We start from the raw sequence: 53059 nt of genomic DNA on the forward strand, positions 1-53059 counted from the left end.
CGCATCCGCGGCGAGCTGGAGAAGCTCACCGGCAAGCAGGTGCAGCTGAACATCCTCGAGGTCAAGAACCCCGAGTCCGACGCGCAGCTGGTCGCCCAGGGCGTGGCCGAGCAGCTCTCCAGCCGGGTCAGCTTCCGCCGTGCCATGCGCAAGGCGATGCAGTCGGCGCAGCGCAGCCCGCAGGTCAAGGGCATCCGGGTGCAGTGCTCGGGCCGCCTCGGCGGCACGGAGATGAGCCGCTCGGAGTTCTACCGCGAGGGTCGCGTCCCGCTGCACACGCTGCGCGCGAACATCGACTACGGCATCTACGAGGCCCGCACCACCTTCGGCCGCATCGGCGTCAAGGTGTGGATCTACAAGGGTGACGTCAGCGGCTCCCGCGCCGAGCGCGAGGCCCTCGAGGCCCTCGCCGCCCGCCAGGGCCAGCGTCGCGAGCGCCCGCAGCGCCCGCGTCGCTCGGGCTCGTCGGGCACGACCGCCGGTGGCACCGAGGCCGGCCGCGCCGCGGCCACCGAGGGCACCGGACCTGCCGTCGACACCACCGCGAGCACCGTCGCCATCTCCTCCGGCGACGTCGCCCCGGAGACGACCGTCGCCGAGGTCGCCGGTCCGGAGGCCACCGCTGCCGCCGAGGCTGTGTCCGCGGAGACCCCGCCCACCCAGCCGACCGAGAACACGGAGAGCTGAGCCATGCTCATCCCACGGCGCGTCAAGCACCGCAAGCAGCACCACCCCAGCCGGTCGGGCCGGGCCAAGGGCGGCACCGAGATCAACTTCGGCGAGTTCGCGATCCAGGCCCTCGAGCCGGCCTACGTGACCAACCGTCAGATCGAGTCCGCTCGTATCGCCATGACGCGGCACATCAAGCGTGGCGGCAAGGTGTGGATCTCGATCTACCCGGACCGTCCGCTGACCAAGAAGCCGGCCGAGACCCGCATGGGTTCCGGCAAGGGCTCGCCCGAGTGGTGGGTGGCCAACGTCAAGCCCGGCCGCGTGCTGTTCGAGCTGTCCGGTGTCGCCGAGCCCGTGGCCCGCGAGGCCATGCGTCGCGCGATCCACAAGCTGCCGATGAAGTGCCGCTTCATCACGCGAGAAGGAGAAGTGTGATGGCCGCCGGTCTGACCGCTCCCGAGCTGCGCGAGCTCTCCGCCGACGAGCTCGCCTCGCGGCTGCGCGAGTCCAAGGAAGAACTCTTCAACCTGCGGTTCCAGGTGGCCACCGGCCAGCTGGACAACAACCGGCGACTGCAGACCGTCCGCCGCGACATCGCCCGGATCTACACGATCATGCGCGAGCGCGAGCTGGGTCTCTCGGTCGCCCCGAACGAGGGTGTGGCATGAGCGAGACCCAGGAAGCTACCGGCCCCGGCCTGGCCGGCCGCGGCTACCGCAAGGTCCGCGAGGGCCTGGTCGTCAGCGACAAGATGGAGAAGACCATCGTCGTCGAGGTCGAGGACCGCGTGAAGCACGCGCTCTACGGCAAGGTCATCCGCCGCACGACCAAGCTCAAGGTCCACGACGAGCAGGGGGTCGCCGGCATCGGTGACCGCGTGCAGATCATGGAGACCCGGCCGATGTCGGCCACCAAGCGGTGGCGGCTCGTCTCGGTCGTCGAGAAGGCCAAGTAACGAGGCGGCCCTCCGGGGCCGCAGCGGGTAGGAGTACCCTGGACCATCGGCGCGCATCTCACCCTCCGGGGCCGCGCGCGCCGCATCCCGGTTCCCGTGCTCGAGACGCACCGGCGGCTGCCGCCGCCGGCGCGTCGGCACGAGGGGCCGGACAGCCGGTTCACCGTTCCGGCCCGGCTGTCACCACGAAGTATTTGGGAGTAGCACGTGATCCAGCAGGAGTCGCGACTGCGTGTCGCCGACAACACCGGTGCGAAGGAGATCCTCTGCATCCGGGTGCTCGGCGGCTCGGGGCGACGCTACGCGGGCATCGGCGACATCATCGTCGCCACCGTGAAGGACGCGCTGCCGGGTGCCGGTGTGAAGAAGGGTGACGTCGTCAAGGCCGTCATCGTCCGCACCGTCAAGGAGCGCCGTCGCCCCGACGGTTCCTACATCCGGTTCGACGAGAACGCCGCGGTCATCATCCGCGACAGCGGCGACCCGCGCGGGACCCGCATCTTCGGGCCCGTCGGCCGGGAGCTGCGCGACAAGCGCTTCATGCGGATCATCTCGCTCGCCCCGGAGGTGCTGTGATCATGGCTGCCACGAGCAACGGCAAGACGCCGTCCATGAAGGTCAAGAAGGGCGACACCGTCCTGGTCCTCGCCGGCCGGGACAAGGGTGCCAAGGGCCGCGTCATCGCCGCCTACCCGAAGCTGCAGAAGGTCCTGGTCGAGGGCGTCGGACGGGTGAAGAAGCACACCCGCATCAGCTCGAACCAGCGCGGCGCCCAGCAGGGCGGGATCGTCACGCAGGAGGCTCCCATCCACGTGAGCAACGTGATGGTGATCGACTCCGAGGAGAAGCCGACCCGCGTCGGCTACCGCAAGGACGAGGAAGGCCGCAGCATCCGTGTCTCGCGGCGGACCGGTAAGGACCTCTGAACATGAGCGCACCCACCCGCGAGCTGCCCCGCATGCTCGCCAACTACCGCGAGAACATCGTGCCGGCCCTCCAGGGCGAGTTCGGCTACGACAACGTCATGCAGATCCCGCGCCTGACGAAGATCGTCGTCAACATGGGCGTCGGCGAGGCGACCCGAGACGCGAAGCTGATGGACGGCGCGGTCCGCGACCTCACCGCCATCACCGGGCAGAAGCCGGCCGTCGTCCGCGCCCGCAAGTCCATCGCCCAGTTCAAGCTGCGCGAGGGCATGCCGATCGGCGCCAAGGTCACCCTCCGCGGCGACCGCATGTGGGAGTTCCTCGACCGCCTGCTGTCGCTCGCCCTGCCCCGCATCCGTGACTTCCGCGGCCTGAACGCCAAGCAGTTCGACGGTCACGGCAACTACACGTTCGGGCTCACCGAGCAGTCGATGTTCCGCGAGATCGACGTCGACAAGATCGACCGGCCGCGCGGCATGGACATCACGCTGGTCACCACCGCCACGACCGACGAGGAGGGTCGCGAGCTGCTCCGCCAGCTCGGCTTCCCCTTCGCCGGCCAGCCCGTCGTCACGACCGTCCGCTGAGTCGGGCAGGAGAGAAGCAATGGCCAAGAAGGCGCTGATCAACAAGGCGGCCCGCAAGCCCAAGTTCGCGGTCCGTGGCTACACCCGCTGCCAGCGGTGCGGTCGTCCGCACTCGGTGTTCCGCAAGTTCGGCCTGTGCCGGATCTGCCTGCGCGAGATGGCGCACGCCGGGGAGCTCCCGGGCGTGAAGAAGAGCTCCTGGTAACGCAGCACGACCCCTCGCACCACTCCCAGCACCACTGATCGCCGACAGGCCCGGCGCCAAGTCCCCGAGACCCGGCGCACGAGGAACCGCGGCGAGAGAGGCAACACCCGACATGACGATGACCGACCCGATCGCAGACATGCTGACGCGTCTGCGGAACGCCAACCAGGCGTACCACGACTCCGCGGTCATGCCGTCCTCCAAGCTGAAGACGCACATCGCCGAGATCCTCCAGCAGGAGGGTTACATCGGCGGCTGGCGCGTGGACGACGTGGAGAAGGACGGCAGCACGTTCAAGCAGCTGGTGGTCGACCTCAAGTACGGCCCCAACCGCGAGCGCAGCATCGCCGGCGTCCGCCGCGTCTCCAAGCCGGGACTGCGCGTGTACGCGAAGTCCACCGCGCTGCCCAAGGTGCTCGGCGGCCTGGGCGTGGCGATCATCTCCACGTCCACCGGGCTGCTCACCGACAAGCAGGCGAACAAGAAGGGCGTGGGTGGGGAAGTCCTCGCCTACGTCTGGTAAGAGGAGCGAGCGAAGATGTCACGGATCGGACGACTCCCGATCGCCGTGCCCGGTGGTGTGGACGTCGGCATCGACGGACAGACGATCAGCGTGAAGGGACCGAAGGGCGAGCTCCGCCACACGGTCGCCGCGCCGATCACCGTCGAGCGCGACGAGGACGGCACGCTGCGGGTGCAGCGCCCCAACGACGAGCGGCAGAACCGCGCCCTCCACGGGCTCTCGCGGACCCTGATCGCCAACATGATCACCGGCGTCACCGAGGGGTACACCAAGACCCTCGAGATCGTCGGTGTCGGTTACCGCGTCCAGGCGCGCGGCTCGGACCTCGAGTTCGCCCTGGGCTTCAGCCACCCGGTGCCCGTCAAGGCACCGGACGGCATCACCTTCGCCGTCGAGAGCCCGACCCGCCTGCGGGTCAGCGGCATCGACAAGCAGCTCGTCGGCGAGGTCGCAGCCAAGATCCGCAAGATCCGCAAGCCCGACCCGTACAAGGGCAAGGGCGTGCGGTACCAGGGCGAGGTCGTCAAGCGCAAGGTCGGGAAGACGGGTAAGTGATGGCTCAGGCAGAGAAGTCCGCTCGGGTCCACAAGCCCGTCGGCACCGACATCAGCACGGCGCGCCGCGTCTCGCGGCTGCGTCGCCACAACCGGCTGCGCAAGCGCGTCTCCGGTACCGCCGAGCGTCCGCGCCTGGTGGTCAAGCGGAGCTCGCGCCACATCCACGTGCAGGTCGTCGACGACACCGTCGGCCGCACCGTGGTCAGCGCCTCCACGATGGACGCCGGCCTCCGCGGCGCCGAGGGCGACAAGTCCGCCCTGGCCCGCCAGGTGGGTGCCCTGGTGGCGGAGCGGGCGAAGGCCGCCGGCATCTCGGCGGTCGTCTTCGACCGCGGTGGCAACCGGTACGCCGGGCGGATCGCCGCCCTGGCCGACGGTGCCCGCGAGGGTGGTCTGGACTTCTGATGACCACCCACACCAGCAGCACGAGCGAGCAGATCGAGAGGGACGTCTGATGCCAGGACCACAGCGACGCGGCGGCGGCGCCGGCGGCGGCAACGACCGCCGTGACCGTCGTGACGGCGGGCGGGGCCCCGGCGGCGCACCCGCCGAGAAGAGCAACTACATCGAGCGCGTGGTGGCCATCAACCGCGTGTCCAAGGTCGTCAAGGGTGGTCGGCGCTTCAGCTTCACCGCCCTGGTGATCGTGGGCGACGGCGACGGCACCGTGGGCGTCGGCTACGGCAAGGCCAAGGAGGTGCCCGCGGCCATCGCCAAGGGCGTCGAGGAGGCCAAGAAGCACTTCTACAAGGTGCCTCGCATCGCCAGCACCATCCCGCACCCCGTGCAGGGTGAGGCGGCGGCCGGTGTCGTGCTGCTCAAGCCGGCCAGCCCCGGTACCGGTGTCATCGCCGGTGGCCCGGTGCGCGCCGTCCTCGAGTGCGCCGGCATCCACGACGTGCTCTCCAAGAGCCTCGGGTCCTCGAACCCGATCAACATCGTGCACGCCACGATGCAGGCGCTGAAGGACCTCGTCCGTCCCGAGGAGATCGCGGCCCGCCGCGGTCTGCCCCTGGAGGACGTCGCCCCGGCAGCCATGCTCCGTGCCCGTGCGGGCCAGGGGGTCTGAGATGGCGCAGCTCAAGGTCACCCAGATCAAGTCGGCCATCGGCACGAAGCCCAACCAGCGCCAGACGCTGCGCTCGCTGGGCCTCAAGCGGATCCACGACTCGGTCGTCCAGGAGGACCGTCCCGAGATCCGCGGGATGGTCGCGACGGTGCCGCACCTGGTCACCGTCGAGGAAGTCTGAGGGAGGACTCGCCATGACACTGAAGGTCCACCACCTGCGTCCGGCTCCCGGCGCCCACACCGCCAAGACCCGCGTGGGTCGCGGTGAGGGCTCCAAGGGCAAGACGGCCGGCCGCGGCACCAAGGGCACCGGCGCGCGGGGCAACACGTCCGCCCGCTTCGAGGGCGGCCAGACCCCGCTGCACATGCGGCTGCCCAAGCTGTCGGGCTTCAAGTCCCCGAACAAGGTCGTCTTCCAGGTCGTCAACCTCGACCGGATCGCGGCGCTCTTCCCGCAGGGCGGCACGGTCAACCCGGACACCCTCGCCGAGGCCGGTGCGGTCCGCCGCAACCAGCCGGTGAAGGTCCTGGGCACCGGCGAGCTCGGCGGCGTCAAGGTCGACGTCCAGGCGCACGCCTTCTCCTCGGCCGCGGCCGAGAAGATCGGCGCCGCCGGGGGCAGCACGACCCGCATCTGATCGGTCCCCCACCGGCCCCACCGCTCGCGCGGTGGGGCCCGCAGGGGGGACACCACGGGCCCGTCCTGCTCCGCGGGACGGGCCCGTTGCTAATCTCAGCCGACCAACTAGGGGAGGGCACGTGCTGCAGGCGTTCGCCGCTGCGTTCCGGACGCCAGATCTCCGGCGCAAGCTGCTGTTCTCCCTGGCGATCATCGCCGTCTACCGGCTGGGTGCGCAGGTGCCCGGGCCGGGGGTGTCGGTCGAGGCCATCAACAACTGCCTCGACATCGCCCAGTCCGGCTCCCAGCGGGACATCTACTCGCTGGTGAACCTCTTCTCCGGCGGTGCGCTGCTGCGCCTGTCGGTCTTCGCGCTCGGCATCATGCCGTACATCACCGCGAGCATCATCGTCCAGCTGCTGGTCGTCGTCATCCCGCGCTTCGAGCAGCTGAAGAAGGAAGGGCAGTCGGGTCAGGCGAAGCTGACCCAGTACACCCGCTACCTGACGATCGCCCTCGCGGTCCTGCAGAGCACGGGCATCATCGCGCTGGCCCGTAGCGGCCAGCTCTTCCCCGGCTGCTCCGAGCCGATCATCCCGTCGGACTCCGTGTGGACGACGGTGATCCTGGTGGTCGCGCTGACCGCCGGCACGGCGCTGGTCATGTGGCTCGGCGAGCTGCTCACCGAGCGCGGCATCGGCAACGGCATGTCGGTGCTGATCTTCACCTCGATCGCCGCCCGCATCCCCGCTGAGGGCGGGTCGATCCTTCAGACCCGCGGCGTCCTGGTCTTCACCGTCGTCTGCGCCTTCGCGATCCTCATCATCGGCGCGGTCGTGTACGTGGAGCAGGCGCAACGGCGCATCCCGGTGCAGTACGCCAAGCGCATGGTCGGACGCCGCATGTACGGCGGCACGTCGACGTACCTGCCGCTGAAGGTGAACCAGGCCGGCGTCATCCCGGTCATCTTCGCCTCGTCGCTGCTGTACCTGCCGCAGCTGATCAGCCAGCTGCAGGGCGACGAGACCGGCTCGGTGCGGCGGTTCTTCGAGAACTACATCATCGACCAGAGCAGCCCGGTGCACGTCGCGCTGTACTTCGCGCTGATCGTCTTCTTCACGTACTTCTACGTGTCGATCACATTCAACCCGGAGGAGCGGGCCGACGACATGAAGCGCTACGGCGGCTTCATCCCCGGCATCCGCCCGGGTCGCCCGACGGCGGAGTACCTGCAGTACGTGCTGTCGCGGATCACCCTCCCCGGCGCCCTCTACCTCGGGATCGTCGCCGTGCTGCCGAACTTCTTCCTCGCGGTGACGCAGGAGGGGCAGAACCAGAACTTCCCGTTCGGCGGGACCGCTGTGCTGATCATGGTCGGAGTGGGGTTGGAGACGGTGAAGCAGATCGAGACGCAGTTGAACCAGCGCAACTACGAAGGGTTCCTGAAGTAGTGCGCGTCGTCCTGCTGGGGCCGCCCGGAGCGGGCAAGGGCACCCAGGCGCAGTTCATCGCCGGTCGTCTCGCCGTCCCGGCGATCTCCACCGGTGACATCTTCCGCGCCAACGTCAGCGGTCAGACCGAGCTCGGCCAGAAGGCCAAGGTCTTCATGGACGCCGGTGACCTGGTGCCGGACGAGATCACCGTCGCCATGGTCAAGGACCGCCTCGCCGAGCCCGACGCCAAGGCCGGCTTCCTGCTCGACGGCTTCCCGCGGACCATCGCGCAGGCCGAGCAGCTCGCCGAGTCGCTGGGCGACCTCGGCCACGGCCTGGACCGCGTCCTCGAGCTCGTCGTCGAGGAGGAGGAGCTGGTCCGCCGGCTGTCCGGGCGACGCATGCTCGTCGACGGCCAGATGGTGCAGCGCGACGACGACAAGCCCGAGACCGTGCGGCACCGGCTCGAGGTGTACCGGGAACAGACCGCGCCGCTGTCCGGGTTCTACGAGGGCGAGGGCCTGCTCGCCCGGATCGACGCCATCGGCGCGGTCGAGGAGGTGACGGAGCGGGCGCTCCGTGCACTCGGCGTCGACCCCGACGGCGCGCCCCCGGCCGGCGCCTGAGGCCGGTCGGCTGTGCACGGCGACCGTCGTGAGGCGTTGCTGGCGCGGGTGCCGCTGCTGGCGAAGTGGAGTGGACGCATGATCCAGATCAAGTCGGCGCAGGAGATCGAGCGCATGCGCGCCTCCGGTCTCGTGACCGCCGGTGCGCACGCCGCCATGAAGGCGGCGCTGCGCCCGGGCATCACCACCGGTGAGCTCGACGCCATCGCGGAGGACCACATCCGGTCGCAGGGCGCGGTGCCGAACTTCCTCGGCTACCACGGCTTCACCGGCACCATCTGCGCGTCGATCAACGACGAGGTCGTCCACGGCATCCCGGACCCGGACCGCGTGCTGGTCGAGGGGGACAACATCTCCCTGGACTGCGGCGCCATCCTCGACGGCTGGCACAGCGACTCCGCCGTCACGCTGACGGTGGGGGAGGCCTCGGCCGAGGACGCCGAGTTGCTGGCCGTGACGGAACGGTCGATGTGGGCCGGGCTGGCCCGGGCGCTGGCCGGGGGGCGGCTGACCGACATCAGCCACGCCGTGGAGGAGTCGATCCGGTCCCACGACCACCACTACGGGATCGTCGACCACTACGGCGGCCACGGCATCGGCACCGAGATGCACCAGGACCCGCACGTGCTGAACTACGGCCGCGCGGGCCGGGGACCCAAGCTCGTGCCCGGTCTGGTGCTGGCGATCGAGCCGATGGTCACCGTGGGGGACCCGGCCACCGTCGAGCTGGAGGACGGCTGGACCGTGGTGACGAAGGACGGCTCGCGGGCCGCCCACTTCGAGCACACCGTGGCGATCACCCCCGAGGGCCCCTGGGTCCTGACCGCCGAGGACGGCGGCGTCGCCGGGCTGGCGCCGTTCGGCGTGGCCGCGCGGTCCTGAACCGCCGGCGGGTGTAGCCCACCCCTCACGGGGGCCGGTTGGGAACCCGTGTGGCGTCAGGTACGATTCCCTGTGGCGCTAGCGCCGTTCTTTCGTCGTGCTGTGGCCGCGTGACGGGGAACGCCCTCTGCGACAGCGCCTGCACCACCTGTTCTGCAAACCACCGAGCGCTGCGTCCCGGGTCCGACCGCGGGCGCGTGCGAGGCACGAGTACCACCGAGTCAAGGAGTGCGTGTAGGGCATGGCGAAGAAGGACGGGGCCATCGAGGTCGAGGGTCGCGTCGTCGAGCCGCTGCCCAACGCGATGTTCCGGGTCGAACTGCAGAACGGGCACCGGGTGCTCGCCCACATCAGCGGCAAGATGCGTCAGCACTACATCCGCATCCTGCCCGAGGACCGCGTGGTCGTGGAGCTCTCGCCCTACGACCTGACGCGCGGTCGCATCGTCTACCGCTACAAGTAACTGCTCGGCCAGCGACTGCCCTCCGGCAGAGACGCGGCCGGCACACGATCGAGGAATGAGGGGCGGCACCGGTGAAGGTCCAGCCGTCGGTGAAGAAGATCTGCGACAAGTGCAAGGTGATCCGCCGGCACGGCCGGGTCATGGTCATCTGCGACAACGCCCGGCACAAGCAGCGCCAGGGCTGAGGGAGTACCAGGACATGGCACGACTGGCAGGCGTCGACCTCCCCCGCGAGAAGCGGCTGGAGATCGCGCTGACCTACATCTACGGCATCGGCAAGACCCACGCCAAGGAGACCCTGGCCGCGACGGGCGTCAGCCCGGACCTGCGCGTCAAGGACCTCGGCGACGAGGACCTGCTGAAGCTGCGCGACTACATCGACGAGCACTTCCGCGTCGAGGGTGACCTGCGCCGCGAGGTGGCCGCCGACATCCGCCGCAAGGTGGAGATCGGTTGCTACCAGGGGCTGCGTCACCGCCGTGGGCTCCCCGTCCGCGGTCAGCGCACCAAGACGAACGCGCGCTCGAGCAAGGGCCCGCGCAAGACCATCGCGGGCAAGAAGAAGGCCCGCTGACCCACAGCACGGCGACGTGCGGTCACGGCGACCCGTGAGGGCGGGAGTGACCGCGCAGCACGTGCGCTGCCGGACGGCAGCAACCCCAGGCCACAGCAACTGAAGGAAACCGGAGAGACATGCCTCCCAGGGCTCGCACCGCGGCTGGTGCCAAGAAGGTCCGCCGCAAGGAGAAGAAGAACGTCGCCCACGGCGCCGCGCACATCAAGAGCACGTTCAACAACACGATCGTGTCGATCACCGACCCCAACGGCAACGTGATCAGCTGGGCCTCCGCCGGCCACGTCGGCTTCAAGGGCTCGCGCAAGTCCACGCCGTTCGCGGCGCAGATGGCTGCCGAGAACGCCGCGCGCAAGGCGCAGGAGCACGGCATGCGCAAGGTCGACGTCTTCGTGAAGGGCCCTGGCTCCGGTCGCGAGACGGCCATCCGCTCCCTGCAGGCCACCGGCCTCGAGGTCGGGCAGATCCAGGACGTGACGCCGCAGCCGCACAACGGCTGCCGCCCCAAGAAGCGCCGCCGGGTCTGACCGGTCACTGACGAGACGAAACAGGAGTATTTGACGTGGCCCGTTACACCGGAGCCGATTGCCGCCTCTGCCGGCGCGAGAAGATGAAGCTGTTCCTCAAGGGCAGCAAGTGCGAGTCCGCGAAGTGCCCGATCGAGATCCGGCCCTACCCGCCGGGCGAGCACGGCCGCGGCCGCACCAAGGACAGCGAGTACCTGCTCCAGCTGCGCGAGAAGCAGAAGGCCCGCCGCATCTACGGCGTGCTCGAGAAGCAGTTCCGCGGTTACTACGAAGAGGCCAACCGCAAGAGCGGCAAGACCGGCGAGGTCCTGCTCCAGATCCTGGAGTCCCGCCTCGACAACGTGGTCTACCGCGCCGGCTTCGCCGAGTCCCGCGACATGGCCCGCCAGCTGGTGCGCCACGGCCACATCCGGGTGAACGGCCGCAAGGTCGACATCCCCTCGTACCGGGTGTCGGAGAACGACATCGTCGAGGTGGCCGAGAAGTCCCGCACGATGCTGCCGTTCGAGGTCGCCCAGGCCCGCGCCGGCGAGCGCCCCGTGCCCCCGTGGCTCGAGGTCATCAGCAGCCAGCTGCGCGTGCTCGTCCACAACATCCCGGCCCGCCAGGTGATCGACACCCCGGTCCAGGAGCAGCTGATCGTGGAGCTCTACTCGAAGTAGCACCACCGGGCTCCGGCGGGCGGACAGATGCCCGCCGGAGCCAGCACCACCCCCTCACGGCGTCATATGGCGGTCGCCGGAGGACCTGGAGGAGAAACACCATGCTCATCGCACAGCGCCCCACCCTCACCGAGGAGACCATCTCGGAGCAGCGCTCGCGGTTCGTCATCGAGCCGCTCGAGCCGGGCTTCGGCTACACCCTCGGCAACTCCCTGCGCCGCACGCTCCTGTCGTCGATCCCCGGCGCTGCTGTCACCAGCATCCGGATCGAGGGCACCCTGCACGAGTTCACCACCGTGCCGGGCGTCAAGGAGGACGTCACCGAGCTGATCCTGAACCTCAAGGGCCTGGTGGTCAGCTCCGACTCCGACGAGCCGGTGACCATGTACCTGCGCAAGCAGGGCCCCGGTGAGGTCACGGCCGCGGACATCGCGCCGCCGGCCGGCGTCGAGGTGCACAACCCCGACCTGCACATCGCCACCCTCAACGGCAAGGGCCGCCTCGAGGTCGAGCTCGTCGTCGAGCGCGGTCGCGGCTACGTCCCGGCCCCGCAGAACAAGCAGCCCGGCCAGGAGATCGGCCGCATCCCGGTCGACTCGATCTACTCGCCGGTCCTCAAGGTGACCTACGCGGTCGAGGCGACCCGTGTCGAGCAGCGCACCGACTTCGACCGCCTCGTGGTCGACGTCGAGACCAAGCCCTCCATCGCCCCCCGCGACGCCATCGCGTCCGCGGGGTCGACGCTGGTCGAGCTGTTCGGCCTGCTGCGCGAGCTGAACGTGGACGCCGAGGGCATCGAGGTCGGGCCCAGCCCGGCCGAGGCCGCCGACATCGCGAACTTCTCGATGCCGATCGAGGACATGGACCTCACCGTCCGGTCCTACAACTGCCTCAAGCGCGAGGGCGTGCACACCGTCGGTGAGCTCGTCACCCGCTCCGAGGCCGACCTGCTCGACATCCGCAACTTCGGTGCGAAGTCGATCGACGAGGTCAAGATGAAGCTCGCGGCGATGGGCCTGGCCCTGAAGGACAGCCCGCCCGGGTTCATCCCCACCTCGATCGAGAGCTACGACGAGGGCTACGAGACCGACGCCTACCAGGGCACGGCCGAGTTCGCCCCGGGCTACGAGCAGGCGCAGTACGACGAGGGCTCCTACCAGGAGACCGAGCAGCTCTGAGGCGCGTCGGCCGGCGGGGGACACCCCGCCGGCCGCACGGGCCTCCGGCCCGGCACGCTGACCAGCAACGACAGCACGACCACGGAACGCAGCCGCCCCCGCACCGGCCGGCAGCCTGAGGAAGGACCGACATGCCCACCCCCACCAAGGGTCCCCGTCTCGGCGGATCCCCCGCGCACCAGCGGCTGATGCTGGCCAACCTGGCCACGTCGCTGTTCGAGCACGGGCGGATCACCACCACCGAGGCCAAGGCCAAGCGGCTGCGTCCCCTGGCCGAGAAGCTGGTGACCTTCGCCAAGCGGGGCGACCTGCACGCTCGCCGCCAGGTGATGACGACGATCCGTGACAAGGACGTCGTGCACACCCTCTTCGCCGAGATCGGCCCGCGCTTCGCGAACCGGCCGGGCGGCTACACCCGCATCACCAAGGTCGGTCCGCGCAAGGGCGACAACGCCCCCATGGCCGTCATCGAGCTCGTCGAGGCGCTGACCGTGGCCCAGCAGGCCGTCGGCGAGGCCGAGCGCGCCCGCGGCACGCAGTTCGCCGCCGGTGCCGGGGCCTCCGCCGCTGCCGGTGAGGTCACCGCCGACGCCGTCGAGCCGGCTGCCGCGGACGAGTCCGCCGACAGCGCGGACTCCGCCGACAGCGCCGACTCGGCGGACTCCGCCGACTCGGCCGACAGCCCGGACGAGGCCGGCGACGCCACCGCGGAGGCGGACGCCGGCACGGACGGCGCCAAGTGACCAGCTCCACGGGGGCCGAGCCGGGCCCCGGCGCCGGCGCCTCCGGTGTGCAGGCCGGCGGCGGTGACCAGGGCGCGACCTTCGAGGGCGAGACCACCGGTCCCGGCGGCGACACCTCACCGGCCGTGGTCGACCTCACCGTCACCGACGAGGCCCAGCAGGTCGTGACCGACGTCTACAACCCGGACGGCGAGCGCCAGGACGACGGCGACGTCGACCGGCAGCCGACCGCGGAGAACGGCGTCGTGGTCGAGGGAGAGGACATCTCCCCGGAGGTGGCGGACGCCGCTGCCGCCGAGGTCAACGCCGCCGAGCAGGGCGACGCCGCGACGGCCAGCCTGCACGCCCCCGGGGGCGAGTCGGCTCCCGACCCGCGCTGACGCCCCGAGCACGCTGAGCACCGGACACTCGGACGAGCCCGCCACCGACACCGGTGGCGGGCTCGTCCGTCTCCGTCTCTCGGTGGCCTACGACGGCACGGCGCTGCACGGCTGGGCCCGCCAGCCCGCCCAGCGGACGGTGCAGGGCGACCTCGAGCAGGCGCTGGCCACCGTCCTGCGCACACCGGTCGAGCTGACCGTGGCCGGCCGGACCGACGCCGGCGTGCACGCCACCGGGCAGGTGGCGCACTGCGACGTCCCCCGGGAGCTCTGGGAGCAGCAGCGCGACCGCCTGGTGCGCCGGCTGCGCGGGATCCTGCCGCCCGACATCGCCGTCCCGGCCGTGGTCGAGGCGCACCCCGACTTCGACGCCCGCTTCGCCGCCCTGGGCCGGCACTACGTCTACCGGCTGACCGACGCCCCGTGGGGGCCGCCGCCGCTGCGCCGAGCCGACACCGTCGCCTGGCCCCGGACCCTGGACGCGGACGCGATGGCGGCGGCCGCGGCGCTGCTCCTCGGCGAGCACGACTTCGCGGCCTTCTGCCGCCGTCGGGAGGGCGCCACGACGATCCGGACCCTGCTGGCCCTGGACGTGGTGCGGGACGGCGAGCTGGTGCGGATCTCGGCGTCCGCCGACGCGTTCTGCCACTCGATGGTGCGCAGCCTGGTCGGCGCGCTGACCGCGGTCGGTGAGGGGCGGCGCGCCCCCGCCTGGCCGGCGGAGCTGCTGGCCCGCGACGAGCGGGCCGGCGAGGTGCCCGTCGCGCCCGCGGGTGGGCTGACGCTGGTCCGGGTGGACTACCCGCCGGACGACATGCTGGCCGACCGCGCGCTGCTCACCCGGGCCCGCCGGGCCTAGCCGCGGCAGCCACCGCCTCGGCGATCGGGGTGTCGCCGGCGACGAGCTCGACCACCAGGCCGTCGCGCCGGGCGTCGATCAGCGCCACCAGCACCGCGGCGACGTCGTCCCGGGAGATGCTGCCGTAACCGGTGCTGCGGGCCAGCCGCACGCGCCCGGTGCCGGGGTCGTCGGTGAGCCCGCCGGGCCGCAGCACGGTCGTGGCCAGGCCCGGGCGGGGGAGGACGTCCTGCTCGGCGCGCAGCTTGGCCTGCAGGTACACGGCGAAGACCGGGTCCATCCCGTCCGGCGTGCCCTCGCGGGCCTGCTCGACACCCATGGAGGACACCAGCACGTACGGGCGCACCCCGGCGCGCTCGGCGGCGTCGGCGAGCAGCACGGCCGCGCCGTGATCGACGGTGTGCTTGCGCGCCTCGCCGCTGCCCGGGCCGGCACCGGCGGCGAAGACCACCGCGTCAGCACCGCGGGCGACGTCGGCCAGCGCTTCGACCGACGCCTGCTCGAGGTCGAGGACGACGGGCTGCACCCCGTCGGCGCGCAGGTCCGCCTCGTGGTCGGGGTTGCGGACCAGGCCGAGGACGGTGTCGCCGCGGGCGGCCAGCAGGCGGCCGAGGCGGCGGGCGACCTGCCCGTGGGCGCCGGCGACGAGGATGCGCATGGGCGGGGCCCTACCCGTGGAGCTGCGCGGCTACCGCCCGGGCGCGGGCGAGGTCCTCCGGTGTGTCGCAGTCCACCCACGGCGGCGGGGTCCCGGGCGGCACGTCCGGGCGCAGGCGGTCGACCGCGAGCCCGGCCAGCAGCCCGCGCAGGGACGACGGCCCGCCGGCCGGGGCGAGCACGGCGCGCAGGGCGTCGGTCCGCCAGGCGCCGAGCAGGTACTGGTCGCGGCCGCCGTCGTCGACGACGAGGACACCGTCCCCGGTGAGGGCCGCGCGCAGCTCGGTGACCAGCTCGGCCGGGAGGAACGGGAGGTCCCCGGCCAGCAGCACGACGACGGGGCTGCCGATCTCCGCCAGGCCCGCCCGGAGCGCCGCCACCGGGCCGCCGCCCGGCGGGTCCTCCCGGACCACGACGACGTCGGCCGGCACCGGCTGGGGCGGGCCGACCACGACCCGGCGCTCGGCGCCGGCGACCGCGTCCAGCACGGCGGCCAGCAGCGTGCGGCCGCCCACCTCCAGCTGCGGCTTGGCCTGCCCGCCCAGCCGCTCGGCCCGGCCGCCGGCGAGCACGACGGCGGCGTACGGGGGCAGCTGGTCCACGGGCGCCACCGTAGGCGCGTGGGTACCGTCCCTGCCGTGGGACGAGTCACCAGCCGGACACCGGTCCTGCGCATCCGCGGCACGCAGCGCAGCACCCGGCCGGACACCGTGGCCGCGGAGGAACCGCTGGAGATCCGCCTGGCCGGCAGCCCGCTCGCGGTCACCATGCGCACGCCGGGCGACGACTTCGACCTCGTGCACGGGTTCCTGGCCACCGAGGGGGTCATCGCCGGGCCGGACGACGTCGCCGGGCTGCGCTACTGCGACTCCGTCGACGCCGACGGCCGCAACACCTACAACGTCGTCGACGTGGACCTCGCCCCCGGCGTCCCCGTCCCGGACACCGGTCTGGAGCGGAACTTCTACACCTCCAGCTCGTGCGGCGTCTGCGGCAAGGCGAGCATCGACGCCATCCGGACGAAGACGGCCTTCGACGTCGCCGCGGACGACGTGCGGCTGCCGCTGGAGACGTTGCTGGCGCTGCCCGACCGGTTGCGCGCCGAGCAGGAGGTCTTCGACAAGACCGGGGGGCTGCACGCCGCCGGGCTGTTCTCCGCCGACGGCGGGCTGCACGCGCTCCGGGAGGACGTCGGCCGGCACAACGCGGTGGACAAGGTCATCGGCGACGGCGTCCGCGCGGGGCGGCTGCCGCTGACCGGTCAGGTGCTGATGGTGAGCGGCCGCGCCAGCTTCGAGCTGACCCAGAAGGCGGCGATGGCGGGCATCCCGGTGCTGGCGGCGGTCTCGGCGCCGTCGTCCCTGGCGGTGGAGCTGGCGCGCGAGGTGGGCATCACGCTGGTCGGGTTCCTGCGCGGCGACGGCTGCAACGTCTACACGCGCACGGAGCGGATCGTCCTGCCCGACTGACTCAGTGGTCGCCGCCTCGCAGCTGGCTGACCAGGTGGGGGAGCAGCGGGCCCAGGACGGCGAGCCCGTCCTCCACGCCGCCGGTCGAGCCGGGGAGGTTGACGATGAGCGTGCGCCCGGCGGTGCCGGCCAGGCCGCGGGAGAGCACCGCGGTGGGCACGCCGTTGTCGGCCCCGTACCGGCGGACCGCCTCGGCGATGCCGGGCGCCTCGCGCTCGAGCACGCGCCGGGTCGCCTCGGGGGTGACGTCGGTGGGGGAGACCCCGGTGCCGCCGGTGGTGACGACGACCTCGATGCCGGCGTCGACGGCGGCGCGCAGCACCGCCTCGAGCTCGTCGACGTCGTCCGGGCGGACCTTCGGGCCCTCGATCTGGAAGCCGAGCCCGGCCAGGCCCGCGGCCAGCGCCCGCCCGCTGCGGTCCTCGTAGACGCCGGCGGCGGCGCGGTTGGAGGCGGTGACGACGAGCGCACGCACCCCGGCGGGCAGCTCGGTCACCGGGTCCACACCCCGCTCTTGCCGCCGGACTTCCGCAGGAGACGGACGTCGGTGATCTCGGCGCGCGGGTCGACCGCCTTGACCATGTCGATCATCGTCAGCCCGGCGACGGTGACGGCGGTCAGCGCCTCCATCTCCACCCCGGTGCGGTCGGCGGTGCGCGCGGTCGCGGTGATCTCGACCGCGTCGTCGGCCACCTCGACGTCGACGGTGACCCCGTGCAGCGCGATGGGGTGGCACAGCGGCACCAGGTCTGGCGTCCGCTTGGCACCGGCGATGCCGGCGATCCGGGCGACGGCGACGGCGTCGCCCTTCGGCACGCCCGTGCCGCGCAGCAGCGCGACGACCTCGGCGCTCACCAGCACACGGCCGGCGGCCGTCGCCTCGCGGGCGGTCACCGCCTTGGCGCTGACGTCGACCATGCGCGCGGCGCCGGTCTCGTCGACGTGGGTCAGCCTCTGCTCGCTCACCGGAGCGCTCCTTCGATCAGCACGACGTCGACCTCGGCGCCGGCGGCCAGTTCGGTGACGTCCTCGGGGACGACGACCAGGCAGTTGGCGCGCGCCAGGTGGGCCACCAGGTGCGAGCCGGGCCCGCCGACCTGCGAGACCTGCCCGTCCTCGTAGCGCCCGCGCAGGAACTGCCGGCGGCCGGCGGGCGAGCGCAGCGGGCCGGTCAGCCGGGCCGGGGCGCGCAGCCGGTCCGGGGTGGAGTGCCCGAGGGCCCGCCGCAGCGCGGGGCGGACGAAGACCTCGAAGGAGACGAAGGCGCTCACCGGGTTGCCCGGCAGGGTGATCACGGGCACGCCGTCGACGGTGCCTGCGCCCTGCGGGCCCCCGGGCTGCATCGCGACCTTGCCGAACTCGACGGTGCCCAGGCCGCGGAAGGCGTCCTTGACCACCTCGTAGGCGCCGGCGCTGACCCCGCCGCTGGTGACCAGCAGGTCGGCCGACGGCAGCTCGGCGCGGACGGTGGCCAGGAACTGCTCGACGTCGTCGGGCACGAAGTGCAGCCGGCGGGGGACGCCGCCGGCCTCCTCCACGGCCGCGGCGAGCAGCAGCGAGTTGGACTCGTAGATCTGCCCGGGGGCGAGCGGTTCGCCCGGGGCGACCAGCTCGCTGCCGGTGGAGAGGACCAGCACCCGCGGCCGGCGCCGGACCGGGAGCTCGGTGAGGCCCACGGCGGCGGCCAGGCCGAGCTGCGCGGCGCCGAGCGGCGAGCCGGCGGACAGCGCGACCTCGCCGGCGCCGATGTCCTCGCCGGCCCGGCGCAGGTGGGTGCCGGCGGCCGGGGAGTCGCGGATCTCCACCTCCACGGTGCCGCCGTCGGTCAGCTCCACCGGGACGACGACGTCGGCTCCCGGGGGGAGCGGGGCCCCGGTCATGATCCGGTGCACCGTGCCCGGCGCCAGCGGGACGACGTCGGTGCGCCCGGCCGGGATGTCCTCGGCCACCGGCAGCCGCACCGGGGCGTGCCCGGCGCCACCCACCTCGGCCCAGCGTGCGGCGTACCCGTCCATCGCGGAGTTGTCGAAGCCGGGCAGCGCGACCGCCGCTCGGACGTCGCGCGCCAGCACCCGGCCGTGCGCCGCTGCCAGCGGCACGGACTCCTCGGGCAGCGGGAGGAGCAGTCCCTCGACCGCAGCCCGGTGTTCCTCGACGGTCCGCACGGGCCCATCCTGGCCGATGGGCACCGGACCGGCGCCCGGGCGGTCCACCGCGCGGGTGACGGGGGTGGTCCGGGCCGCGGCGTCCGGGGACCCCGGTTATCGTCCGGGACGTCGGCGACGGTGAGGAGGACGCGTGGCAGAGATCGACCGGATGCTCGAGGCGAACCGGGTGTGGGCCGAGGGCTTCCCCGGCAGCAAGCCGGTGCGCCCGGCCCGCAAGGTGGCCGTGGTGGCGTGCATGGACTCCCGCATCCCGCTGTTCGGCGTGCTCGGCCTCGACATCGGTGACGCGCACGTCATCCGCAACGCCGGCGGGGTCATCACCGAGGACGTCATCCGCTCGCTGACGATCAGCCAGCACGCGCTGGGCACCCGCGAGATCGTGCTGGTGCACCACACCGAGTGCGGCCTGCAGTCGACCGACGACATCTCCTTCGCCGACAAGGTGGAGGAGGCCACCGGCCGCCGTCCGCCGTGGGCGGCGCGGGCCTTCACCGACGTCGACCAGGACGTCCGGGAGTCGATGCGGCTGATCCGGGAGAGCCCCTACCTGCTCTCCCGCGAGGTGCGCGGCACCGTCTTCGACGTGGCGACGGGTCTGCTGCGCGAGATCGAGTAGGCCGCCGCGGGGAGGGGGGCGCGCCGCGGCTGGTATCGTGACCGGCTGGCGCGCGCAAGCCGGCTGGTGCCCGCGCGTCGCAACGTCTCCCGTGCTCGGTGGGGCGATCCGACCAGCCTTCCCGACAACGACGGAGGACACGAGCGCCGTGCGCACGTACACCCCCAAGCCCGGCCAGGTGGACCGGGCCTGGCTCGTCATCGACGCCACCGACGTGGTGCTCGGTCGACTGGCCAGCCAGACCGCGCAGCTCCTGCGCGGCAAGCACAAGCCGCAGTACGCCCCGCACGTCGACGTGGGTGACTTCGTCGTCATCGTCAACGCCGGGAAGGTCGCCCTGACGGGCAGCAAGCGCGACAACAAGCTGGCCTACCGCCACTCCGGTCACCCGGGTGGCCTGAAGACCATCAACGTCGGCGACCAGCTGCGCACGCACCCCGACCGCGTCATCGAGCGCGCGATCAAGGGCATGCTGCCGCACAACAGCCTGGGCCGTCAGATGCTCAAGAAGCTCAAGGTCTACGCGGGCCCCGAGCACCCCCACGCTGCGCAGCAGCCCCAGAACTACGAGATCAAGCAGGTGGCCCAGTGACCAGCGCTCTGACCGTGACCGACGCCGACGGGCGTCCGATCCAGACCGTCGGTCGCCGCAAGGAGGCCATCGTCCGGGTGCGCCTCGTGCCCGGCACCGGCCAGTTCACCTTGAACGGCCGCACGCTCGAGCAGTACTTCCCGAACAAGGTGCACCAGCAGCTCATCCGCGAGCCGTTCGTGACCCTCGAGAAGGCCGAGCAGTACGACGTCATCGCGCTCCTCAAGGGTGGCGGCGTCACCGGGCAGGCCGGCGCGCTGCGCCTCGGCATCGCCCGCGCCCTCATCGAGGTCGAGGCCGAGGACCGTCCGGCCCTCAAGAAGGCCGGCTTCCTCACCCGTGACCCGCGGGTCAAGGAGCGCAAGAAGTACGGGCTGAAGAAGGCCCGCAAGGCGCCCCAGTACTCCAAGCGCTGACCGGTACGTCCGTGGGTCGCCTGTTCGGGACCGACGGCGTCCGGGGTCGTGCCAACGCCGACCTCACGCCGGAGCTGGCGCTCTCGGTGGCTCGTGCCGCCGCAGGCGTGCTCGCCGACCGCGACGGGACCTCGCGTCCCGTCGCGGTCGTCGGCCGCGACCCCCGGGCCAGCGGGGAGATGCTGGAGGCCGCCGTCGTGGCGGGCCTGGCCAGCGCGGGGGCCGAGGTGCTCCTCGCCGGTGTCGTGCCGACGCCGGCGCTGGCGCACCTGACCGGGTCCACCGGCGCTGACCTCGGCGTCATGATCTCGGCCAGCCACAACCCGATGCCCGACAACGGCATCAAGCTGTTCAGCCGCGGCGGGCACAAGCTGCCCGACGCCCTCGAGGCCGCGATCGAGCAGGCCGTCACGGCCGGGGGCGCGACCGACCACCGCCCGACCGGGGCCGGGATCGGCCGGGTCCGCGGTCTTCCGGACGCCGCCGACGAGTACGTCGCGCACCTGCTCTCGACCGTCGACCGGCCGCTGTCCGGGTTGACCGTCGTCGTCGACGGGGCGCACGGCGCGGCCGCGGGCATCGCGCCCGAGGTCTACCGGCGTGCCGGTGCGACCGTGCACGCCATCGGCTGCGAGCCCGACGGCTGGAACATCAACGACGGCATCGGCTCGACCCACCTGGAGCCGCTGATCGAGCGGGTCCGCGCGGTGGGCGCCGACCTCGGCCTCGCCCACGACGGGGACGCCGACCGCTGCCTGGCCGTCACGGCCGACGGCGACGTCGTCGACGGCGACGCGATCCTCGCGGTGTGCGCGCTGGCGCTGCACGAGCGCGGCGCCCTGACCGGCGACACCGTCGTCGCGACCGTCATGAGCAACCTGGGCTTCCACCACACGATGCGCGACGCCGGCATCGCCGTGCGGACGACCGCGGTGGGTGACCGCTACGTGCTGGAGGCGCTGCGCGCCCACAACCTGAGCCTGGGCGGCGAGCAGAGCGGGCACCTGGTCTTCCTCGACCACGCCACCACCGGCGACGGCGTCCTCACCGGCCTGGCGCTGATGTCCCGCATGGCCGGCGCCGGGGCCTCGCTGGCCGAGCTCGCCGGCGTGGTGCAGAAGCTCCCGCAGGTGCTGATCAACGTGCCCGTCCGCGACCGCATCGCCGTCGTGGAGAGCGACGCGGTCGCCGAGGCGGTCAACGGGGTCGAGGCCGAGCTCGGCGACGCCGGCCGCGTGCTGCTGCGCCCGTCGGGTACCGAGCAGCTCGTGCGCGTCATGGTCGAGGCGCCCACCCAGGAGCAGGCCGACGAGGTGGCCCAGCGCCTCGCGGGCGTCGTCGCGGCCGTCGGCTGACCGCCGCGGTGTGACGACTGGGGTCCACGGGGACCCCTGGGGCGCCCCTGGTGCGCCACGCCGCGGCGTGGACGGATCGGTCCGCCACTGCCGGTAGCCTGGGTCAAATGTGCGGAATCGTTGGTTACGTCGGCCCTCAGGACGCCACGGGCGTGGTCCTGGAAGGCCTTCGGCGACTGGAGTACCGGGGCTACGACTCGGCGGGCATCGCCGTCGTCGCGGACGGTGAGCTCAGCTCGGCGAAGAAGGCCGGCAAGCTGGCCAACCTGGAGAAGGTGCTCGCCGAGCGGCCGCTGCCCGCCGCCACGGTGGGCATCGGGCACACCCGGTGGGCCACCCACGGCGGTCCGACCGACCGCAATGCGCACCCGCACCTGTCCGCGGACGGCTCCGTCGCGGTGATCCACAACGGGATCATCGAGAACTTCGCAGCGCTGCGCAGCGAGCTCGAGCGCACCGGCATCGAGTTCGGGTCCGAGACCGACACCGAGGTCGCCGCCCACCTGCTCGCCGCCGCCTACCGGGAGACGCCCGAGGGCGAGGGCCGGCTGGCCGAGGCCATGCGCGCGGTGTGCCGCCGCCTGGAGGGCGCCTTCACCCTCGTCGCGACCGCCGTGACCGAGCCGGACACGCTCGTCGCCGCCCGCCGCAGCAGCCCGCTGGTCGTGGGCGTCGGCGAGGGCGAGTACTTCCTCGGCTCCGACGTCGCCGCCTTCATCGGCCACACCCGCGAGGCGCGCGAGCTGGGCCAGGACCAGGTCGTCGAGATCGACCGCGCCCGCGGCCTGACCGTCACCGACTTCTCCGGCACCCCCGTCGAGCCCAAGGCCTACACGGTCGACTGGGACGCCGCCGCCGCCGAGAAGGGCGGCTACGACTGGTTCATGCTCAAGGAGATCGCCGAGCAGCCGCAGGCGGTCGCCGACACCCTGCTCGGCCGGCTGGGCGAGAGCGGCGAGCTGGTGCTCGACGAGGTCCGGCTCTCCGACCAGGAGCTGCGGGACATCGACAAGATCTTCGTCGTGGCGTGCGGCACCGCCTACCACGCCGGGCTGATCGCCAAGTACGCCATCGAGCACTGGACCCGCATCCCCGTCGAGGTCGAGGTGGCCAGCGAGTTCCGCTACCGCGACCCGGTCCTGGACCGCTCGACGCTGGTCATCGTCATCAGCCAGTCCGGCGAGACGATGGACACCCTCATGGCGCTGCGGCACGCCCGCGAGCAGAAGGCGCGCGTGCTGGCGATCTGCAACGCCAACGGCTCGACCATCCCGCGTGAGTCCGACGCCGTGCTCTACACGCACGCCGGCCCGGAGATCGCCGTCGCCTCGACCAAGGGGTTCCTCACCCAGGTCGTGGCCTGCTACCTCGTCGGCCTCTTCCTCGCCCAGGTGCGCGGGATGAAGTTCGAGGACGAGGTCGCCGCGATCGTCGACGACCTGCGCCGGCTGCCCGAGGCGGTCGGGGCGGTGCTGGCCGAGATGGAGCCGGTGCGCGAGCTGGGCCGGTCGCTCGCCGACGCCGGCACGATCCTCTTCCTGGGCCGCCACGTGGGGTTCCCGGTGGCGCTCGAGGGTGCGCTGAAGCTCAAGGAACTGGCCTACATCCACGCCGAGGGGTTCGCGGCCGGTGAGCTCAAGCACGGGCCGATCGCGCTGATCGACCAGGGCACCCCCGTCGTCGTCGTCGTCCCCTCGCCGCGCAGCCGCGAGTCGGTGCACGGCAAGGTCGTCTCCAACATCCAGGAGGTGCGGGCCCGCGGCGCCCGCACCATCGTGATCGCGGAGGAGGGCGACGAGGACGTCGTCCCCTACGCCGACCACCTGATCCGCGTGCCCCGCACGCCGACGCTGCTCGCGCCCGTGGTCACCACGGTGCCGCTGCAGGTCCTGGCGTGCGAGATCGCGGCCACCCGCGGCCTCGACGTCGACCAGCCGCGCAACCTGGCCAAGTCCGTCACCGTCGAATAACGCAGACTGGGCCCGTGATCATCGGGGTCGGGATCGACGTCGTGCCGGTCGAGCGGTTCGCCGCGTCGCTGGCCCGGACTCCCGGGCTGCGCGACCGGCTGTTCACCGCGGCCGAGCAGCGCACGCCCTCGGGTGCGCCGCGCACCGGTGAGTCGCTGGCCGCGCGGTTCGCCGCAAAGGAGGCGCTGGCCAAGGCCCTCGGCGCGCCCGGCGACCTGCACTGGCACGACGCCGAGGTCACCGTGGCCGAGCACGGCCGCCCGCACCTCGAGGTCCGCGGCAGCGTCGCCGGCCGGGCCGCGCAGCTCGGCGTGAGCAGCTGGCACGTCTCGCTCAGCCACGACGGCGGCATCGCCTCGGCCGTGGTGGTGGCCGAGGGCGTCGCCCGCGGGGACGCCGGATGATCGGCCTGCACACCGCCGACGAGGTCCGGGCCGCGGAGGCGCCGCTGCTGGCTGAGACGCCGGAGGGCGCCCTGATGCAGCGCGCCGCCACGGGGCTGGCCACCGTCGCGGGCCGGCTGCTCGGCAGCGTCTACGGTCGCCGCGTCGCGCTGCTGGTCGGCAGCGGGAACAACGGGGGCGACGCCCTGTTCGCGGGCAGCCGGCTGGCCGACCGCGGCGCCCGGGTGACCGCGGTCCTGCTCGACGCCGGACGGGTGCACGCCGCCGGGCTGGCCGCGCTGCGCCGCGCGGGTGGGCGGGTGCTCGCGGCCGACGCACCGGACGCCGCCACGGCGGTCGCCCGCGCGGACCTCGTCCTGGACGGGATGGTCGGCATCGGCGGCCGCGGCGGGCTGCGCGGCCACGCCGTCGAGCTGGCCCGCGCCGCTGCCGAGGGCACCGCCGTGACCGTCGCGGTCGACGTCCCCAGCGGCGTCGACGCCGACACCGGCGAGGTCGACGGCGAGGCGTTCGCAGCGATGCACACGGTCACCTTCGGCGCGGTCAAGCCCGGGCTGGTCGTGGGGGAGGGCCGCGGGCACGCCGGGCAGGTGCACCTCGTCGACCTGGGCCTGGGCCCCCACCTGCCGCCGCCCGGGGCCTGGCAGCTCACCGACGCCGACGCCGCCGCCTCCCTGGAGCCGCCGTCGGCCGGGGACGACAAGTACTCGCAGGGCGTCGTCGGGATCGTGGCCGGCTCGGCCGCCTACCCGGGCGCCGGCGTGCTCTGCACCGGCGCCGCGCTGCGCACCCGGCCGGGGCTGGTCCGCTACGCCGGCGGTGCCGCGGACGGCGTTCGCGCGGCCTGGCCCGAGGTGATCGTCACCGCGGGCCGCCCGTCGGACGCCGGGCGCGTGCAGGCGTGGGTCGTCGGGCCGGGCGCGGGCACCGACGACGCCGCCCGCGAGGTGCTGGCCGAGGTGCTGTCCACCGACCTCCCGGTGCTCGTCGACGCCGACGCCCTCACCCTGCTGGCCCGCGAGCCCGAGCTGGTGCGCCGGCGGACCGCCCCCACGGTGCTCACCCCGCACGACCGGGAGTTCGAGCGTTTCGGCACCACCGTCGGCACCGACCGGATCGGCGCCGCCCGCCGGCTGGCCGCCGACCTCGGCGCCGTCGTCCTGCTCAAGGGCGACGCGACCGTGGTCGCGGACCCGGACGGGACCGCCTTCGTCAACGGCACGGGCACCTCCTGGCTGGCGACCGCGGGCACCGGTGACGTGCTCAGCGGCATCGCCGGCAGCCTGCTCGCCACCGGCCTGCGGCCGGTCGAGGCCGCAGCGCTCGCCGCGCACCTGCACGGCCGCACGGGGCAGCTCGCCTCGGCCCGCGGCCCCCTGGTGGCCGGCGACCTGGTCCGGCGGCTGCCCGCCGCCGTCGGGCGCGTGCGCGGGCTGATCCCGGACGGGCTGGGAGACTCGGGGGCGTGACGAACGCGAACGCCGCAGCCGGCCGGGCCGAGGTGGTGGTCGACCTCGACGCGATCGCGGCGAACACCGCCGTGCTGCGCGAGCGGGTCGGCCGGCCGCTCATGGCGGTGGTGAAGGCCGACGGCTACGGGCACGGCCTGGTGCCGGCCGCCCGCGCGGTGCTCGCCGGCGGGGCCGACCACCTGGGCGTGGCCGTCGTGGACGAGGCGCTCGCGCTGCGCGCCGCGGGGGTGACCGCGCCGGTGCTCGCCTGGCTCAACGGCCCGGGTACCGACGTCGCAGCGGCGCTGGCGGCCGACGTCGAGCTCTCCGTCAACGCCGGCTGGGGTCTCGACGACGTCGTCGCCGCCGCGCGTGCCGCCGGCACGACCGCCCGCGTGCACCTGGCCGTCGACACCGGGCTGTCCCGCGAGGGGGCCACGCCCGACGAGTGGCCCGCCCTCGTCGCGGCCGCCGCCCGCGCCCAGGCCGACGGCGACGTCGCCGTCGTGGGGCTGTGGAGCCACCTCGCCTACGCCGACGCGCCGACGCACCCGACGATCGGCGCGCAGGTGCGGGTGTTCGAGCAGGCGACGGCGGTGGCGCGGGACGCGGGCCTCACCGAGGCGCGCCGGCACCTGGCCAACTCCGCCGCCACGATCGCCCTGCCCGCGACCTGGTTCGACCTCGTCCGCCCCGGCATCGCCCTGTACGGGCTGGACCCTCTGGGCGGCGACCCGGCGGCCCACGGCCTGCGCCCGGCGATGACGGTGCGCGCGCAGGTGGCGCACACCAAGCGGGTGCCGGCCGGGTCGGGCGTCTCCTACGGGCACACCTACACCACGGACGCGGCGACGACGCTGGCCCTGGTACCGGTCGGCTACGCCGACGGGATCCCGCGGGCCGTGGGGAACAGGGCGCCGGTGCTGGCCGCGGGGCGGCAGCGGACGATCGCCGGCCGGGTCTGCATGGACCAGTTCGTGCTCGACGTCGGGGACGACGCGATCGCCGCCGGTGACGACGTCGTGCTGTGGGGGCCCGGCGAGGGCGGCGAGCCGACCGCGCAGCAGTGGGCCGACGCGGGCGACACCATCCACTACGAGCTGGTGACCCGCGTCGGTGGCCGCTTCGCGCGCCGCTACGTCGGCTCGGCCGGTTCGGTCTGATGGCGCGCGCACCCCACCCCCAGCCGTCGCACCCCCACCCCACCGCGCACGCGGTCGGCGTCGTCGGGGCGCTGGTCGGGCTCGCGGCGGCCGGCACGGCCGCCGGGGTCGCGCTCACGCGCATCGCCCGGCGCCGGCTCGCCGTCGAGGACCCGCGCCCGGCCGACCTCGCCGCCGTCCCCGACGCCGAGCTGCGCGCGAACGACCCGCTCGGTGCGGAGGCGCGGCGGGCGGACCGCACGACGGTGGTGCGGGCCGACGACGGCGTCCTGCTCAACGTGGAGGAGGTCGGCCCGCTCGACGCGCCTCTGACCGTGGTCTTCGTGCACGGCTACACGCTGTCGATGGGGTCGTGGGCGTTCCAGCGCCGGACCCTCGCCGCGCAGCTGGCCACCGCGAACGGCCACCGGCCGACCGCCCGGCTGGTCTTCTACGACCAGCGCGGGCACGGCGGCTCGGGCCGGGGCTCGAGCGAGCACTCGACGATCGAGCAGCTCGCCCGCGACCTCGCCGCCGTGCTCGCGGCCCGGGCGCCGCGGGGGCCGGTGGTGCTGGTCGGGCACTCGATGGGCGGCATGACCGTGATGGGCCTGGCCGACCTGAGGCCCGAGCTGTTCGGCACCCGCGTCGTCGGGGCTGCGCTGCTGTCCACCTCCAGCGGGAACCTGGCCGACCTGAACTTCGGCCTGCCCGAGTTCCTCACCCGGATACGGGCCGCGGTCATGCCGGTGGCCGCGTGGACGATGCGGCGCCGGCCGGCCTTCGCCGAGCGCACCCGGCGGGTCGCCGCCGACCTGGTCTCGGTCGTCACCCGGTCGCTGTCGTTCGCCTCACCGGACGTCGACCCGGCGCTGGTGCACTACGTCGACGCGATGATCGCCGGCACGCCCGTCGACGTGATCGCGGAGTTCTACCCGGCGCTCGCCGGGCTGGACGAGACCGGGGCGCTGGAGCCGCTGCGCCGAGTCCCGACCCTGGTGCTCACCGGCGACGCCGACCGGATGATCCCCAAGGAGCACAGCGAGCTGATCGTGGAGCGGCTCGGGCGGGCGGGCGAGAGCAGGGTGGAGTTCGTCGTGGTCCCCGACGCCGGCCACATGGTGCTGCTGGAGAAGCCGGACGTCGTCGACGAGGCGCTCACCGGCCTGCTGCGGCGGGTCGCCGCGGTGAACCCGGCGGTGCGCTGAGCCGACGCCGGTCAGCCGCCGTCGCCACCGCCACCGCCACCGCCCGCGTCGCCGCTGTCCCCCATGCCCGGGCCGCCGAAGCCCATCGCAGCTGCTGCCCCGCCCCCGAGGTAGGCACGACGGCCCAGGTCGCCGGGGTGCATCTCGCGGGACGGGCGGCGGGCGCTCCGGGGCGCGAGGACCACCGGACGCGGCTCGAAGATCTCGTCCCGCAGACGGGCGTCGGGCATCGCTCCGCGCCCGTGCAACGCCACCGGGACGGCACTGCCGGCGTCGGCGGGCGGCCGCTCCGCGAACTCCTGCAGGGCGCGCCGGCCCGCCGCGGTGGGGTGCGGGTGCGTCCGCCGGCCGAGCCCGAACGGGAGACCGTGCCGGAGGAGCCCGTCGGCGGTCAGGTGCTGGAACTCCTGGTCGAGCCGCTGATCGCGCTCGAGCCGCCAGCAGACCGACTCCGCCGACCGGTAGCCCCGGGAGCCGACGGCGTCCAGGACGGCCGCCTCGACGGGGTGCGGGGAGGTGGGCACGGCCGCGTGGAACTCACCGGACGGCTCGATGCGGATGCGGCCGGACTCGACCAGCGCCACGAGTGCGGTGTCCACCAACCGCGGGAAGCCGCCGGCGAGGACCGCCACGTCGTAGACGTCGAGTGCGCGCGTGCTCTCGGGGATTGTCATGATCGCCCGCCCTTCGAGAGGTGGGACGCGGGTTGTCGCACACGGAGCCTCCCCTCCCGGACGTCCCCGGCACAGGGACCAAAGGACGTCCTCAGGGTGCGACGTCGTTAGGGTGCGCGGGTGGCTGCAGCACCCCGCCCGCCGCGGTTCGACGCCCCCGCCGAGGAGGTGGCGCGCACCGCCGCCGCGGCTCCCGACTGGGCGGCGCTGGCCGAGGCCGCACGCGGCTGCACGGCCTGCCCCGAGCTGGCCGCCACCCGGCAGCACGTGGTCGTGGGCGACGTGCCGGCGTCGGGCCGGCCGCGGCTGGTGCTGGTCGGCGAGGCGCCGGGCGCCACCGAGGACGAGACCGGCCGCCCGTTCGTCGGCAGGTCCGGGCAGCTGCTGGACCAGCTGCTCGCCGAGGCCGGGCTCGACCGCGCGCAGGTCGCCGTCCTCAACATCGTGAAGTGCCGCCCGCCGGCCAACCGAACGCCGAGGACCCCGGAGGTGGCGCGGTGCAGCGGCTGGCTGCACCGCCAGCTCGACCTGCTCGACGCCCCGGTGGTCGTGGCGCTGGGCCTGTCGTCGGCGAAGTGGTTCCTCGGCCCGCGGACCGTGCTGGCCGCCGTCCGCGGCCGCCCGCACGAGGTCGGCGGACGGTCGGTCTGGGCGACCTACCACCCCTCGGCGGCGATCCGGTTCGGGCCGAAGGGGGCCCCGCGGGCCGGGCTGCTGGCCGACCTGACCGCCGTCTCCGCCACGCTGAGGAGGACCGCGTGAGGGCCGAGCACCTGCTGCCCACCGTCGAGGACACGGAGCGGCTGGGCGCCGAGCTCGCCGGCATCGTCGCCCCGGGGGACCTGGTGATCCTGGTCGGCCCGCTGGGGGCCGGCAAGACGGCGCTGACCCGGGGCCTGGGCCGCGGGCTGGGCGTGACCGAGCCGGTCACCTCGCCGACGTTCGTCATCGCCCGCGTGCACACCGGCGGGCGGCTGCCGCTGGTGCACGTCGACGCCTACCGGCTGGGCGGTGCGGCCGACGTCGACGACCTGGACCTCGACGTCACCGTCGCCGACTCGGTGACCGTCGTCGAGTGGGGGCAGGGACTGGTCGAGCAGCTGACCGACGAGCACCTCGAGGTGCGGCTGGAGCGCCGCGACGACGACGTCCGCACCGCGCTGCTGGTGCCGCACGGTCCCGGCTGGGAGCAGCGGATCGGCTGAGGTCCGGCTCAGTCGCGGAAGACCACCGTCCGCAGCACGACGAAGTTCCACGCCGTGCCCAGGCCCTGCGAGATCGCCCAGGCCAGCGTGATCCTCCAGGACGACTCCGGCAGCACCACCAGGGCGAGGGCGTTGACGCCGAGGATCAGGAAGAAGGTCGTGCCGTAGAGCAGCGCGAACCCGCCGGCCCGCCTCGCGCCGCCCTCCACCTGGAAGGCCCAGCGGCGGTTGAGCGCGTAGGCGGTGGTGGTGCCGGCGACGAAGCTCAGCGCGCGGGCGACCCAGGTCGAGAGCCCGAGGTGCAGGCCGAGGGAGTAGACGCTCAGGTCGACGACGGCGCTGAAGCCACCGACGAGCGCGAAGCGGACCAGCTGCCCGAGCAGTCCCGGGCGGGCCGCTGCCGCCGCGTCGTCCTGGGCCACGACCACGTCCTCCCGATGCGTCCGGCGCGTCGCCGGGTCCCCGGGCATTCTTCCCGGTGCGTCCGCGCGCACTACCCTGGCCTCTCGTGCTCGTCCTCGCGCTCGACACCGCCACCCCGACCCTCGTCGCGGGTGTGGCCCGGTGGTCGCCGGACGGCGCCGAGGTGCTGGCCGAGCAGGCCGTGCCCTCGGGCACCAAGCACGCCGAGCTGCTCACCCCCGCGATCCGCGCGGCGCTGGAGGACGCCGGGGTGGTGCTGGCCGACGTCGAGGCGGTCGTCACCGGCCTGGGTCCGGGCCCGTTCACCGGGCTGCGCGTCGGGATCGTGACGGCCGCGGCGCTGGCCGACGCGCGCGGGCTGCCCGTGGTGGGCGTCTGCTCCCTGGACGCCGTCGGCTCGGGAGCGCGCACCGTGGTCACCGACGCCCGCCGCAAGGAGGTCTACTGGGCCGCCTACGACGCGGCCGGCGCGCGGGTGGACGGGCCGGGTGTCGTGCGCCCCGAGGACCTCGGCCGGCCCGGGCCCTTCACCGGCGACCCGGCGTTCGCCGAGCGGCTCGGCGCGCCGGTCGCGCCCGCCGCGGTGACGACGGCGGGGCTGCTCCGCGCGGCCTCGGACCGGCTGGCCGACCCGTCGTCGGCCGCGCCGCTGGTGCCGCTGTACCTCCGCCGTCCCGACGCCGTGCCGCCCACGGCGATCAAGGCGGTCACGCGGTGACCGCGCTGCGCCCGATGCGCCTGACCGACCTGCCGACCGTCATGGCGCTCGAGGAGGAGCTCTTCGCGCCGGACACCTGGACCGCGGCGATGTACCGCGACGAGCTGGCGCAGACCGACACCCGGCACTACCTGGTGGCCGAGGACGACGGCGCCGTCGTCGGGTACGCCGGGCTCATCGCCTACGACGACGAGGCGCACGTGGCCACCATCGGCGTCACCGGTGCCCGCCAGGGCCAAGGCATCGGCGCGCAGCTGCTGGACGCGCTGCTCGCCGAGGCCGACCGGCGCAGCCCCGTCGTGCTGCTGGAGGTGCGGGCGGACAACGAGCACGCGCAGGAGCTGTACCGGCGGCGCGGGTTCGCCGAGATCGGCCGGCGCCGGGGCTACTACCAGCCGAGCGGTGAGGACGCCGTCGTGATGAAGAGGACCAAGCCGTGAGCGAGCCGTTGGTGCTGGGCTTCGAGACCTCCTGCGACGAGACCGGGGTCGGCATCGTGCGCGGGCACACGCTGCTCGCCGACGCCCTGGCCACCTCGATGGCCGAGCACGAGCGCTTCGGCGGGGTGGTGCCGGAGATCGCCTCGCGGGCGCACCTCGAGGCGATGGTGCCGACGGTGCACCGGGCGCTGGCCGACGCCGGCATCCAGGCCTCCGACATCGACGCGGTGGCGGTGACCAGCGGCCCCGGGCTGACCGGCGCGCTGCTGGTCGGGGTGGCGGCGGCCAAGGCCTACGCGCTGGCGCTGGACAAGCCGCTCTACGGGGTCAACCACCTCGCCGCGCACGTGGCCGTCGACGAGCTGCAGCACGGCCCGCTCGCGGAGCCCTCCATCGCGATGCTGGTCTCCGGGGGGCACAGCTCGCTGCTGCTGGTGCCCGACCTGGCGCAGGACGTGCAGCCGCTGGGCCGCACCATCGACGACGCCGCGGGGGAGGCCTTCGACAAGGTGGCCCGCGTCCTCGGCCTGCCGTTCCCGGGCGGCCCGCCGATCGACAGGGCGGCGCGCGACGGCGACCCGTCGGCGATCGCGTTCCCACGCGGGCTCACCGGGTCCCGGGACCCGGTCTACGACTTCTCCTTCTCCGGCCTGAAGACCGCCGTCGCCCGCTGGGTGGAGGCCCGGCAGCGCGCCGGCGAGCCGGTGCCGCTGGCCGACGTGGCGGCGTCCTTCCAGGAGGCGGTCGCCGACGTGCTCACGGCCAAGGCGGTGCGGGCCTGCCGCGACCACGGCGTGGACCACCTGGTCCTCGGCGGGGGAGTGGCGGCCAACTCCCGTCTGCGCGCGCTGGCCGAGGAGCGGTGTGCTGCGGCCGGGATCGTGCTGCGCGTGCCCAGCCCGAAGCTGTGCACCGACAACGGCGCGATGGTCGCCGCGCTCGGCTCGCGCCTGGTCGCCGCCGGGGTCGCGCCGTCGTCACCGGACCTGGGTGCGGACAGCGCGCTGCCGATCGACGTCGTCAGCCGCTGACACCGGTCAAGGCGAGCAGTCAGTGATCAGAATCCGCCGAGCCGGTCAGGCCGACATCCCCACCGCGGTTGCCTTCCAGCAGGAATGGCTGCCGGAAGCTCAGCTCAACGCCCAGTTGCGAGCGCCCAGCATCTACCCGCTGCGGGAGGATCACGTCCTGCTGCTCGCCCAGGAGCGCGACCTCCCTGTCGGAATGCTTTTCGGCACCGCGCCCCGGGCGATCGAGGGCATGGCCGGCCATCTGCTCGTCCTGGCGGTGAGCAGCCGGTACCGCCGCCAGGGCCTGGGGCGCCGCCTCATCCGCGAGTTCGCTCTGATAGCCGAAGCGCACGGCACCGACGTTGTGTGGGTCGACCCGATCGAGGGACCCGACGAACGAGTGTTGCTCAGCTACTACGCCAAGCTTGGCTGGACGGACAGGACGGGCATGCTCGAGGGGCGCACCGATCACCGCCGCGAGCAGATGCACGGCACCGTCGCGACGATCTTGGCCGCCGTCGGTCGCGAGGCCTAGGTCGTGGGCGCCCCCGAAAGGACGGGCGCGCTGGCCGCCGCAGGTGGATCGTCAGGCGGCGACGTCGCAGACGAGCACGGTCGGCGCGCCGGCGACGCGGGTGACGACGACGGTCGCCGACCCGCGGGCGTCGGTGCGCAGCTGCCGGGCGAAGGACTCCGGCTCGATGGGGGAGCCGCGCTTCTTGACGACGACCCGGCCCACCCCGCGGGTGCGCAGCCACGCCCGCAGCTTCTTGAGGTTGAACGGCAGCACCTCGTCCACCCGGTAGGAGCTGACCCACGGGGAGTCGGCCGGGGCGTCGGAGGTCAGGTAGGCGATCGTCGGGTCGACCAGCGTGGCGCCGAGCTGCCCGGCGACGGGCGCGACCAGTCCCGAGCGGATGACCGCGGGATCCGGCTCGTGCAGCCAGCCGCCGACCGGACCGGCCTCGGCGTGCCCCGGGTCGGCGTCGGCGGTCAGCTCGGAGACCACGCCGTCGCGCACCACCGTGGCGCGCCGCCAGGTCGCCGCGACCGCCGGGCCCCAGAGCAGCGCCTCGACGATCGAGCCGCCCACCGACACCCACTCCGCCTCGACGCCGGCCGGTACGCGGTCGTGGTCCAGGCCCGGCGCCACCTTCACCACCGAGGTCGGCACCCTCTCCAGGAGCAGCGCGACCGTCGACCACGGCGGGGACCAGCGGTCGGGGTCGAGCTGCCGGCGGCCGCCGGCCCGCCGCGCGGGATCCAGGACGGCGGCACCGCAGCCGGCCACCTCGCCGCCGCGGGCCGCGTCGACCAGCTCGACGGCGTCCCCGGCCACCACCCACACGTCGTCGGCCAGCCCCAGCGCCTCGACGTTGGCGGCGGTCAGCTCGCGGGCGACCGGGTCGACGTCGACGGCCAGCACCCGGGCACCGGCGCGGGCGAGCGCGACGGTGTCCGTGCCGGCCGCGCACCCCAGGTCGGCGACCGAGTCCGCACCGCCGGCCAGCAGCCGGGCCGCGCGGCGGGCGGCGAGCTCGGGGCGGCCGGCCTGCTCGAGGGTGTCGGCGGTGAACAGCATCCGCTCGGCGTCGGGCCCGAAGGCCGCGCGGGCCCTCACCCGCTGGCGCGCGATGCCCCACGCGGGTCCGGCGAGGTCGGCGCCCACCTCGGCACGGAGCCGGGTCAGCCCGGCGACCGGGTCGGCGCCGGCGTCGAGCAGCGCCGTCGCCCGGGTCAGGGCCGCCCCGCCCTCCGGCGTCGCCAGGGCGCGCAGCTGGCGCACCGTCTCGGCGGCCTGCGCCTCGCTGTCGGGGTCCACCGGCACAGCCTGGCGCACGGGCCGCGGCGCCCCGCCGTCACCCACGGCGGGGACCGGGTTGAGGGGCTGGCACTCTCGTAGGTAGAGTGCCAATCGACACGGGCTGGCGCCCGACCCCCGCGACGGCGGGTGCCCGGATCCCGTGCCACAGCATCAGCACCACCTGCCCTTTGCCGTCCTACCACCGAAGGGGGCGTCACCGACGTGACGACCGCTACCAAGGTCAGCATCAAGCCGCTGGAGGACCGGGTCGTGGTCCAGGCCAACGAGGCCGAGACCACCACCGCCTCCGGTCTGGTCATCCCGGACACCGCCAAGGAGAAGCCCCAGGAGGGCACCGTCGTCGCCGTCGGCCCCGGCCGCATCGACGACAACGGCAACCGCGTCCCGCTCGACGTGAACGTCGGCGACGTGGTCATCTACTCGAAGTACGGCGGCACCGAGGTCAAGTACGCCGGCGAGGAGTACCTCGTGCTCTCCGCCCGCGACCTGCTCGCCGTCGTCGAGAAGTGACCTCCTAGTCACCCGCTCGACGAAGCGCTCCCCGACCGCCCCGGCGGCCCGCATCCCGGGTCCCGGGGCGGTCGTCTTTTCCCTGCACTGACTGATCGGAAGGGCCCATGGCCAAGATCATCAAGTTCAACGAGGACGCCCGCCGCTCGCTCGAGCGCGGCGTCGACAAGCTCGCCGACGCCGTCCGCGTGACCATCGGCCCGCGCGGCCGCAACGTCGTCATCGACAAGAAGTTCGGCGCGCCCACGATCACCAACGACGGCGTCACCATCGCCCGCGAGATCGACCTCGAGGACCCCTACGAGAACCTCGGCGCGCAGCTGGCGAAGAACGTCGCCACCAAGACCAACGACGTCGCCGGTGACGGCACCACCACCGCGACGGTGCTGGCCCAGGCGCTGGTCCACGAGGGCATGCGCAACGTCGCCGCCGGGGCCAACCCGATGGCCCTGGGCCGCGGCATGCGCGCGGCCGTCGACGCCGTGCACGCCGCGCTCGACGCCGCCGCCACCCCGGTCGAGGACCGCGCCGCCATCTCCGGGGTCGCCACCATCTCCGCCCAGGACGCCACCGTCGGCGACCTGATCGGCGAGGCGATGGAGCGCGTCGGCAAGGACGGCGTCATCACCGTCGAGGAGAGCAACACCCTCGAGACCGACCTCGACGTCACCGAGGGCGTGCAGTTCGACAAGGGCTACCTCTCGCCGTACTTCGTCACCGACCAGGAGGCCATGGAGGCCGTCCTGGACGACGCCCTCGTGCTGCTGGTCAGCGGCAAGATCGGCGCCCTGGCGACCCTGCTCCCGCTGCTGGAGAAGGTGCTCGGCTCCGGCGCCCGCCCGCTGCTCATCGTGGCCGAGGACGTCGAGGGCGAGGCGCTGTCCACCCTCGTCGTGAACTCCATCCGCAAGACCATCAAGGTCGTCGCGGTGAAGTCGCCCTACTTCGGCGACCGCCGCACGGCGTTCATGACCGACCTGGCCATCGTCACCGGCGGCCAGGTCGTCAGCGAGGACGTCGGCCTGTCGCTGGAGTCCGTCGGCCTCGAGGTGCTCGGCACCGCCCGCCGCGTCACGGTCACCAAGGACACGACCACGATCGTCGACGGCGGCGGCACCTCCGACGCCATCGCCGACCGGGTCGCCCAGATCCGGCGCGACATCGAGAACACCGACTCCGACTGGGACCGCGAGAAGCTCCAGGAGCGCCTCGCGAAGCTGGCCGGCGGCATCGGCGTCATCCGCGTCGGCGCGGCCACCGAGGTGGAGCTCAAGGAGCGCAAGCACCGCATCGAGGACGCCATCGCGGCCACCCGCGCGGCGGTCGAGGAGGGGGTCATCCCCGGCGGCGGCTCCGCGCTGGTGCACGCGGCCGCGGCGATCGACGCCCTCGACCTGACCGGGGACGAGCTGACCGGCGCCCGCGCCGTCCGCACGGCCCTGGACGCCCCCGCGGTGCAGATCGCGGAGAACGCCGGCTTCGAGGGCCGCGTCGTCGTGAGCAAGATCCGCGACGCCGGCAAGGGGCAGGGCTTCAACGCCGCGACCGGTGAGTACGGCGACCTGGCCGAGCAGGGCGTCATCGACCCGGTCAAGGTCACCAAGGCCGCCCTCGGCAACGCCGTCTCCATCGCGGCGATGGTCCTCACCACCGACTCCGCGGTCGTCGAGGCCCCGGAGGAGGAGGACGAGCACGCCGGCGGGCACCACACCCACGGCCACTCGCACGGCGGCCACGGCCACAGCCACTGAGCCGCTGGGATCAGGTGACCTGATCCCAGCGCGTCCTCCCTCACCGCGCACGGTGAGGGAGGACGCGTTGCGGTGGGGGAGGACCTCCCGAGACGCGCAACGCCCGCAGCACACGAGAGGGCCCGGTCCAGGAATCCTGGACCGGGCCCTCTCGGCGTTCGTGGGAGCTAGACCCCGGCTGCGACGGCGGCCGGCTCGGCGGCGATCACCCGCGCCCGCTCCTCCTCGCTCATGCCGCCCCAGACGCCGTACGGCTCGCGCACCGACAGCGCGTGCTTGAGGCACGCATCGATGACCGGGCACCGCCCGCAGACCGCCTTGGCCGCGGCCTGCCGCCGCGCCCGCGCGGGACCGCGCTCGCCGTCGGGGTGGAAGAAGAGGGACGTGTTCTCGCCACGGCAGGAACCGTGGAGCTGCCAGTCCCAGACCTCGGCGACGGGCGTCGGGAGTCTGCGGATGTCGGCCATGTCTCCTCCAGGACTCGATAGAGCCGGAGGGACCGTCCGGCTGCAAGGGGCCCGGTGCCCGACGCCCCCCATGGTCAAACACGCCGTGATCGCAACTTTTCGCGCCGACCACCCGTCCGTGGCCCTCACCCCGCGGGGTGAGGGCCGCTGTTGCCGCTCCCTGGACTCGATCAAGGTGGAACAGCGTCGTGCCGAATCCGGGAGGGGGAGAGACCCGGATCCGCGTGCGACCGGCGCGAGGGCGCGGGGCTCCCCGGGTGGGGAGCCCCCGCTCGAGCGGCACCCGGCCGGGGTCAGCCCCGGCCGGTACGGACCCGGCACCGACCGCCGGGCGGAGCGAGGAGCAGGCGTGATCGACGACAGGATGCGCGCGACCGGGACCACCGGTGCCACCGTGTGGGTGTACGACGAGCGCCGACGGGTCCGGGACGACGTCGCGTCGCGCCTGGTCGCGCTGCCGTTCGTGGGCCGCGTCGAGGTGGTGGGCGACTCCGCGTCGCTGCTGTCCCGCCTGGACACCCGCAGCCCCGACGTCCTCATCGTCGGCACCCAGCGTGCCGTCGACACCGGGCTGACCGCCGCCACCCAGGCGCTGCGCGCCCACCCGGGCCTGCCGGTGCTGGTGCTCGGCGCCCCGGACGACGCCGAGAGCGTGCGCGCCGCCGTCGCGTTCGGCGCCCGCGGCTACCTGCGCTGGGACGCCAGCCCGATCGAGATGGGCCTGGGCCTGTCGCGGGTCGGTCTTCGCCCCGAGGGTGCCCGCATCCCGCAGCAGAACAGCAACGGGCACCTGGTGGGCGCCTCGTCGTGGAGCGGTGCCGCACCGCTGGCCGGCTCGGCGCCGACCACCGTGCGCTCGACCGTCCGGGACGCCACCCCCGCCGTCGCGCTGTCGATGCGCGAGATGCAGGTCCTCACCGGCATGAGCCAGGGCAAGAGCAACGCCCAGATCGGCCGCGAGCTCTACCTGTCCGAGGACACCATCAAGACCCACGCCCGCCGGCTGTTCCGCAAGCTCGGCGCCAAGGACCGCGCCGAGGCCGTCGCGACGGGCTTCCGCCGCGGCATCATGACCTGAGGAAGATCAACGCACGCTGAGGGCCCTCACCCGTCACGGGTGAGGGCCCTCACCCGTCACGGGTGAGGGCCCTCAGCGCGTTCTCGTCAGTCCTCGCGGGCGTGCTTGCCGCCGCTGTGGCGGCCGCTGGGCTCGTCCCGCTCGGCGGCCGCGGCGACGCCGTCGGCGTAGCCGCTCGCGTAGTCCCAGCTGACGTAGTCGTCGGGGTCGGGGTCGAACGGCGGCTCGTGCCGGCCGGTCTGGCCCTCGTCCAGCAGCTGGCGCAGGTTGGCCGCCATCAGGGCCCAGTCGACGTGGTGCTCCTCGTCGCAGTCTGGGCAGTCGACGACGATGCCCTTGACGCCGGTGGGCTCGAGCAGCGTGCGGAAGACCTCGAGCTCGGCGAGGTCGTCGAGGACCCCCGCCCGCTCCTCGACGGTCAGCGGCGGCGGCCCCTGGTCGCCCGGGCCGAAGTCCGGGTCGGAGGCTCCGAAGTCGAGGCCGGAGCCGTCGTCGAACGCAGACACGGTGCCCACGGTAACCGCCTGGCGGGCGGAGCACCGCGCGCCCGGCGCCGCCGCCTACGATCGGGCACGGACTTCCTGCGCCCGGTCGGGGTGCCGGCCGGAGTCCGTTCCCGACCGTGGAGGGGTGGCGGCCCACATGCAGCCCGAATTCGTACCCGAGCTGCCGGCGAAGTTCGCCCCGCTCGGGCTCACCTACGACGACGTGCTCCTCGTGCCCGGCGCCTCCGACGTCGTCCCCGCCGAGGTGGACACCAGCAGCCGGGTCACCCGCCGGATCCGGCTCGCCGTCCCGCTGCTGTCCAGCGCCATGGACACCGTCACCGAGTCGCGGATGGCCATCGCCATGGCCCGTGTCGGCGGCATGGGCGTGCTGCACCGCAACCTCTCCGCCGAGGACCAGGCCGGCCAGGCCGACCTGGTGAAGCGCTCCGAGGCCGGCATGGTCACCAACCCGGTCACCTGCTCGCCGGACAACACCCTCGCCGAGGTCGACGCGCTGTCGGCGCGCTACCGGATCTCCGGTGCACCGGTGGTCGACGCCGACGGCGTGCTCGTCGGCATCGTCACCAACCGGGACATGCGGTTCGAGACCGACTACGACCGCCTCGTCCGCGACGTGATGACGCCGATGCCGCTGATCACCGCGCCGGTGGGGGTCGACCCCGACACCGCGCTGCAGCTGCTGTCGAAGCACAAGGTCGAGAAGCTGCCGCTGGTCGACGACGCCGGCCGGCTGCGCGGGCTGATCACCGTCAAGGACTTCGTCAAGCGCGACCAGTTCCCGCTGTCCACCAAGGACGCCAACGGCCGCCTGGTCGTGGGCGCGGCCCTCGGCGTCGGTGACGACGCCTACAAGCGCGCCGGTCTGCTGGTCGACGCCGGCGTGGACGTGCTGGTCGTCGACACCGCGCACGGCCACCAGCGGGCGGTGCTCGAGATGGTCGCCCGGGTGAAGAAGGACTTCGGCGGCGAGAACGGCGTGGAGGTCATCGGCGGCAACATCGCCACCCAGGCCGGCGCCCAGGCGCTCGTCGACGCCGGGGCCGACGCGGTCAAGGTCGGCGTCGGGCCCGGCTCGATCTGCACCACCCGCGTCGTCGCCGGTGTCGGCGTCCCGCAGATCAGCGCCATCCACAACGCGTGGCTGGCCGCCGGTCCGGCCGGCGTGCCGGTCATCGCCGACGGCGGCCTGCAGTACTCCGGCGACATCGCCAAGGCCCTGGTCGCCGGTGCGGACACCGTCATGATCGGCGGGCTGTTCGCCGGCGTCGAGGAGGCGCCGGGGGAGCTGGTCTTCATGAACGGCAAGCAGTACAAGACCTACCGCGGCATGGGCTCGCTGGGCGCCATGCAGAAGCGCGGCAGCCAGTCGTTCAGCCGCGACCGCTACTTCGCCGACGACGTCCTCTCCGACGACAAGCTCGTCCCCGAGGGCATCGAGGGCCAGGTGCCCTACCGGGGCGCCCTGTCCGGTGTCGCGCACCAGCTCGTCGGGGGCCTGCAGGCCTCCATGGGCTACGCGGGCGCCGCCACCATCGACGACCTCAAGGAGCGCGGACAGCTGACCCGCATCACGTCGGCCGGGCTGGTCGAGAGCCACCCCCACGACATCCAGATGACCGTCGAAGCCCCGAACTACCGGGGGCGCTGACCGTGAGCGCACGCGACACCGTCGAGATCGGGCTCAACCGCTTCGCCCGCCGCGGCTACGACCTCGACGAGGTCTCGATCGTCCCCAGCCGGCGCACCCGCGACGTCGACGACGTCTCCACCGCCTGGCAGATCGACGCTTTCCGGTTCGGCATCCCGCTGGTCACCAGCCCCTCGGACGCCGTCGTCAGCCCGGCCACCGCGATCGCCGTCGGCGAGGCCGGTGGCCTGGGCGTGCTCAACGCCGAGGGGCTGTGGGCGCGGTACGAGGACCCGACGCCGGTCTACCGCAAGCTCCGCGAGGCCGCCGCCGGCGAGGCGCCGCCGGTGGCGCTGCTCCAGCAGGTCTACGCCGAGCCGGTGAAGCCCGAGCTGGTCGCCGACCGCATCCGCGAGATGCGCGACGCCGGGGTCACCACGGCCGTCCGGATCTCCCCGCAGCACACCCAGCAGCTGGCGCCGACGGTGCTCTCGGCGGGCATCGACCTGCTGGTCATCCAGGGCACGATCGTCTCCGCCGAGCACGTGACCACCCAGGGCGACGCGCTCAACCTCAAGGAGTTCATCGCCGACCTCGACGTCCCGGTGATCGTCGGGGGCGCGGCGAACTACACGACCGCGCTGCACCTCATGCGCACCGGCGCGGCCGGCGTCATCGTCGGCGTGGGCGCCGACAGCTACTCGACCACCGACGCGGTCATGGGCATCCGCGTGCCGCTGGCCAGCGCGATCGCCGACGCCGCCGCGGCCCGCCGCGACTACCTCGACGAGACCGGCGGCCGGTACGTGCACGTCATCGCCAACGGTCGGATCGAGACCAGCGGGGCCATCGCCCGCGCGCTGGCCTGCGGTGCCGACGCCGTCCAGCTCGGCGAGCCGCTGCGCGCGGCGGCCGAGGCGCCCGGCGGCGGGATCTGGTGGGACTCCGTGGCCGCGCACCCGCGGCTGCCGCGCGGCGCCACCTCGGCACCGGTCGAGCCGGCCGGGTCGCTGGAGCAGGTGCTGCTCGGCCCGGCCGAGGCGCCCGACGGCCGCACCAACCTCTTCGGCGCCCTGGCCCGCACCATGGCCAAGACCGGCTACCGCGACCTCAAGGAGTTCCAGCGCGTAGACCTCGTGATCGGCGGCACCGGGAGCACCGACTCCTGATGGACTTCCCGACCGTCCTCGTCGTCGACTTCGGCGCCCAGTACGCGCAGCTGATCGCCCGGCGCATCCGCGAGGCCGGGGTCTACTCCGAGATCGTCTCCTGCGAGGTCCCCGCCGAGGAGATCGTCGCCCGCAAGCCCGCCGCGATCGTGCTCTCCGGCGGGCCGTCGAGCGTCTACGCCCCCGAGGCACCGCAGGTGGACGCGACCCTGTTCGAGTCCGGCGTCCCGGCCTTCGGCATCTGCTACGGCTTCCAGGCCATGGCGGCCTCGCTGGGCGGGACGGTCGCCCGCACCGGCGACCGCGAGTACGGCGGCACGCCGCTCACCGTGACCACCGAGGGCCGGCTGTTCGGCGACCTGCCGATCCAGCAGGACGTCTGGATGAGCCACGGGGACGCCGTCAGCGCCGCGCCGCCCGGGTTCACCGTCACGGCCACCTCGACCGGCGCCCCCGTGGCCGCGTTCGAGGACGTGGACCGCAAGCTCGCCGGCGTCCAGTTCCACCCGGAGGTCCGGCACACCGCGCATGGCCAGACCGTGCTCGAGCACTTCTTGTTCGACATCGCGGGCCTCGAGCCCACCTGGACGATGGCCAACGTCGTCGAGGAGCAGGTCGAGCGGATCCGCGCCCAGGTCGGCGAGGGCCGGGCGCTGTGCGCGCTGTCCGGCGGCGTGGACTCCGCGGTGGCGGCGGCGCTCGTGCAGCGGGCGATCGGCGACCGGCTCACCTGCGTCTACGTCGACCACGGGCTGATGCGCGAGGGCGAGACCGAGCAGATCGAGCGGGACTTCGTCGCCGTCACGGGGGTGGACCTGCGGGTGGTTGACGCCCGCGAGCAGTTCCTGGGCGCGCTGGCCGGGGTGTCCGACCCCGAGCAGAAGCGGAAGATCATCGGCCGCGAGTTCATCCGCGTCTTCGAGCAGGCGGCCCTCGACGTCGTCGGCGACGCCAAGGAGCACGGCGACACCGTCGACTTCCTGGTGCAGGGGACGCTGTACCCCGACGTCGTCGAGTCCGGCGGCGGCTCCGGGACGGCGAACATCAAGAGCCACCACAACGTCGGCGGGCTGCCCGAGGACCTGCAGTTCACCCTGGTCGAGCCGCTGCGGACGCTGTTCAAGGACGAGGTCCGCGAGGTCGGTCTGCAGCTCGGCCTGCCCGAGGCGATGGTGTGGCGCCAGCCGTTCCCCGGCCCCGGCCTGGGCATCCGGATCGTCGGCGAGGTCACCCAGGAGCGGCTGGACGTCCTGCGCAAGGCCGACGCGATCGTCCGCGCCGAGCTGACCGCGGCCAAGCTGGACCGCGAGATCTGGCAGTGCCCGGTCGTGCTGCTGGCCGACGTGCGCTCGGTCGGCGTCCAGGGCGACGGGCGGACCTACGGGCACCCGATCGTGCTGCGGCCGGTGTCCAGCGAGGACGCCATGACCGCCGACTGGACGCGGCTGCCCTACGACGTGCTCGCGAGGATCTCCACGCGGATCACCAACGAGGTCGAAGAGGTCAACCGGGTCACGCTCGACGTCACGAGCAAGCCGCCCGGCACCATCGAGTGGGAATGACGGACGGGCGTCCCCGCCTCACCTGAGGGGTTGCGCGTCCTGCGGCGGCGTGCCGAAGACGGCGGGGTCGCGGTCGGGTGCGGCGTCGGCGGTGAGGTCGGCGGCCTCTATCCGGTCCCAGCGGAACCAGCGCGGCGCCTGGCGCTGCCGGCACCAGGCGGCCAGGTACCAGTGCCCTCCGGTGCGGGCGAGGAACACCGGCTCCACCCGGCGCCGGGAGACCTCGCCCGACCCGCTCCGGTAGCGGATCGCCACGACCCGCCGGCGCAGCACCGCCTCCTCGACGACGGTGGCTGCCGGCGGCCGCCGGTGCTGCGCGCCGCGGACCCACACCCGGCCGCCGAGCCGCTCGGCGTCGGCGCGCGCCGCCGGGCCGAGCACGTCGACGATCTTCTCCAGGGCGGCCCGCGCGTCGACCGCGAACGGTGCGTCCGGGGATCCGGCCAGCGCCACCGCCACCGCCACGGCCTGCGCCGGCGTCAGGTTGACCGGCGGCAGCGACGCCACGGCGTCCAGCACGTACCCGCCGCCCGGGCCGCCGCTGGCCCAGATCGGCACGCCGCCCTGCTGCAGCGCGGCGACGTCCCGCTTCACGGTGCGCGGCGACACCTCCAGCCAGTCCGCCAGCCGCTGGGCCGTCCGGCCGCGGGGGCCGGCACGGCGCAGCTCCTCCGAGATGGCGTGCAGGCGGTCGGTGCGGTTCACACGGGAAGAGTGGCAGAAACGGTGACAGACCGGTGTCACCCGCAGCGGTGCAGAGTGCCGGCATGACCCAGATCGCGCTCTTCCACTCCGTCCTCGGTGTCCGCCCCGCCATCCGCGATGCGGCCGACCGGCTCCGCGCCGCAGGCCATGAGGTGCGGGTCGTCGACCAGTACGACGGCCTGGTGTTCGACGACTACGCGCTCGCGGGCGCCCACGTCGAGCGCGTCGGTTTCCCGGCCCTCATGGCGGCAGCCGTCGAGGCGACCGCCGACCTGGCCGACGGGTTCGTCGCGATGGGCTTCTCGAACGGCGCGGGGATGGCCGAGCACGTGGCCACCCAGCGGCGCTGCGGCGGTGCCGTGCTGTGCGCCGGCGCGCTGCCGCTCGGCGTGCTCGGTGCCGACGCCTGGCCGGGCGGGACCCCGGTGCAGCTCCACGTCGGCGCCGGCGACCCGTTGCGCAACCGCACGTGGGAGGAGGCCTTCGTGGCCGACGTCGCGCCCGCCCCCGCGGAGGTGTTCGAGTACCCGGTCGCGGGCCACCTGTTCACCGACGCCGGCCTGCCCGCCGAGTTCGACGCCGACGCGACGGAGCTGCTCTGGTCCCGGGTGCTGGAGTTCTGCGCCCGGACCGCCGCTCACGCCTCGGCGCGGTAGACCAGCCCGCGGCCGTCGGGAGCGGTGAGGGTGAGCCGGTCCCCGCGGACCTCGACCGCGGGACCGGCTCCCACCACCGCCGTCACGTGCTCGTCCCGCCGGGCGAGCCCGGGTGGGCACGCGGCGCCGTCGGGGAGCAGGTCGTCGAGGACCAAGGCGCGGTCCTCCAGCAGCCAGGTCGCGGTGAGCGTCCGGCAGCCGGTGCCGGTCCTGGCGCGGCCGTCGGCTCCGAGCAGCAGGACGGCGGGCCCACCGGCCGCCGAGGACGCCGTCGCGCCGTCGACCAGCGACTTCAGCACCCACCGCGTGCCCGCGAGCGGCCGGTCGGGCACCGCGGCCACGGGTGCGAAGCGCAGCTCGACGCCGTCGCCGGTGAGCACCAGTTCCTCGCCGTCGACCGCCGCGGTGCCGACGGCGGCCAGCGCGGCCAGGTAGGCGCGCTCGGCGGCCATCACCTCGGGCGCGCAGCCCATCTCGGTGCTGCCGATCCCGTCCAGGGCGAAGGAGTCCCCACCGGTGCGCACGGCGGCGAACCAGTGGTTGCAGAAGGCGGTCCCGCGCGCCTCGTCGCCGGTGAGGTCGAGGGTGGCCGTCGCACCGGCCGGCCGGGGGAGCGGGGCGCCGTCGACGGTGCCCTCCCGCAGCTGCCACTCGCGCGCCACGTCCGCGCCGCCACCGGCGTCCGCGGCCGTGCCGCAGGCGGCGAGCACCAGCACGCCCGCGAGGAGCAGCACCGGACGGCCCATGCCTGCTCGACGCCCGGCCGCTCGTGGCGGTTCCCGGGGACGCGTGAGGGCCCGGGGAGCGGTGCGCTCCCCGGGCCCTGGGTCGTGCTCCCTACCGGCGGCGGCGCCGCGACCGGCGGAGCTCGCGCACCAGCAGGGCGATGCCGCCGAGCACCAGGACCACCCAGACGGGGCCGCCGCCGTCGACCCACGGGTCGGGCAGGTCCAGCCCGGTCATCCCGATGACGGCGAGGGCGACGAAGAGCAGCCCCGCGACGAGCGCGGTCGCGTCGAACGCCCTCCGCGGGGCCGGGTCCTCGGTGGCGAGCGGCGCCGTGCCCTCCCAGTCAGCCGCCTGGGCCTCCTGCCACGCGGTGGGCGTGGTGGGGAACTCGCTGTAGTCAGCCACGGGACACCTCCAGGTCTCCGACGCCGAGGTCGACGTCGATCACGAACTCCGGCCGCCCGTCGTCGGTCCACGCGGCCGATCCGGTGCCCGGGACGAGCTGCCCGTCGACCGCGTCGTCGCTACCGAAGCCTCGGACGTCGCCCGCTCCCACGTCGGCGGTCACCCGCACGTCGGCCGACCTCGGGACGACGACCCGGATCTCCCCGATGCCGCCCTCGACCCTGGTGCGGATCGGCGCATCGACGTCGGAGAGGTCGACGTCCGTCAGGTCCAGCGTCAGCTCGCCCACACCCAGGTCGTAGACCGGCCGGACGTCGGCGGCGGTGGCCGGCCGGTAGGTGCGCTCGCCCACGGTCCCGCCGTCGGGGAGCGCCGAGACGCTGAACAGCGCCGCCGACAGCACGGCGCCCAGGGCGATGAACCCGCCCCGTGCCGAGCGGCCGCGGACGAAGGCCGAGGCGACCAGGCCCAGACCCACGACCAGCAGCGCGGCGCCGAGGAACGCGCGGGGACCGAGGTCCCAGTCGCTGGAGCTGGTCGCCAGCGCCAGCAGCCCCAGGACGATCAGCAGTGCGGCGATCGTGATGCCGGGGACCGGCGTGCGCGGCCCGGGCGGGGGCTTCGACGCCCGCACCGCGGCCCGGCCCCAGGCGGGCGCGGCGGTGCCGGTCGGGTCGGCGGGCATGAGCAGCCACAGCAGCGCGTACGCCAGGACGCCGAAACCGCCGGCGAAGGCCAGCGCCACGAAGCCGACGCGCCAGAGCAGCGGGTCGATGCCGCTGTACTGGGCGAGCCCGCCGCTCACGCCGCCGAGCATCTTGTCGGTGCGGCTGCGGCGCAGCTGCGTCCGGGGCGCCGCGCCGTCCGGGGGCGGAGGCGGTGGCGGTGCCCAGGCGGGTGGCTCCACGGGAGGCGCAGGAGGCGGTGCAGATGTCATGGCACCGAGCGTGCCGCCGCGGAGCGCCCCGGACCATCAGGGAACGCCCGGATCCGACCCTGGTCCGGTCGACGCTCCCTGAGCAGGGTGATCACCGGTGTCCCGCCGGGGTGCCGCGGTGCGACGATCGGTACGTGACCACTCCTGCGACCGCCGCCCCCGCGGTGCTGCCGGCGGCGCGACCGCCGTTGGTCCGCCCGCGGTCGGGACGGGTGCTGGCCGGGGTCGCCGCGGGAACCGCCGCCCACCTGCGGCAGGACCCGCTGGTGGTGCGCCTCGGGTTCGTCGTGCTGGCCACCACCGGCATCGGCTTCGTGGCCTACGTCCTGCTCTGGCTGACCATGCCGGTCGCCGAGCCGGGCACCGCGGAGGCGGCGCCGGTGTCGGGGGTCGGCTGGCGCCCGTCGCGACCCCGCGAGTGGGTCGGCCTGGTGATCGTCACCGCGCTCGGGGTGGCCGTGGTCGGCCAGCTCGTCCAGTGGGGCAACAGCGACCTGGTCCTGCCGCTGGTGCTGGTGGCCATCGGACTGGGCGTGATCTGGCGGCAGCTGGACACCGACCGGCCCCTCGAGGTGCCCGGAGGTCGCTGGGCCCTGGCCGGCGGGGTCGTGCTGGCCGGTGTGGGGCTGGTCGTCCTGCTCGCCACCACCGGGCAGCTGGCCGCCGCGCGCAACGGGTTCGCGGCGACCCTCGTCATCCTCACCGGCGTCGCGCTGGCCACGGCTCCGGTCTGGCGCCGGCTGCTCGACTCCCGGGACGAGGAGCGGGCGGCCCGGATCCGCTCCGAGGAGCGGGCCTCGGTGGCCGCGCACCTGCACGACTCGGTGCTGCAGACCCTCGCCCTCATCCAGCGGCACGCCGGCGACCAGCAGGCGGTCGGCCGGCTGGCCCGCAGCCAGGAGCGGGAGCTGCGCGCCTGGCTGTACGACCCGGCGGTGGTCCGCGAGGGCGGCACCTGGGCGGGGCTCGTGGCCGGCATGGTCGCCGAGGTGGAGGAGGACCACGCGCTGGTGGTCGACCACGTCGTCGTCGGCGACGCCCCGGTCGACGACGCGCTGGCCGCCCTGGGCGCGGCCACCCGCGAGGCGCTGGTCAACGTGGCCAAGCACTCCGGGGTGGCCGCCGCCGACCTGTACACCGAGGTGACGCCCGAGCGCGTCTCGGTCTTCGTCCGCGACCGCGGGGCGGGCTTCGACCCCGAGGCCGTCCCCGCGGACCGACGCGGGCTGCGCGACTCCGTCACGGGCCGCGTCGCACGACTGGGCGGGACGGCGCACGTCCGTTCCGCCCCCGGAGAAGGGACCGAAGTGGAGCTGGACGTGCCGGTGACGGCCTCGTGAGCGGACAGGGGAGTGAGCATCGCAGCCAGGGACGAGCGAGGAGCGGAGCGACCCGCGGTAGCGAACCGGGTGCACCGTGACGCGGGTCTTCCTGGTGGACGACCACGCGATGGTGCGGGCCGGCGTGCGCGCGGAGCTCGGCACCGACCTCGACGTCGTCGGCGAGGCGCCCGACGTGCCGACCGCGGTCGAGGGGATCCGCGCCACCCGGCCCGACGTCGTCCTGCTGGACGTGCACCTGCCCGGTGGCGGCGGCCGGGCGGTGCTCGAGACGCTGCGCGGCGAGCTGCCGGACGTGAGGTGGCTCGCGCTGTCGGTCTCCGACGCCGCCGAGGACGTCATCGCCGTCATCCGGGCCGGCGCGCGGGGCTACGTCACCAAGACGATCTCCGGGCCGGACCTGCTCGACGCCGTCCGGCGGGTGGCCGACGGCGACGTCGTCTTCAGCCCCCGGCTGGCCGGCTTCGTGCTGGACGCCTTCGCGGCGGCCGGGCCCGCCGCGCCCGCGGAGGAGGAGGCCACCGACCCCGGGCTGGACCTGCTCAGCGCCCGCGAGCGCGAGGTCATGCAGCTGCTGGCCCGCGGCTACACCTACCGCGAGATCGGCTCGCGGCTGTTCATCTCGGTGAAGACGGTGGAGTCGCACGCCTCGAACGTGCTGCGGAAGCTGCAGCTCTCGAACCGCAACGAGCTCACGAGGTGGGCCGCGACGAACCGCCTGTTGTAGGTCAGCCGCCGAAGGCGGCCGCGCGGAAGGCCTCGAACACCGGTGGCGGCTGCGGCGAGGCCCACATCTGGTCCGTGAGCAGCACCGCGCTCACCCCGGTGACCGGGTCGGACCACCACGAGCTGCCCAGGCCGCCGTCCCACCCGTAGGAGCCTGCGTGCCGCCCGCCGGGCTCGTCGGTCCGGCGCACGCCGAGGCCCAGGCCCCACCCGCCGCCCTCGTCGTCGACCGGGCCGACCTGCTCGGTGGTCATCGCGCGCACCGAGGCCTCGGTGAGCACCGGGCTCCCGTCGGGCGCCCGGCCACCGGTCTGCAGCATGCGCGCGAAGGCGGCCAGGTCGTCGACGGTGGACACCAGGCCGTCGCCGCCGTCGGGGAACGCGGGCGGCCGCGACCACTGCCCGTCCGCCGGGTCGTAGACCTCGCGGGAGCCGTCCGCACCCGGCGGCGTCCAGTGCGGGCCCAGCCGGTCGCGGGCGGACGAGGGCACCCCGAAGCCGGTGCTGGTCATGCCCAGCGGGTCGAGCACGCGCTCGGCCAGGAGGTCGGGCAGCGGCCGGCCGGCGGCCCGGGCGACCAGCACGCCCAGGACGCTGGCGCCGAGGTGGTACAGCCAGCGCTCGCCCGGCTGGTGGGACAGCGGGACCGAGCCCAGCAGCCGCAGCCACTCGTCGGGCGGCGGGGCGGCCTGCGGTGCGGGCGGGCCCGCGTGCAGGCCGGCGTCGGCCAGCGCGGCCATGGTGGGGGACGGCCACGGAGCGGTGAAGTCCAGACCCAGCCCGAGCCGGAAGGTGAGGACGTCCCGGACGGTGATCGGCCGCGCGGCGGGGACGGTCCCGGCAGCGGCGTCCGCGGCGTCGACGAGCACCTGCCGGTCGGCGAGCTCGGGCAGCAGCGGGTCCACCGGTGCGTCGAGGTGCAGCACGCCGTCGCCGACCAGCGCCATCGCCGCGGCCGCGACGACCGGCTTCGTGGTCGACGACAGGCGGAAGACGGTGTCCGGCCCGACCCCGTCCCCCGCCGCGCCTCGGGAGAGCAGCTCGCCGTGCCGGTCGACCCGCCACGCCGCGCCCGGCACCTGCCCGTCGGCCACCGCGTCGCGCACCGCGGCCGCGATCCGTCCCGCCTGCTCCATGCCGCCTCCTCGTCGTCGGGGGGTGGACCGCGGAGCCGGCCGGATCTGTGCGGTCAGCCGGTGAAGACCACGTGGAAGGCCTCGGCGGAACGCCCCTCGGGGAGCCCGAACCGCTGCGCCGTCTGCCGCATCCAGCCGCCGACGAACTCCTCGATCCAGCCCTCGGGCTGGTGGGCCGTCTGCGTGACGTGCGAGCGCAGCGCGGCGAACTTCCGGTCGACGACGTCGGTGACGTCGACGGCGTGGTCGGCCCGCGGGCTGGCTCCCAGCCACACCTCGGAGACGGTCCAGGCCTCCAGCCCCTCGTCGGCCAGCAGCTCGGGGAAGGCGAACGGGTTGCGGGCGTCGGGGTAGACCGCCCGCAGGGTCGACTCGCCCACGGTCATGTGGTCGGGGTGGCTGGCGCCGATCCGCTCCCAGAACCGCTCCGGCGAGCTCGTGAGCACCCGCTGCGGGCGCACCTGCCGGATCACCCGGCTGATGTCGCGGCGCAGGTCCAGCGTCAGCTCCAGCCGGCCGTCGGGGTAGCCGAGGAAGCGGACGTCCTCGACGCCGACCTCCTTGGCCGCGGCGCGCTGCTCGGCCTGGCGCAGCGGACCCATCTGGTCGCGCGGCGTCTCGTCGAACCCGCCGGCGTCGCCGTCGGTGACGATGCAGTAGGTGACCTCGGTGCCGGCGGCGGTCCAGGTCGCCACCGTGCCGGCGGAGCCGAAGTCGACGTCGTCGGGGTGGGCGAGGACGCAGAGCACCCGGTCGACGTGCTCGGCGGGGCGCGGGGGGAGCGGTGCGGTCACCCGCGCGAGCCTACGGAGAGCCCGGCCAGCTTGTCGGGGTTGCGCACCACCAGCACCTGCTCGACGCGGTCGCCGGCGACGACCAGCGACATGGTCATCTGCGGTTCGTCGCCGGACCACACCACGACCGCCGGCGAGCCGTTGAGGTCGGCGATCTCGATCCGCAGGTCGGGCAGGGCCATGCCCTGCGCGGCGACGCCGAGGGTGAACCGGGCCACCTTGTCCGCGCCGCGGATCGGCCGGAGCGCGGCCTGCACCTTGCCGCCGCCGTCGCTGATCAGCACGGCGTCGGGCGCGAGGGCGGCGAGCAGGGCGGCGAGGTCGCCCCCGGCGGCCGCGGCCAGGAAGCGCTCGGTGATCTCCCGCTGCGCCTGCCGGTCGGCGTCGAACCGGGGACGCCGGGCCTGCACGTGCTCGCGCGCGCGGTGCGCCATCTGCCGGACGGCGGCCTCGCCGCGGCCCAGGGCGCGGGCCACCTCGGCCACCGGCAGCCCGAACACCTCCCGCAGCACGAAGACGGCCCGCTCGGCGGGGGAGAGGGTCTCGAGGACGACCAGCAGCGCCAGCGAGACCTCCTCCCCGAGCTCCGCGGCCGCTGTCGGGTCGGCCGGCGCGGGGGCGGCGGTGACCGCGTCCCGGCCGGTGAGCAGCGGCTCGGGCAGCCACGGGCCGACGTAGCTCTCCCGCCGCGCCCGCGCCGAGACCGACCGGTCGATCGCCAGCCGGGTGGTCACCTGCACCAGGTAGGCGCGCGGGTCGGCGACGTCCTCGCGGTCGGCCGCCGACCAGCGCAACCAGGCGTCCTGAACGACGTCCTCGGCGTCCGCGACGCTGCCCAGCATCCGGTAGGCGACGGAGAACAGCAGCCGCCGGTGGCGGTCGAAGTCGTCGAGGAGTGCGCTCATCGCGCGGGGACCTCGCAGCGGTCGCGGAAGCCCTGGCCGGTCAGGGCGAGGGCGCTGGTGGACCGCGAGCGGGAGTTCGGCACGCAGATCATCATCGTCAGCTCGACCAGCCGGGCGTCGTCCGGGGAGCGGCGCAGCCCGGCCACCATCGCGTCGGTGCGCAGGACCCGGGGTCGAGCACGGCGGCGCCGCGCCCGACGGGCAGACTCGCCGGCGTGCCGACCTTCACCGTCTACGCCGTGCTGCGGTCCACCGCGGCGGTGGACGACGCCACCGTCGAGACCGTCGCCGCGTCGCTGCGCCCGGGGGACGGGGAGCTGCGCGTCTGGCGCGAGCCCGACCGCGCCGCGCTGCGCGCCTCCACCGAGTGCGACGCCGCCGACCTCGAGGCGGCGCTGGAGCAGGCGCACGCCCTGGGCGAGGAGCTGCGGGAGCGCAGCCCGGGTGACGTGCTGGAGGTCGCCGCGCTCAGCGACGACGACTCGCTCGTCTGGCGCGCCTGGCTCTAGCTCACAGCCGGCCGCGGCCCTGGCGGAGCAGCATCATCCCGAGCGCGGCGCCGTCCGGGCCCAGCGCGGCCTGGAAGCGGGACAGCACCTGCTGCTCGCGGGAGAGGTTCAGCCGGGTGCCGCCGGATGCCTTCCGTACGGCGCCGATCTCCTGGGAGATCGACAGCCGCCGCTGGACGAGCTCGATGATCGCGGCATCGCAGGCGTCGATCTCCTCGCGCAGCGCGCCGATGCGGTCGACCTCGGATCCGGTCACGGTGGTCGGGGTGGTGGTGCTCATGGCGATGTCCTCCGGGGCGGGGGAGCCCGTCCTGCCCCGGAAACGAGAAACGCCCCGGGGCTCTCGGGCCCGGGGCGTCTGTTGCGGCGGTTGCTCAGCCAGCGGTGACGGACACCGGATCCCGGTGGCCGTAGGAAAAGCTGACCGTGGCGAGCACGGGTCGGAGTCTGCCACAGCCCGCGGCGGCCGGCCAGGACCGGGCGTGGGGCTCGTGGGGTGCGCGTGACGGCGCCGGGGGAGCGTCACCCGTCCGGCTTACAGTGATGTCGTCATGAGCAGCGTCCAGGAAGCCCTGCCGGGAACGGCCGCCCTCCAGCGCACCGCCAAGGGGTCGGTGGGGCGCGAGCTCGAGCGCATGCTCGCCGGCCTCAACGGCCCCCAGCGGCAGGCCGTCGTCCACGAGGGCGGGCCGCTGCTCATCGTCGCGGGCGCCGGGTCGGGCAAGACCCGGGTGCTGGCGCACCGCATCGCCTACCTGCTCGGCGCCCGGCACACCCAGCCGGGCGAGGTCCTGGCGATCACCTTCACCAACAAGGCCGCGGGCGAGATGAAGGAGCGGGTGGCGCACCTCGTCGGGCCGCGCGCCCGCGCGATGTGGGTCTCGACGTTCCACTCGATGTGCGTGCGCATCCTGCGCGCCGAGGCCGCCAAGCTGGGCCTGAAGTCCTCGTTCACCATCTACGACCAGGGCGATTCGGTCCGCCTCATGACCATGGTGGCGCGCGACCTCGAGCTCGACGCCAAGCGCTACCCCGGCCGCAGCCTCGCCGCGCAGGTGTCGAACCTGAAGAACGAGCTGATCGACGAGGAGGGCTTCGTCCCGACGACGCCCCCGGAGAAGGTGCTGGCCCAGGCGTACACGCTCTACCAGCAGCGGCTGCGCCAGGCGCACGCCATGGACTTCGACGACCTGATCATGAACACGGTGCACCTGCTGCAGGCGTTCCCCGACGTCGCCGAGCACTACCGCCGCCGGTTCCGCCACGTGCTGGTCGACGAGTACCAGGACACCAACCACGCGCAGTACATGCTGGTCCGCGAGCTGGTGGGCACCGGCGATGGGCCGGTCCCGATGGCCGAG

General features: G+C 74.0%; 72 protein-coding genes (2 of these 72 only partly in view). 53 read left to right on the top strand and 19 right to left on the bottom strand.

Translation table 11 applies throughout. The features are described 5' to 3' along the window. From rpsC to truA, 26 genes are all read left to right on the top strand, one after another. Positions 1-687, top strand: partial view of a 30S ribosomal protein S3 gene (gene rpsC, locus ACI79H_RS08270; RefSeq protein ID WP_456553896.1) — the 3' portion only. It extends 252 nt beyond the left edge of the window; only the last 687 of its 939 coding nucleotides appear in the window; its start codon lies off the left edge, out of view; it ends in the stop codon at positions 685-687. A 3-nt stretch (positions 688-690) separates the two neighbouring features. Next, on the top strand, positions 691-1107 hold the full coding sequence (gene rplP, locus ACI79H_RS08275) for a 50S ribosomal protein L16 (RefSeq protein ID WP_104523783.1): 417 nt from the start codon (positions 691-693) through the stop codon (positions 1105-1107). Next, positions 1107-1340, top strand: coding sequence for a 50S ribosomal protein L29 (gene rpmC / locus ACI79H_RS08280; RefSeq protein WP_097194642.1), 234 nt, complete (start codon positions 1107-1109; stop codon positions 1338-1340). Before rplP ends, rpmC begins: the two co-directional genes overlap by 1 nt. Beyond that, positions 1337-1627 (top strand): 30S ribosomal protein S17, encoded by a 291-nt coding sequence (gene rpsQ, locus ACI79H_RS08285; protein WP_456553897.1) that lies wholly within the window; start codon positions 1337-1339, stop codon positions 1625-1627. The genes rpmC and rpsQ overlap by 4 nt, the downstream gene beginning before the upstream one ends. Before the next feature lie 207 nt (positions 1628-1834). Continuing rightward, positions 1835-2203, top strand: a complete 369-nt coding sequence (gene rplN, locus ACI79H_RS08290; RefSeq protein ID WP_091770139.1) for a 50S ribosomal protein L14 — start codon at positions 1835-1837, stop codon at positions 2201-2203. Positions 2204-2205: 2 nt separating this feature from the next. Next, a complete protein-coding gene (rplX, locus tag ACI79H_RS08295; RefSeq protein ID WP_456553898.1) occupies positions 2206-2553 on the top strand; it encodes a 50S ribosomal protein L24 in 348 nt (115 codons plus the stop codon). 2 nt (positions 2554-2555) lie between these two features. Beyond that, complete coding sequence (rplE, locus tag ACI79H_RS08300; RefSeq protein ID WP_456553899.1) at positions 2556-3140, top strand: 50S ribosomal protein L5; 585 nt, start codon at positions 2556-2558, stop codon at positions 3138-3140. A 19-nt stretch (positions 3141-3159) separates the two neighbouring features. Continuing rightward, positions 3160-3345 carry a type Z 30S ribosomal protein S14 gene (locus tag ACI79H_RS08305; protein ID WP_091981751.1) on the top strand — a complete coding sequence of 62 codons (186 nt, stop codon included), beginning with the start codon at positions 3160-3162 and terminating at the stop codon, positions 3343-3345. A gap of 118 nt (positions 3346-3463) precedes the next feature. After that, positions 3464-3868 carry a 30S ribosomal protein S8 gene (gene rpsH / locus ACI79H_RS08310; protein ID WP_456554014.1) on the top strand — a complete coding sequence of 135 codons (405 nt, stop codon included), beginning with the start codon at positions 3464-3466 and terminating at the stop codon, positions 3866-3868. Positions 3869-3883: 15 nt separating this feature from the next. Continuing rightward, positions 3884-4423, top strand: coding sequence for a 50S ribosomal protein L6 (gene rplF / locus ACI79H_RS08315; RefSeq protein WP_456553900.1), 540 nt, complete (start codon positions 3884-3886; stop codon positions 4421-4423). Beyond that, positions 4423-4830 (top strand): 50S ribosomal protein L18, encoded by a 408-nt coding sequence (gene rplR, locus ACI79H_RS08320; protein WP_456553901.1) that lies wholly within the window; start codon positions 4423-4425, stop codon positions 4828-4830. Before rplF ends, rplR begins: the two co-directional genes overlap by 1 nt. A gap of 49 nt (positions 4831-4879) precedes the next feature. Then, positions 4880-5494 carry a 30S ribosomal protein S5 gene (rpsE, locus tag ACI79H_RS08325; protein ID WP_026857030.1) on the top strand — a complete coding sequence of 205 codons (615 nt, stop codon included), beginning with the start codon at positions 4880-4882 and terminating at the stop codon, positions 5492-5494. 1 nt (position 5495) lies between these two features. Beyond that, complete coding sequence (rpmD, locus tag ACI79H_RS08330; RefSeq protein ID WP_311343780.1) at positions 5496-5675, top strand: 50S ribosomal protein L30; 180 nt, start codon at positions 5496-5498, stop codon at positions 5673-5675. A gap of 13 nt (positions 5676-5688) precedes the next feature. Continuing rightward, positions 5689-6132, top strand: coding sequence for a 50S ribosomal protein L15 (gene rplO, locus ACI79H_RS08335; protein WP_456553902.1), 444 nt, complete (start codon positions 5689-5691; stop codon positions 6130-6132). 121 nt (positions 6133-6253) lie between these two features. Next, positions 6254-7564: a preprotein translocase subunit SecY gene (secY, locus tag ACI79H_RS08340; RefSeq protein ID WP_456553903.1), complete on the top strand. Its 1311-nt coding sequence runs from the start codon at positions 6254-6256 to the stop codon at positions 7562-7564. After that, complete coding sequence (locus tag ACI79H_RS08345) at positions 7564-8172, top strand: adenylate kinase (RefSeq protein ID WP_456553904.1); 609 nt, start codon at positions 7564-7566, stop codon at positions 8170-8172. Before secY ends, ACI79H_RS08345 begins: the two co-directional genes overlap by 1 nt. A gap of 78 nt (positions 8173-8250) precedes the next feature. Beyond that, positions 8251-9054 (top strand): type I methionyl aminopeptidase, encoded by an 804-nt coding sequence (map, locus tag ACI79H_RS08350; RefSeq protein ID WP_456553905.1) that lies wholly within the window; start codon positions 8251-8253, stop codon positions 9052-9054. A 241-nt stretch (positions 9055-9295) separates the two neighbouring features. Then, positions 9296-9517, top strand: a complete 222-nt coding sequence (gene infA / locus ACI79H_RS08355) for a translation initiation factor IF-1 (protein ID WP_012950459.1) — start codon at positions 9296-9298, stop codon at positions 9515-9517. A 71-nt stretch (positions 9518-9588) separates the two neighbouring features. Then, on the top strand, positions 9589-9702 hold the full coding sequence (gene rpmJ / locus ACI79H_RS08360; RefSeq protein ID WP_012950458.1) for a 50S ribosomal protein L36: 114 nt from the start codon (positions 9589-9591) through the stop codon (positions 9700-9702). A gap of 14 nt (positions 9703-9716) precedes the next feature. Beyond that, complete coding sequence (rpsM, locus tag ACI79H_RS08365) at positions 9717-10091, top strand: 30S ribosomal protein S13 (protein ID WP_456553906.1); 375 nt, start codon at positions 9717-9719, stop codon at positions 10089-10091. 119 nt (positions 10092-10210) lie between these two features. Beyond that, complete coding sequence (gene rpsK, locus ACI79H_RS08370) at positions 10211-10618, top strand: 30S ribosomal protein S11 (RefSeq protein ID WP_026857037.1); 408 nt, start codon at positions 10211-10213, stop codon at positions 10616-10618. A gap of 35 nt (positions 10619-10653) precedes the next feature. Then, positions 10654-11280, top strand: a complete 627-nt coding sequence (rpsD, locus tag ACI79H_RS08375) for a 30S ribosomal protein S4 (protein ID WP_456553907.1) — start codon at positions 10654-10656, stop codon at positions 11278-11280. 101 nt (positions 11281-11381) lie between these two features. Continuing rightward, positions 11382-12458 (top strand): DNA-directed RNA polymerase subunit alpha, encoded by a 1077-nt coding sequence (locus ACI79H_RS08380; protein WP_456553908.1) that lies wholly within the window; start codon positions 11382-11384, stop codon positions 12456-12458. A 131-nt stretch (positions 12459-12589) separates the two neighbouring features. Continuing rightward, positions 12590-13201: a 50S ribosomal protein L17 gene (gene rplQ, locus ACI79H_RS08385; protein WP_456553909.1), complete on the top strand. Its 612-nt coding sequence runs from the start codon at positions 12590-12592 to the stop codon at positions 13199-13201. Further along, a complete protein-coding gene (locus ACI79H_RS08390; RefSeq protein ID WP_456553910.1) occupies positions 13198-13581 on the top strand; it encodes a hypothetical protein in 384 nt (127 codons plus the stop codon). Before rplQ ends, ACI79H_RS08390 begins: the two co-directional genes overlap by 4 nt. Positions 13582-13663: 82 nt before the next feature. Then, complete coding sequence (truA, locus tag ACI79H_RS08395; protein ID WP_456553911.1) at positions 13664-14440, top strand: tRNA pseudouridine(38-40) synthase TruA; 777 nt, start codon at positions 13664-13666, stop codon at positions 14438-14440. Here truA and ACI79H_RS08400 read toward each other — a convergent pair. Continuing rightward, positions 14418-15098 carry an SDR family oxidoreductase gene (locus tag ACI79H_RS08400; RefSeq protein WP_456553912.1) on the bottom strand — a complete coding sequence of 227 codons (681 nt, stop codon included), beginning with the start codon at positions 15096-15098 and terminating at the stop codon, positions 14418-14420. The two genes, truA and ACI79H_RS08400, sit on opposite strands and share 23 nt — an antisense overlap. 10 nt (positions 15099-15108) lie before the next feature. Beyond that, positions 15109-15699: a molybdenum cofactor guanylyltransferase gene (mobA, locus tag ACI79H_RS08405; RefSeq protein WP_456553913.1), complete on the bottom strand. Its 591-nt coding sequence runs from the start codon at positions 15697-15699 to the stop codon at positions 15109-15111. A 36-nt stretch (positions 15700-15735) separates the two neighbouring features. Here mobA and fdhD point away from each other — a divergent pair, with 36 nt between their 5' ends. Beyond that, complete coding sequence (gene fdhD, locus ACI79H_RS08410) at positions 15736-16566, top strand: formate dehydrogenase accessory sulfurtransferase FdhD (protein ID WP_456553914.1); 831 nt, start codon at positions 15736-15738, stop codon at positions 16564-16566. A 1-nt stretch (position 16567) separates the two neighbouring features. Here fdhD and ACI79H_RS08415 read toward each other — a convergent pair whose 3' ends face one another. Genes ACI79H_RS08415 through moeA form a run of 3 tightly spaced genes read right to left on the bottom strand, consistent with a single transcriptional unit; the run spans position 16568 to position 18731 of the window. Beyond that, complete coding sequence (locus ACI79H_RS08415) at positions 16568-17062, bottom strand: MogA/MoaB family molybdenum cofactor biosynthesis protein (protein ID WP_456553915.1); 495 nt, start codon at positions 17060-17062, stop codon at positions 16568-16570. After that, entirely contained in the window at positions 17059-17532 is a 474-nt protein-coding gene (moaC, locus tag ACI79H_RS08420) for a cyclic pyranopterin monophosphate synthase MoaC (RefSeq protein WP_456553916.1), read from the bottom strand. Before moaC ends, ACI79H_RS08415 begins: the two co-directional genes overlap by 4 nt. Then, complete coding sequence (gene moeA, locus ACI79H_RS08425) at positions 17529-18731, bottom strand: molybdopterin molybdotransferase MoeA (RefSeq protein ID WP_456553917.1); 1203 nt, start codon at positions 18729-18731, stop codon at positions 17529-17531. The genes moaC and moeA overlap by 4 nt, the downstream gene beginning before the upstream one ends. 133 nt (positions 18732-18864) lie before the next feature. Between moeA and ACI79H_RS08430 the strand changes: the two genes are divergently transcribed. The 9 genes from ACI79H_RS08430 to ACI79H_RS08470 all read left to right on the top strand — a co-directional run bounded on the left by ACI79H_RS08430 (position 18865) and on the right by ACI79H_RS08470 (position 27888). Beyond that, complete coding sequence (locus tag ACI79H_RS08430) at positions 18865-19350, top strand: beta-class carbonic anhydrase (RefSeq protein ID WP_456553918.1); 486 nt, start codon at positions 18865-18867, stop codon at positions 19348-19350. A 148-nt stretch (positions 19351-19498) separates the two neighbouring features. Then, on the top strand, positions 19499-19942 hold the full coding sequence (rplM, locus tag ACI79H_RS08435; RefSeq protein ID WP_456553919.1) for a 50S ribosomal protein L13: 444 nt from the start codon (positions 19499-19501) through the stop codon (positions 19940-19942). Next, positions 19939-20358: a 30S ribosomal protein S9 gene (gene rpsI / locus ACI79H_RS08440; protein WP_456553920.1), complete on the top strand. Its 420-nt coding sequence runs from the start codon at positions 19939-19941 to the stop codon at positions 20356-20358. Before rplM ends, rpsI begins: the two co-directional genes overlap by 4 nt. A gap of 11 nt (positions 20359-20369) precedes the next feature. Further along, the gene (glmM, locus tag ACI79H_RS08445) at positions 20370-21713 is read left to right on the top strand and encodes a phosphoglucosamine mutase (protein ID WP_456553921.1); all 1344 of its coding nucleotides are present in this window, start codon (positions 20370-20372) and stop codon (positions 21711-21713) included. 107 nt (positions 21714-21820) lie between these two features. Continuing rightward, positions 21821-23683, top strand: a complete 1863-nt coding sequence (gene glmS, locus ACI79H_RS08450; protein ID WP_456553922.1) for a glutamine--fructose-6-phosphate transaminase (isomerizing) — start codon at positions 21821-21823, stop codon at positions 23681-23683. A 14-nt stretch (positions 23684-23697) separates the two neighbouring features. Next, complete coding sequence (locus ACI79H_RS08455; RefSeq protein ID WP_456553923.1) at positions 23698-24087, top strand: holo-ACP synthase; 390 nt, start codon at positions 23698-23700, stop codon at positions 24085-24087. Further along, on the top strand, positions 24084-25556 hold the full coding sequence (locus ACI79H_RS08460; protein WP_456553924.1) for an NAD(P)H-hydrate dehydratase: 1473 nt from the start codon (positions 24084-24086) through the stop codon (positions 25554-25556). Before ACI79H_RS08455 ends, ACI79H_RS08460 begins: the two co-directional genes overlap by 4 nt. Next, positions 25553-26701, top strand: coding sequence for an alanine racemase (gene alr, locus ACI79H_RS08465; protein ID WP_456553925.1), 1149 nt, complete (start codon positions 25553-25555; stop codon positions 26699-26701). Before ACI79H_RS08460 ends, alr begins: the two co-directional genes overlap by 4 nt. After that, a complete protein-coding gene (locus ACI79H_RS08470) occupies positions 26701-27888 on the top strand; it encodes an alpha/beta fold hydrolase (RefSeq protein WP_456553926.1) in 1188 nt (395 codons plus the stop codon). Before alr ends, ACI79H_RS08470 begins: the two co-directional genes overlap by 1 nt. A gap of 11 nt (positions 27889-27899) precedes the next feature. Here ACI79H_RS08470 and ACI79H_RS08475 read toward each other — a convergent pair whose 3' ends face one another. Next, positions 27900-28562: a TIGR04222 domain-containing membrane protein gene (locus ACI79H_RS08475; protein ID WP_456553927.1), complete on the bottom strand. Its 663-nt coding sequence runs from the start codon at positions 28560-28562 to the stop codon at positions 27900-27902. A 120-nt stretch (positions 28563-28682) separates the two neighbouring features. Between ACI79H_RS08475 and ACI79H_RS08480 the strand changes: the two genes are divergently transcribed. Together ACI79H_RS08480 and tsaE are read left to right on the top strand one after the other, a co-directional pair. Beyond that, on the top strand, positions 28683-29324 hold the full coding sequence (locus ACI79H_RS08480) for a uracil-DNA glycosylase (protein WP_456553928.1): 642 nt from the start codon (positions 28683-28685) through the stop codon (positions 29322-29324). Continuing rightward, complete coding sequence (gene tsaE / locus ACI79H_RS08485; RefSeq protein ID WP_456553929.1) at positions 29321-29767, top strand: tRNA (adenosine(37)-N6)-threonylcarbamoyltransferase complex ATPase subunit type 1 TsaE; 447 nt, start codon at positions 29321-29323, stop codon at positions 29765-29767. Before ACI79H_RS08480 ends, tsaE begins: the two co-directional genes overlap by 4 nt. Positions 29768-29775: 8 nt before the next feature. Here tsaE and ACI79H_RS08490 read toward each other — a convergent pair whose 3' ends face one another. Beyond that, the gene (locus tag ACI79H_RS08490; RefSeq protein ID WP_456553930.1) at positions 29776-30189 is read right to left on the bottom strand and encodes a GtrA family protein; all 414 of its coding nucleotides are present in this window, start codon (positions 30187-30189) and stop codon (positions 29776-29778) included. An 86-nt stretch (positions 30190-30275) separates the two neighbouring features. On the opposite strand from ACI79H_RS08490, the gene tsaB reads away from it, so the two are divergent. From tsaB to ACI79H_RS08510, 4 genes are read left to right on the top strand one after another with little or no spacing between them, the layout of a single operon-like run. Next, positions 30276-30908, top strand: coding sequence for a tRNA (adenosine(37)-N6)-threonylcarbamoyltransferase complex dimerization subunit type 1 TsaB (gene tsaB / locus ACI79H_RS08495; RefSeq protein WP_456553931.1), 633 nt, complete (start codon positions 30276-30278; stop codon positions 30906-30908). Continuing rightward, on the top strand, positions 30905-31348 hold the full coding sequence (gene rimI / locus ACI79H_RS08500; RefSeq protein WP_456553932.1) for a ribosomal protein S18-alanine N-acetyltransferase: 444 nt from the start codon (positions 30905-30907) through the stop codon (positions 31346-31348). Before tsaB ends, rimI begins: the two co-directional genes overlap by 4 nt. Then, positions 31345-32379 carry a tRNA (adenosine(37)-N6)-threonylcarbamoyltransferase complex transferase subunit TsaD gene (tsaD, locus tag ACI79H_RS08505; RefSeq protein WP_456553933.1) on the top strand — a complete coding sequence of 345 codons (1035 nt, stop codon included), beginning with the start codon at positions 31345-31347 and terminating at the stop codon, positions 32377-32379. Before rimI ends, tsaD begins: the two co-directional genes overlap by 4 nt. A gap of 22 nt (positions 32380-32401) precedes the next feature. Then, entirely contained in the window at positions 32402-32893 is a 492-nt protein-coding gene (locus ACI79H_RS08510; RefSeq protein WP_456553934.1) for a GNAT family N-acetyltransferase, read from the top strand. A gap of 51 nt (positions 32894-32944) precedes the next feature. Here the strand turns inward: ACI79H_RS08510 and ACI79H_RS08515 are convergent, their stop codons facing one another. Continuing rightward, complete coding sequence (locus ACI79H_RS08515) at positions 32945-34180, bottom strand: THUMP-like domain-containing protein (RefSeq protein ID WP_456553935.1); 1236 nt, start codon at positions 34178-34180, stop codon at positions 32945-32947. 204 nt (positions 34181-34384) lie between these two features. Between ACI79H_RS08515 and groES the strand changes: the two genes are divergently transcribed. Beyond that, complete coding sequence (groES, locus tag ACI79H_RS08520) at positions 34385-34693, top strand: co-chaperone GroES (protein ID WP_014377938.1); 309 nt, start codon at positions 34385-34387, stop codon at positions 34691-34693. Positions 34694-34800: 107 nt separating this feature from the next. Continuing rightward, positions 34801-36444: a chaperonin GroEL gene (gene groL, locus ACI79H_RS08525; protein ID WP_456553936.1), complete on the top strand. Its 1644-nt coding sequence runs from the start codon at positions 34801-34803 to the stop codon at positions 36442-36444. A gap of 167 nt (positions 36445-36611) precedes the next feature. Here the strand turns inward: groL and ACI79H_RS08530 are convergent, their stop codons facing one another. Next, positions 36612-36911 (bottom strand): WhiB family transcriptional regulator, encoded by a 300-nt coding sequence (locus ACI79H_RS08530; protein ID WP_456553937.1) that lies wholly within the window; start codon positions 36909-36911, stop codon positions 36612-36614. 349 nt (positions 36912-37260) lie between these two features. Between ACI79H_RS08530 and ACI79H_RS08535 the strand changes: the two genes are divergently transcribed. Further along, positions 37261-37989, top strand: coding sequence for a response regulator transcription factor (locus ACI79H_RS08535; protein WP_456553938.1), 729 nt, complete (start codon positions 37261-37263; stop codon positions 37987-37989). 86 nt (positions 37990-38075) lie between these two features. Here ACI79H_RS08535 and ACI79H_RS08540 read toward each other — a convergent pair whose 3' ends face one another. After that, on the bottom strand, positions 38076-38495 hold the full coding sequence (locus ACI79H_RS08540) for a DUF5319 family protein (protein WP_456553939.1): 420 nt from the start codon (positions 38493-38495) through the stop codon (positions 38076-38078). 136 nt (positions 38496-38631) lie between these two features. Here ACI79H_RS08540 and guaB point away from each other — a divergent pair, with 136 nt between their 5' ends. From guaB to guaA, 3 genes are read left to right on the top strand one after another with little or no spacing between them, the layout of a single operon-like run. Further along, entirely contained in the window at positions 38632-40146 is a 1515-nt protein-coding gene (guaB, locus tag ACI79H_RS08545) for an IMP dehydrogenase (RefSeq protein WP_456553940.1), read from the top strand. 2 nt (positions 40147-40148) lie between these two features. Further along, entirely contained in the window at positions 40149-41294 is a 1146-nt protein-coding gene (locus ACI79H_RS08550; protein WP_456553941.1) for a GuaB3 family IMP dehydrogenase-related protein, read from the top strand. Next, on the top strand, positions 41294-42856 hold the full coding sequence (guaA, locus tag ACI79H_RS08555; protein WP_456553942.1) for a glutamine-hydrolyzing GMP synthase: 1563 nt from the start codon (positions 41294-41296) through the stop codon (positions 42854-42856). Before ACI79H_RS08550 ends, guaA begins: the two co-directional genes overlap by 1 nt. Positions 42857-42874: 18 nt before the next feature. Here guaA and ACI79H_RS08560 read toward each other — a convergent pair whose 3' ends face one another. Beyond that, positions 42875-43561 carry a helix-turn-helix transcriptional regulator gene (locus ACI79H_RS08560; protein WP_456553943.1) on the bottom strand — a complete coding sequence of 229 codons (687 nt, stop codon included), beginning with the start codon at positions 43559-43561 and terminating at the stop codon, positions 42875-42877. A gap of 62 nt (positions 43562-43623) precedes the next feature. On the opposite strand from ACI79H_RS08560, the gene ACI79H_RS08565 reads away from it, so the two are divergent. After that, the gene (locus ACI79H_RS08565) at positions 43624-44217 is read left to right on the top strand and encodes a dienelactone hydrolase family protein (protein ID WP_456553944.1); all 594 of its coding nucleotides are present in this window, start codon (positions 43624-43626) and stop codon (positions 44215-44217) included. On the opposite strand, the gene ACI79H_RS08570 is transcribed toward ACI79H_RS08565, so the two are convergent. From ACI79H_RS08570 to ACI79H_RS08580, 3 genes are all read right to left on the bottom strand, one after another. Then, positions 44199-44963 carry an META domain-containing protein gene (locus tag ACI79H_RS08570; RefSeq protein ID WP_456553945.1) on the bottom strand — a complete coding sequence of 255 codons (765 nt, stop codon included), beginning with the start codon at positions 44961-44963 and terminating at the stop codon, positions 44199-44201. The two genes, ACI79H_RS08565 and ACI79H_RS08570, sit on opposite strands and share 19 nt — an antisense overlap. A gap of 91 nt (positions 44964-45054) precedes the next feature. Beyond that, a complete protein-coding gene (locus ACI79H_RS08575; RefSeq protein WP_456553946.1) occupies positions 45055-45351 on the bottom strand; it encodes a hypothetical protein in 297 nt (98 codons plus the stop codon). Continuing rightward, entirely contained in the window at positions 45344-46288 is a 945-nt protein-coding gene (locus ACI79H_RS08580; RefSeq protein WP_456553947.1) for a PspC domain-containing protein, read from the bottom strand. Before ACI79H_RS08580 ends, ACI79H_RS08575 begins: the two co-directional genes overlap by 8 nt. 134 nt (positions 46289-46422) lie before the next feature. On the opposite strand from ACI79H_RS08580, the gene ACI79H_RS08585 reads away from it, so the two are divergent. Both ACI79H_RS08585 and ACI79H_RS08590 read left to right on the top strand, forming a co-directional pair. Then, a complete protein-coding gene (locus tag ACI79H_RS08585; protein WP_456553948.1) occupies positions 46423-47628 on the top strand; it encodes an ATP-binding protein in 1206 nt (401 codons plus the stop codon). A gap of 76 nt (positions 47629-47704) precedes the next feature. Next, positions 47705-48355, top strand: a complete 651-nt coding sequence (locus ACI79H_RS08590) for a response regulator (RefSeq protein ID WP_456553949.1) — start codon at positions 47705-47707, stop codon at positions 48353-48355. A gap of 1 nt (position 48356) precedes the next feature. On the opposite strand, the gene ACI79H_RS08595 is transcribed toward ACI79H_RS08590, so the two are convergent. From ACI79H_RS08595 to ACI79H_RS08610, 4 genes are read right to left on the bottom strand one after another with little or no spacing between them, the layout of a single operon-like run. Further along, the gene (locus ACI79H_RS08595; protein WP_456553950.1) at positions 48357-49490 is read right to left on the bottom strand and encodes a serine hydrolase domain-containing protein; all 1134 of its coding nucleotides are present in this window, start codon (positions 49488-49490) and stop codon (positions 48357-48359) included. 53 nt (positions 49491-49543) lie between these two features. Further along, positions 49544-50284 (bottom strand): PIG-L deacetylase family protein, encoded by a 741-nt coding sequence (locus tag ACI79H_RS08600; protein ID WP_456553951.1) that lies wholly within the window; start codon positions 50282-50284, stop codon positions 49544-49546. Next, the gene (locus ACI79H_RS08605; RefSeq protein ID WP_456553952.1) at positions 50281-51189 is read right to left on the bottom strand and encodes an RNA polymerase sigma-70 factor; all 909 of its coding nucleotides are present in this window, start codon (positions 51187-51189) and stop codon (positions 50281-50283) included. Before ACI79H_RS08605 ends, ACI79H_RS08600 begins: the two co-directional genes overlap by 4 nt. Beyond that, positions 51186-51335 (bottom strand): hypothetical protein, encoded by a 150-nt coding sequence (locus ACI79H_RS08610; RefSeq protein ID WP_456553953.1) that lies wholly within the window; start codon positions 51333-51335, stop codon positions 51186-51188. The genes ACI79H_RS08605 and ACI79H_RS08610 overlap by 4 nt, the downstream gene beginning before the upstream one ends. A 69-nt stretch (positions 51336-51404) precedes the next feature. Here ACI79H_RS08610 and ACI79H_RS08615 point away from each other — a divergent pair, with 69 nt between their 5' ends. Further along, positions 51405-51698: a hypothetical protein gene (locus ACI79H_RS08615; RefSeq protein WP_456553954.1), complete on the top strand. Its 294-nt coding sequence runs from the start codon at positions 51405-51407 to the stop codon at positions 51696-51698. Position 51699: 1 nt separating this feature from the next. Here ACI79H_RS08615 and ACI79H_RS08620 read toward each other — a convergent pair whose 3' ends face one another. Then, complete coding sequence (locus tag ACI79H_RS08620; protein ID WP_456553955.1) at positions 51700-51978, bottom strand: chorismate mutase; 279 nt, start codon at positions 51976-51978, stop codon at positions 51700-51702. Positions 51979-52249: 271 nt separating this feature from the next. On the opposite strand from ACI79H_RS08620, the gene pcrA reads away from it, so the two are divergent. Continuing rightward, positions 52250-53059: the start of a DNA helicase PcrA gene (gene pcrA, locus ACI79H_RS08625; protein ID WP_456553956.1), read on the top strand. The gene runs 1488 nt beyond the window's last position; 810 of the gene's 2298 nt are visible here — the first part of the coding sequence; it begins with the start codon at positions 52250-52252; its stop codon lies off the right edge, out of view.

This window comes from Blastococcus sp. SYSU D01042 (assembly GCF_054050515.1).

Excerpts from the sequence above, each read along its gene's own strand:
- rplP (WP_104523783.1), top strand. The coding sequence starts at position 691 with ATGCTCATCCCACGGCGCGTCAAGCACCGCAAGCAGCACCACCCCAGC.
- rpmC (WP_097194642.1), top strand. The coding sequence starts at position 1,107 with ATGGCCGCCGGTCTGACCGCTCCCGAGCTGCGCGAGCTCTCCGCCGAC.
- rpsQ (WP_456553897.1), top strand. The coding sequence starts at position 1,337 with ATGAGCGAGACCCAGGAAGCTACCGGCCCCGGCCTGGCCGGCCGCGGC.
- rplX (WP_456553898.1), top strand. The coding sequence starts at position 2,206 with ATGGCTGCCACGAGCAACGGCAAGACGCCGTCCATGAAGGTCAAGAAG.
- rplE (WP_456553899.1), top strand. The coding sequence starts at position 2,556 with ATGAGCGCACCCACCCGCGAGCTGCCCCGCATGCTCGCCAACTACCGC.
- ACI79H_RS08305 (WP_091981751.1), top strand. The coding sequence starts at position 3,160 with ATGGCCAAGAAGGCGCTGATCAACAAGGCGGCCCGCAAGCCCAAGTTC.
- rpsH (WP_456554014.1), top strand. The coding sequence starts at position 3,464 with ATGACCGACCCGATCGCAGACATGCTGACGCGTCTGCGGAACGCCAAC.
- rplF (WP_456553900.1), top strand. The coding sequence starts at position 3,884 with ATGTCACGGATCGGACGACTCCCGATCGCCGTGCCCGGTGGTGTGGAC.
- rplR (WP_456553901.1), top strand. The coding sequence starts at position 4,423 with ATGGCTCAGGCAGAGAAGTCCGCTCGGGTCCACAAGCCCGTCGGCACC.
- rpsE (WP_026857030.1), top strand. The coding sequence starts at position 4,880 with ATGCCAGGACCACAGCGACGCGGCGGCGGCGCCGGCGGCGGCAACGAC.
- rpmD (WP_311343780.1), top strand. The coding sequence starts at position 5,496 with ATGGCGCAGCTCAAGGTCACCCAGATCAAGTCGGCCATCGGCACGAAG.
- rplO (WP_456553902.1), top strand. The coding sequence starts at position 5,689 with ATGACACTGAAGGTCCACCACCTGCGTCCGGCTCCCGGCGCCCACACC.
- map (WP_456553905.1), top strand. The coding sequence starts at position 8,251 with ATGATCCAGATCAAGTCGGCGCAGGAGATCGAGCGCATGCGCGCCTCC.
- infA (WP_012950459.1), top strand. The coding sequence starts at position 9,296 with ATGGCGAAGAAGGACGGGGCCATCGAGGTCGAGGGTCGCGTCGTCGAG.
- rpsM (WP_456553906.1), top strand. The coding sequence starts at position 9,717 with ATGGCACGACTGGCAGGCGTCGACCTCCCCCGCGAGAAGCGGCTGGAG.
- rpsK (WP_026857037.1), top strand. The coding sequence starts at position 10,211 with ATGCCTCCCAGGGCTCGCACCGCGGCTGGTGCCAAGAAGGTCCGCCGC.
- ACI79H_RS08380 (WP_456553908.1), top strand. The coding sequence starts at position 11,382 with ATGCTCATCGCACAGCGCCCCACCCTCACCGAGGAGACCATCTCGGAG.
- rplQ (WP_456553909.1), top strand. The coding sequence starts at position 12,590 with ATGCCCACCCCCACCAAGGGTCCCCGTCTCGGCGGATCCCCCGCGCAC.
- ACI79H_RS08400 (WP_456553912.1), bottom strand. The coding sequence starts at position 15,098 with ATGCGCATCCTCGTCGCCGGCGCCCACGGGCAGGTCGCCCGCCGCCTC.
- glmS (WP_456553922.1), top strand. The coding sequence starts at position 21,821 with ATGTGCGGAATCGTTGGTTACGTCGGCCCTCAGGACGCCACGGGCGTG.
- ACI79H_RS08460 (WP_456553924.1), top strand. The coding sequence starts at position 24,084 with ATGATCGGCCTGCACACCGCCGACGAGGTCCGGGCCGCGGAGGCGCCG.
- ACI79H_RS08470 (WP_456553926.1), top strand. The coding sequence starts at position 26,701 with ATGGCGCGCGCACCCCACCCCCAGCCGTCGCACCCCCACCCCACCGCG.
- ACI79H_RS08475 (WP_456553927.1), bottom strand. The coding sequence starts at position 28,562 with ATGACAATCCCCGAGAGCACGCGCGCACTCGACGTCTACGACGTGGCG.
- groL (WP_456553936.1), top strand. The coding sequence starts at position 34,801 with ATGGCCAAGATCATCAAGTTCAACGAGGACGCCCGCCGCTCGCTCGAG.
- ACI79H_RS08530 (WP_456553937.1), bottom strand. The coding sequence starts at position 36,911 with ATGGCCGACATCCGCAGACTCCCGACGCCCGTCGCCGAGGTCTGGGAC.
- guaB (WP_456553940.1), top strand. The coding sequence starts at position 38,632 with ATGCAGCCCGAATTCGTACCCGAGCTGCCGGCGAAGTTCGCCCCGCTC.
- guaA (WP_456553942.1), top strand. The coding sequence starts at position 41,294 with ATGGACTTCCCGACCGTCCTCGTCGTCGACTTCGGCGCCCAGTACGCG.
- ACI79H_RS08565 (WP_456553944.1), top strand. The coding sequence starts at position 43,624 with ATGACCCAGATCGCGCTCTTCCACTCCGTCCTCGGTGTCCGCCCCGCC.
- ACI79H_RS08570 (WP_456553945.1), bottom strand. The coding sequence starts at position 44,963 with ATGGGCCGTCCGGTGCTGCTCCTCGCGGGCGTGCTGGTGCTCGCCGCC.
- ACI79H_RS08580 (WP_456553947.1), bottom strand. The coding sequence starts at position 46,288 with ATGACATCTGCACCGCCTCCTGCGCCTCCCGTGGAGCCACCCGCCTGG.
- ACI79H_RS08595 (WP_456553950.1), bottom strand. The coding sequence starts at position 49,490 with ATGGAGCAGGCGGGACGGATCGCGGCCGCGGTGCGCGACGCGGTGGCC.
- ACI79H_RS08605 (WP_456553952.1), bottom strand. The coding sequence starts at position 51,189 with ATGAGCGCACTCCTCGACGACTTCGACCGCCACCGGCGGCTGCTGTTC.
- ACI79H_RS08620 (WP_456553955.1), bottom strand. The coding sequence starts at position 51,978 with ATGAGCACCACCACCCCGACCACCGTGACCGGATCCGAGGTCGACCGC.